The organism is Rathayibacter sp. VKM Ac-2926, assembly GCF_022815565.1.
In the GTDB taxonomy this organism is placed as follows: domain Bacteria; phylum Actinomycetota; class Actinomycetes; order Actinomycetales; family Microbacteriaceae; genus Rathayibacter; species Rathayibacter festucae.
In genome coordinates, this window is the sequence record NZ_JALGRS010000001.1 from 1 (window position 1) to 55141 (window position 55141).

Sequence of the window (55141 nt, forward strand, 5' to 3'; positions counted from 1 at the left end):
CTCCTCAAACGAGCTCTCTGCCGCGAACTCTTCCCCCTCCTCTGCCGACCTTGACAAATAGAAGCTTCGAGATCCACACACGTCAGGAGGGCGAGCCTGCAGACCCACCCTGCTGATGACGGTGGGTCTCGATACGCCCCTGCGGGGCTACTCGACCAGCATGCACTTCCCCGCGGGCTACTCGACCAGCATGCACTTCCCCGCGGGCTACTCGGCCGGCATGCACATCCCTGCAGGCTGGTCAGCCGGCATGCGCATCCCTGCGGCCTACTCGATCGGCATGCACATCCCTGCAGGCTGGTCAGCCGGCATGCGCATCCCTGCGAGCTACTCGGCCGGCGTGCACATCCCTGCGGGCTGCTCAACCGGCATGACGGCGGGATCGCGTGCTCGTCCTCGTCACCTGCCGGCGGAAGGCGTCGCCGCTCGATCGCGGTGGCGGAGGGCTAGGGATTCGAACCCTAGAGACATCTCTGCCCACCAGTTTTCAAGACTGGCTCCATCGGCCGCTCGGACAGCCCTCCCTGCCGCTCCCCGCGGGGAGAGACAGTCGATGGTAACCGACGGCCCGCGCGGCGCGGGAGCGGCGGGCGCCGCGTCGGGTCAGCGCAGGTCGGCGAGGGCGACGGCGACGCCGTCCTCGTGCACACCGGGGAGGATCGCGGAGGCGACCGCGAGGACCTCGGCGGGCGCCTGCCCCATCGCCAGGCCGGCGCCGTGCTCGGCGGCCCAGGTGAGCATCTCGATGTCGTTGCGGCCGTCGCCGAGCGCGACCACGTCGCTCCGCTCGATGCCGAGGCGGTTCCGGACCAGCTCGAGCGCGGTCGACTTGTTGACGCCGTGCGGGGCGATGTCGAGCCAGGCGGTCCAGCCGATGGCGTAGCTGACCTGGTGCAGGCCCATCCGCTCGACGAGCTCGGTGAACTCCTCGATGCCGGTGCCGGGCGAGATGACGACCACGCGGGTGGACTGCACGCCCAGCAGCTCCTCGAACGGGACGTGCACCGTCTCGGCGCCCATCACCGCTCCGCCGGGGAAGGCCTCGGTGTAGGAGAAGGCGCCGTCGGCGTCCTCGACGGCGTAGTGCGCGTCGGGCAGGTGCCGGCGGATGGTCTCGAGGACCTCGGTGGGGTCGAAGGTCTCGACGACGTCGGGGCGGTAGCCGCCCTCCGCCTCGGGGTCGCGGCGCAGGGTGACGGCGCCGTTGCAGCAGATGACGAACTCCGGAGCGATGCCCAGGCGCGCGACCACGGGCAGCGTGGTCGACGGCGAGCGGCCGGTCGCGAGCATGACCTCGTCGCCCTGGGCGACCACCCGCGTGATCGCGTCGACGACCGCGTCGGTGATGGTGCCGTCCTCGTGCATGACGGTGCCGTCGATGTCGAGGGCGATGAGGCGGCGGCCGGCGCTCATGCGGTGCGGACCGGCTCGAGGACCTCGAGGCCGCCCAGGTGCGGGCGCAGCGCCTCGGGGACGAGCACCGAGCCGTCGGCCTGCTGGTGCGTCTCGAGCAGGGCGACGATCCAGCGGGTGGTCGCCAGCGTGCCGTTCAGGGTGGCGACGGGCGCCGTCTTGCCCGACTCGGTGCGGTACCGGGTGTCGAGGCGGCGGGCCTGGAAGGTGGTGCAGTTCGAGGTCGACGTCAGCTCGCGGTAGGCGTCCTGGGTGGGCACCCAGGCCTCGACGTCGAACTTGCGCGCGGCGCTCTGGCCGAGGTCGCCCGCGGCGACGTCGATGACGCGGTAGTGCAGGCCGAGGCTCTGCAGCACGCCCTCCTGGTGGGCGAGCAGGCGCGCGTGCTCCGCCTCCGCGTCCTCGGGCAGCGTGTAGACGAACATCTCGAGCTTGTTGAACTGGTGCACCCGGATGATGCCGCGGGTGTCGCGCCCGCCCGAGCCGGCCTCGCGGCGGTAGCAGGTGCTCCAGCCGGCGTAGCGCTTCGCGCCGCCCGCGAGATCCAGGATCTCGTCGGCGTGGTAGCCGGCGAGCGCCACCTCGCTGGTGCCGGTGAGGTAGAGGTCGTCGTCGCGGAGGCGGTACACCTCGTCGTCGTGCTCACCGAGGAAGCCGGTGCCGTCCATGATCTCGGGGCGCACCAGCGTCGGCGTGATCAGCGGGGTGAAGCCGGCCTCGAGGGCGCGCTCCAGGCCGAGGTTCATCAGCGCGATCTCGAGACGGGCGACGAGGCCCTTGAGGAAGTAGAAGCGCGCGCCGCTGACCTTCGCGCCGCGCTGCATGTCGATGCCGTCGAGCAGCTCGCCGATCTCGAGGTGGTCGCGGGGCGCGAAGTCGAAGACCGGGCGCTCACCCACGGTGCGCACGAGCTCGAACTTGTCCTCGCCACCGGCGGGAACGCCGTCGATGATCGGGTTGGCCAGCCGCTTCACGAGCGAGCCGAAGCGCTCGTCGGCCTCGGCGGCCTCCTGCTGCGCCTGCTTGGCGGCGGCGGCGAGGCGCTGCGCCTCGGCGACCAGGGCCGCCTTCTCGTCCTTCGGCGCCTTCGCGACGGTCTTGCCGAAGGCGTTCTGCTCGGCGCGGAGGCGCTCGGCCTCGGTGATCGCGGCCCGGCGTGCGCGGTCGGCCTCGAGGGCGTCGTCGACGAGCTCGACGGAGTCGCCGCGCGCCTCCTGCGAGCGCTTGAGGACGTCCGGGTTCTCGCGGAGAAGTACGGGATCAATCACCCCAGCAGTTTAGAGGGGCCGGGAGGCGCGCCTGAGGATCGGCCGGGCGGACCGAACCGGCGGGGCCGGGGCTGCGAACCACTTCTGCGCCACCTCCCCCGACGGACGGCGCCGGCCCCCTCCGTTCCCCCGCGAGAGGGTCGCAGCTCTCCACCGCAGCTCCCGACCTCACCCCGAGAGGCCCCGCCATGACTCCCCGACCCCCGACCGTGCGCGTCGAGCGCTCCGGCCCCGTCGCCCGCCTGATCCTCGACCGGCCCGACGATCTCAACGCGCTCGACCTCGACACGGCTCTGCAGCTGGTGCGCGCCCTGATCACGCTGAACGCCGACGCGGGCTGCACCGTCCTCGTCGTCGAGTCCGCGGGTCGCGCGTTCTGCACCGGCGGCGACGTCTCGGCGATCCTGGGCGCCGACCGGCCCGACCAGTACCTCCGCGACCTCGCAACGACCGCGGGCGAGGCCTTCCGCCTCCTCGGCGAGAGCAGCGCCGTCGTCGTCTGCGCGATCGACGGCATCACCGCGGGAGCCGGGATCGCCTTCGCGCTCGCCGCCGACATCGTCGTCGCGACGCCCGCCGCCACCTTCGTCAGCGCCTACGGCGACGTCGGGCTGGTGCCGGACTGCGGCGTCACGGCGACCCTGCCCGCGACGATCGGCCGCCGCCGCGCCCTGGACTTCGTGCTCTCCGGCCGCTCGGTCCGCGCCGCCGAGGCGCTCGAGTGGCAGCTGGTCACCGAGGTCGTCCCCCGCGCCGAGCTCGCGGCCCGCGTCGACGAGCGCGTCCGAGCGCTCGCGGCCCGCCCGCCGCTGGTGGCCGCCGCCGCCAAGCGACTGCTGACCACCGAGCCGCTCGACCTGCGCGAGCGGATCGAGGAGGAGACCGACACCCTCGTCGAGCTGCTCTCCACCGAGCGCACCCGCGCGCTGCTCGAGGCCGAGCACGAGCGGCAGCAGCGCCGCCGGGCCCGCAGCAGCATCGCGGCCTGACCGGTGACCCCCGTCAGGACCGGGCGACGAGCCCGCCGAGATCGCGGATCGACGCCGCCCCCGACTGCTGCAGCATGACCCGGAACTCGCGGTCGAGGAGTCCGAGCAGCCCGGCGACCTCGTCGGCGCCGCCCACGGCGAGCGCCCACATCAGCGGCCGCCCGACGAAGACCGCGCGGGCCCCGAGCGCGAGCGCCGCGAGCACGTGCCGACCCGTGCGCACCCCGCTGTCGATGTAGACCTCGGCGTCGGCGCCGACCGCGTCGACCACCTCGGCGAGCGCCCCAACCGCGGTGATCGAGCCGTCCATCCGCCGGCCGCCGTGCGTCGAGACGACGACCCCGGAGGCGCCCGCGTCGACCGCGCGACGGGCGTCCTCGCCGCGCAGCACGCCCTTCACCAGGACCGGCAGACCGCTGACCGAGCGGAGCCGGCCGATGTCGTCGAGTCCCGGGTTCGGCACGGGACGGCCGAGGACCAGGGCGCGCTCCTGCTCGGTCAGATTGCCGAGCCTCGCCTTGCCGGGGATCTCCGGCCAGGTCAGCGGCTCGATGCCGGGGCGCTCGCCGCGCAGCACCGGCATCTCGACCGTGAGCATCAGAGCGCGGGCGCCGTGCTCAGCGGCCCGCTCGACGAGCGCGTGCGTCACGTCGCGGTCCGCGAGCAGGTAGACCTGGAACCACCACGGCGCGCCCGCCGCGGCGATCCGCTCGAAGGGCAGCGCCGTGTTCGTCGAGACGCCGAGGAGGGTGCCGGCGCGCGCCGCCGCCTCCGCCATCGCGATCTCGCCGCGCGGATCCGCCGCGTTCTGCTGCGCCATCGGCGCGATCAGCACGGGGCCCCGCACCTCGGTGCCGAGGACCGAGGTCGTGGTGCCGCCGTCGAGCTCGCCTCGCAGCGCCGCCGGCCGGAAGCGGATCGCGTCCCAGGCCGCGAGGTCGGCGTCGCGCTCCGAGCGGCCGCCCGCGACGGCGCCGTAGTAGTCGGCGACGAACCAGGGCAGCACCTCGCGGGCGCGCTCCTCCAGCTCGGCGACGAGTCGGCGGGTCGGTGCGCTGTCGGCTGTCATGGGCGGCCTCCCCTTCGAGGGCGCCGGTGCGGCGCGGGGGCGGGGCCGGGAGGCTCCGCCGCGGCTCGACTGTACCCGCGAGCGCCGCCCTGCGATCGGAGAGGCGCCGCGCTGCCTTCTCGGCTACGGTGGTCCCTGCGAAGGGGAGTAGTTCCCACCGTCCGCCGAGCGGACGACGAGGCGCGTCGACATGCTGGTCCGGAGAGTCCCGGACCCGGCACGCCACCCGGATCCTCGCGGAACCGGGCGAACGAGACCTTCGGCCAGTCGACACGTGTCCTGGCCGGTCCTCTCGCGCGGGTCGGCCGGGGTGCCGAAGCCCAGGAGATCCCATGGCGACCACCGCCCGAGACACCCCTTCCTCCCCCACTCCCGTGCAGATCCGCCGCTGGCGGCGCTACCTCGCCGACGAGCTGGCCGAGGCCGCGAGCTATCGCGATCTCGCCGAACGCCGCTCCGGCGAGGAGCGCGAGATCCTGCTCGCCCTGGCCGCCGCTGAGGGCCGGCACGAGGAGCACTGGCGCGAGCTGCTCGGGCCGGCCGCCGAGCCGCAGCCCCGGCCGGACCTGCGCACGCGGCTGCTCGGCTTCCTGACCCGGCAGTTCGGCTCGGTCTTCGTCCTCGCGCTGATCCAGCGCGCCGAGGCCCGCTCGCCGTATGCCGACGACGACGATGCGACGGAGGCGATGGCCGCCGACGAGCGGATCCACGGCGAGGTCGTCCGCGGGCTCGCCGAGCGCGGCCGCAATCGGCTCTCGGGCACCTTCCGCGCGGCGGTGTTCGGCGCCAACGACGGTCTGGTCTCGAACCTGGCGCTCGTCCTCGGCGTCGGCGCGAGCGGAGTCGGCACCGGGGTCGTCCTGTTCACCGGCATCGCCGGGCTGCTCGCGGGCGCGCTCTCGATGGGCGCCGGCGAGTTCGTCTCGGTGCGCTCGCAGCGCGAGCTGCTCTCCGCCTCCTCCCCCGACCTCGACACCAACCACGTCGTCCCCGACCTCGACGTCGACGCCAACGAGCTCTCGCTCGTCTACCGCGCCCGCGGGCTCTCGCAGGAGGACGCGGACGCCCGCGCGGCCCGGGTCTTCGCGGGACTGCGCGGCGGCGCGGCGCCGACCTCGCCGATCACCATCGGCGGAGTGAAGGCCGACCCGTCGGTCGACGAGTACGAGTCGATCGGCACCGGCATGGGCGCGGCGCTGTCGAGCTTCTGCTTCTTCGCCTCGGGAGCGATCATCCCGGTCCTGCCGTACCTGCTCGGGATGTCCGGGCTGGCCGCGGTGGTCCTCGCATCGGTCCTCGTCGGCCTGGCGCTGCTCGCGACCGGCGCGATCGTCGGCCTGCTCTCCGGCGCGCCGCCCCTGGCGCGCGCCCTGCGCCAGCTCGGCATCGGCTACGGTGCGGCGCTCGTCACCTACCTGCTCGGGCTGCTGTTCGGCGCGTCGGGGGTGTAGAGAGGTTCGCACGGGAAGTGCCGGCGACGATGGGTCTCGATACGCCCCTGCGGGGCTACTCGACCAGCATGGCTGCGGCCGTCTCTTCCAAGGAGATCCCCTCTCCGCCGGAGGTGCGGGCGTCAGACGGTCGTCGCCTCGGACTCGGTCTCGACGTCGTCGGAGGGCGCCTGCTTCGCGGGCCTGGACCGCCAGCGCAGTGCTGCGACGCCCATCGCCAGCAGCAGCGCGAACGGCAGGCTGCCCAGCAGCGGGATCGAGGCGTAGTAGGTGATCTGGCGCTGGATCCACTCCGGTGACGGGGTGTCGGAGTCGCCGTAGTACGACGCGGGCGGCGAGGAGTAGCCGCTGTAGAGCAGCGCGACGCCGAGCACGCTGCCGGCCAGCCCCGCGAGCAGCAGGGCGAGCAGCCAGGGGTTCCGCCAGAGCGGCGCTGACGGCTCCACGGCGACCTCGACGCGGCGGACGGACGTCTCCTCGGGCGCGGGATCGGCGAACGGCTCCCGGTCCAGTGCCGCGTCCGAGGGCAGCCGGGCGGGTGCGCTGATCGGAGTGCCGCTCTCGGCCGCCCGCCGCGAGCGCCGGCTGTCGGCCGTGGTCGCGATGTCGGCGAGCGCGGGCGGCCGCCGACGCGCGATCCCCTCCGGTGCCGTCACCGGCCGGGCGAACGCGCGCTCGTCGCCGCGCACCCGGTCCACTCCCCCGGCGAAACCCCGCTGAAAGGCGGCGTCGTACCGCGGATCGACGCGCTCGCGCTCGGCTCCGCCTCGTTCAGTCATCGTCGACCTCCGGTTCGCTGCCGAGGATCCCGCGCAGCCAGTCGCGGGCCTCGATGAACACCTCGTCGTCGTAGCGTCGCACGTACGAGACCGGACGGCGATCCGCACGGGGATACGAGCCGAGGAAGATCACCCGCGGACTGAAGCGGCGGAGCCCCAGAAGGGCGTCGGCGACCCGCTCGTCGTGCACGTGGCCGTCGAGGTCGATGACGAAGCGGTAGCGGCCGAGGGCGTCGCCGATGGGCCGCGACTGGATCATGCTCAGGTTCACTCCGCGGGTCGCGAACTGCTCCAGCATGTCGAGCAGCGCTCCCGGGGCGTCGGAGGGCAGCTCGACGATCAGGCTGGTCTTGTCGGCGCCGGTGGCCTCGGGCAGCTCCCGCGAGCGGGAGACGTGGACGAAGCGGGTGACCGCGTTCGGGTTGTCGCCGATCCGCTCCGCGAGAACCTCGACGTCGTGGTGGGCGACGATGCCCGGCGGCGCGATCGCGGCCTGCGCGGGCGAGCCCGCGAGCAGGTCGATCGTGGCCTGCACGTTGCTCGACGCCGGCAGGTGCTCGTGGCTCGGGATCGTCCGGTCGAGCCACCCGCGGCACTGGCCGTAGGCGACCGGGTGCGCGGCGACGATCCGCACGTCCTCGAGCCGCGCGCCCGGGCGGCCGACCAGGATGAACGACACCGGCACGAGGTACTCGCCGACGATCCGCACGCCCGGGATCCGCGCCAGCGCGTCCTGCGCGGCCGTCACCCCGCCCTCGACCGAGTTCTCGATCGCGATCACCGCGCCGTCGCTGCGCCCAGAGACCAGGTCGTCGAGCGCCTCGCCGACGTTCCCGACGCTCCGCCAGACGTGCCCGCGCGCCTCGGGCACCTGCGCGAGCGCCGCCTCCGTGAACGTGCCGGAGGGCCCGAGATAGCTGTAGGTGCGGGGGGCGGGGGCGGTGTCGGGGACACCGTCGGAGGCGCGGTCGGGCATGGCGGACAGCCTAGCCAGCGCCTGTCCAGCCGGTATCGCGGCCCCGGCGCGACTGCCACTATGGACCCCATGACCGATCGCGCAGGGAAGCCGGCAGAGGCCTCCGATCTCATCGACGTCGAGGCCCTCGTGAGGGCGTACTACGAGAAGAAGCCGGACGTGTCCGACCCCTTGCAGAAGGTGGTCTTCGGCACCTCCGGGCATCGCGGCTCGTCGTTCGACACCGCCTTCAACGAGGACCACATCGCGGCGGTGACCCAGGCCATCGTCGAGTACCGGACGAACGAGGGCATCACCGGGCCGCTCTTCATCGGCGCCGACACCCACGGCCTCTCGCGCCCCGCGCTGACGACGGCGCTCGAGGTGCTGGTCGCCAACGAGGTGCGCGTGCTCGTCGACGAGTTCGACGACTACGTGCCGACCCCGGCGCTCAGCCACGCGATCCTCCGCTACAACAACGACCCGTCGCACACCGACCGGGCCGACGGCATCGTGGTCACCCCCTCGCACAACCCGCCCCGCGACGGCGGCTTCAAGTACAACCCGCCGCACGGCGGCCCCGCCGACTCCGACGCCACCGCCTGGATCGCGAACCGCGCCAACGAGCTGATCGCCGACGGCAACCGCGACGTGAAGTCGGCCGAGCCGAGCGCCGTCGAGACCTACGACTACCGCACCCACTACGTCGCTGACCTGAAGAACATCATCGACATCGACGCGATCAAGAAGGCCGGGGTGAAGATCGGAGCCGACCCGCTGGGCGGCGCCTCGGTGCACTACTGGCAGCTGATCGCCGAGATGTACGAGCTCGACCTGACGGTCGTCAACGGCGAGGTCGACCCGGCCTGGGGCTTCATGACCCTCGACTGGGACGAGAAGATCCGGATGGACCCGTCCTCCCCCAGCGCGATGGCCTCGGTCGTCGCCCGGGCCGGCGACTACGACATCCTCACCGGCAACGACGCCGACGCCGACCGCCACGGCATCGTCACGCCCGATGGCGGCCTGATGAACCCCAACCACTACCTGGCGGTCGCGATCGACTACCTGTACCGCCACCGCTCCGGTTGGCGCGAGGACGCGGCGATCGGCAAGACGCTGGTGTCGTCCTCGATCATCGACCGGGTCGCGGAGTCGCTCGGCCGCCGCCTCTGGGAGGTGCCGGTCGGCTTCAAGTGGTTCGTGCCCGGGCTGGTCGACGGCTCGGTCGGCTTCGGCGGCGAGGAGTCGGCGGGTGCGTCGTTCCTCCGCTTCGACGGGACCGTCTGGACCACCGACAAGGACGGCATCCTGCTGGCGCTGCTCGCCTCGGAGATCGTCGCCGTCACGGGCAAGAGCCCCTCGGCGCTGTACCGCGAGCTGACCGAGCGCTTCGGCGACCCGGTCTACGAGCGCGTCGACGCGGTGGCCACGAAGGCTCAGAAGGCGGCGCTGGGCAAGCTCGACGGCGACGCTATCTCGGCGACCACCCTGGCCGGCGAGGAGATCGTCGCCAAGCTCTCGAAGGCCCCCGGCAACGACGCGGCGGTCGGCGGCGTCAAGGTCGTCACCGAGAACGCGTGGTTCGCCGCGCGCCCCTCCGGCACCGAGGACGTCTACAAGATCTACGCCGAGTCCTTCCGCGGCCTCGACCACCTGCACGAGGTGCAGGCCGAGGCCCGCACCATCGTCGACGCCGCCCTGGGCTCCTAGCCCGCGCGCCGCCCGCGGCTCGCTACCGCTGAGTCGCCCGAGAAGGCTCGTTCCCCACCCCGGGAACGAGCCTTCTCGGGCGAGTCAGTGCTGCAGCGCCGCGCGCACCTGGGCGACGACGGAGGCGAGGTCGGCGAGGTCGTCGCCGGTGAGCTCGATCACGGTCCAGCCGGCCGCGCGGAGGCGGCGGGCGCGGGCGACGTCCCTGCGCCACTGGCCGGGCTCCGAGCGGTGGTAGTCGCCGTGGTACTCGATGATCAGGCGGGCCGTGGCGATGCACAGGTCGACCCGACCGAGGAAGGCGCCCGATTCGTCACGGATCTCGACGTTCGCCTCGAGACCCTGGATGCCTGCGAGCACGAGCGCGACGCGGACCTGCGACTCGGGCCGCGACTCCGCGCGGCCGTCGAGCAGCCCGAGGGCTCGACGCAGGCGCGCGATCCCGCGTCGACCCGGGTGCCGGGCGAGCGCGGCACGCAGGGACTCCTCGCCGACGAGACGCCGGTGGAGGAGATCGTCGCCGACAGCGACGAGGTCCGCCAGCTCGAGGACGGCACCGAGGTCGCACCAGGTGCGGGCCGGAGTGGTCAGCGCGCCTCGCTTGCCGAGGACGATGTCGACGTCGCGATCGACCGTGAGGCTGCGGCCCGCCAGCCCTCGCGCGTGCGGCGCCCTGGCCGGTGCGACGACGGCGACGTCCAGGACGGCGCGCTGCTCCCAGCACCGGTCGAGCGGAGCGCCCCACAGCAGCGCCGCGGTCGGCCCGCAGACGAAGACGTGGTCGCCGAGCCGGTGCTGCACCGCCGCACAGCGATCCGCGAGCGTGACGGCCGGAGCCGACGATCTGACTCCGTAGGCCGGCGACGAGAACTCCGCCGACCGCATCCGCGCCCGCGACAGCCCCGCGGCGCTCCCCTCCGCCACCCTGAAGAGGCCCTCCGGCCCGTCGCCACTCACCGCGCCATGCTGGCGCCCCTGAGCGACCCGTGCGTCGAGTTGTCCACAGGCACCACTGACTCGCCCGAGAAGGCTCGTTCTCGGGGTGGAGAACGAGCCTTCTCGGGCGACTCAGCGGGTGACGGCTACCAGCGGGGGTGGACCGTAGGGCGGAAGTGGGTGTCGTAGAGGGCGTTGACGGCCTCCATGAAGGCGGGGCCGAGGGGGGCGGCGTCCGCGGCGGTGGCGTTCGCCTTCGCCTGCTCGACGGAGCGGGCGCCGGGGATGACGGCGGTGACGCCGTCCTGCTGGATGATCCAGGCCAGCGCGGCGGCGGCGGGGGCGAGGCCGTGGTCGGCGGCCAGGAGGGAGAACTCCTGAGCGGCCTCGACGCCGGTCGCGAAGTCGACGCCGGAGAAGGTCTCGCCGACGTCGAAGGCGGAGCCGTCGCGGTTGTAGGTGCGGTGGTCGTCGGGTGCGAAGGTCGTCTCCGTCGTGTAGCGGCCGCTGAGGAGGCCGGACGCGAGCGGGACGCGCGCCAGGATCCCGACGCCGGCCTCGCGGGCCGCCGGCAGCACCGCGTCGAGCGGCTTGAGGCGGAACGCGTTCAGGATGATCTGGACGCTCGCCACGTTCGGCCGCGCGATGGCGGTGAGCGCCTCCTCCGTGCGCTCGACCGAGACGCCGTAGTGCGCGATGGCGCCCTCGTCGACCAGGGTGTCCAGTGCGTCGAAGACGGCGTCGTCGGAGTAGACGGAGGTCGGCGGGCAGTGCAGCTGCACGAGATCGAGCGTGTCGACGCCGAGGTTCGAGCGCGAGCGGTCGGTCCAGGCGCGGAAGTTGTCCAGCACGTAGTTCGCGGGGACCTGCTCGACGCGGCGGCCCATCTTCGTCGCGACGAAGACGCCCGCGTCGGGGTGCGCGGCGCGCCAGGCGCCGATGGTCCGCTCGCTGCGGCCGTCGCCGTAGACGTCGGCGGTGTCGAAGAGGGTGACGCCGGACTCCGCCGCGGCGTCGAGGATCGCGAGGGCGTCGCTCTCCGCGACGTCACCCCAGTCGGCACCGAGCTGCCAGGTTCCGAGGCCGACGACGGAGACGGGCGCACCAGTGCGGCCGAAGATTCGAGTTTCCATTCCTCCACCGTAGGTGCGGCCGGAGGATGCGAGCAGCCCCTTGCGCGTGCCCTACCGTCGGAGCATGAGCCTCGTCGTCCTCGGAAGCGCCAATCTCGATCACGTCCACCGGGTCGCCCGCATCCCCGCGCCCGGCGAGACCGTCCTCGCCCTCGACTCCCGCACCTTCCCCGGCGGCAAGGGGCTCAACCAGGCGGTCGCCGCCGCCCGCACGGTCGCGGGCAGCAGCTTCGTCACGAGCCTCGGCCGCGACGCCGCGGGCGACGAGCTCGCGGGGCTGCTGGCGGAGGAGCCGCTCGAGCTGCACGCGCGCCGCGGCGGCGAGCGCACCGGCACGGCGCAGATCACGGTGGACGACGCGGGCGAGAACGCGATCGTCGTCGACTCCGGGGCCAATGCCGCCTTCACCGACCTGACCGCGCAGGAGGAGGCGCTGATCGCCAGCGCCTCGGCGCTCCTGCTGCAGCTCGAGATCCCGGTCCCGACCGTGCTGGCGGCGGCGCGGGCCGGCCACGCGGCGGGGACCACCACGATCCTCAACGCGGCGCCGATCGGCCCGCTGCCCGAGGAGCTGCTCGCCGAGCTGGACGTGCTGATCGTCAACGAGCACGAGGCGCGCGAGCTCGGCGCGGAGCGCGGCATCGCGGCGGCGGACGACACGGCCCTCGCCGTCGCCCTCACGGCGCTCGTCCCGGTGGTGCTGGTCACCCTCGGTGCGGACGGCGTCGTGGTCGCCGTCCGCGACCAGGAGCCGGTGCGCGCACCGGCCTTCCGCGTCTCCGTCGTCGACACGACCGGCGCGGGCGACACCTTCTGCGGCGTCTTCGCGGCACGGCTCGCGAGCGGCGGCGAGAGGCTCGACGACCCGGCCGCACTGGTCGAGCTCGTCCGCTGGGCGACCGCCGCCGCGGCGATCTCGGTCACCCGGGCGGGAGCGGCGGTCTCGACGCCGACGGCCGCCGAGACGGAGGCCTTCCTCGCCGAGCACGGCGCCTAGCGGCGGCACCCTCAGCGACGACGCGCTTCAGCGTCAGTCGACGGAGGCGATCCTGACCGCGATGCGCGCGCGGCGCCCGGGGTGCTCGCGCCGGCACCACTCGCGCACCGCGGAGCCGACCGCGCGGGCGATGTCGGGCGCCGACGACTCCGCGGCGACGCAGACCTCCGCGGACACCGACACCTCGTCGCCGAGGACGCGCACGAGCACCGGCTCGGCGAAGGTGCCGCCGGAGACCGCACCGAGCGGGCCGTCGGCCGGATCGACGGTGGCGGGCGTCAGCGCGCCGGCCGCGTGCGCGAGGACGTCGCGCACCTGGCCGCGCGCCGGGACGAGCATCGCCACTCCCACGAGGGCGCGGATCTCGGCGGTGAGCACGGCGGCCGCGCTCGGCGCGGATCCGCCGAGGGCGACCGCGGGGACCAGCAGGGCCGGAGGGACGGGGATCGGCTCGGACCCGCTCACGACTCCTCCCCTCCCGGCACGTAGACGTCCTCGACGCGCACGTCGATCGTCGAGACGCGCAGCTCGGTCTGGGTGAGCAGCCGCGAGTGGATGCGCTCGCGCACCTGCTGGGCCGCGTCGGCGATCGGCACGCCCCAGAACACCGAGATCGTCACCTCGACCGCGATGTCGGCACCCGGATCGGCGACGTCGCCCTGCAGCCGGCAGCGGCCGACGAGGACTCCGGAGACGCTGTCGCCCGCCTCGCGGACGATGCCGCGGACGGCGCCCTCGGTGATCGTCAGCTCGACGTCGGGGTCGGTGCTCGCGAGCGGGATGTCGCGTCCGGCCCGCGCCTCGCGCCGCACCTGGGTGAGGATCGAGCCGAACCAGCTCTCGGTGGGCGCGGGCAGGTGCGCCGCGTCGTCGTCGATCAGCGCACCGGAGAGCGCGCGGACGCGCTCGAGGGCGCGCAGCGTGCGCCGGTGCTCCGGCGACTCCTCGATGGCGGGGTCGTAGGGCAGGCGGCCCCGGTCCAGGTAGTCGCCGAGCTCGTCGATGCCGATCGCGTCGGCGGAGCCGTCGTCCGGCTCGGCGTCGGCGTCGTCCGCGACCAGCGGCACGGGCAGCGGCAGCACGGCGTCCTCGCCGGTGCCGGGCAGGCCGGGCGTCCCGCCGGGCGTCTCGTCCGGGGTCATCGCGCCGACTCCTTCATCGCGCCGACTCCTTCTCCGCGGGCCCTCATCGCCAGTCCTCCATCGCCACGACCAGCGACTCCCGTGCTCGGGCGAGCTTGCCGCGGACGGCGGTGGCGGTGATGCCGAGGTGCTCGGCGATCTCACTGTACGACTCGCCGCCGACCTCGCGGAGCAGCCAGCACTGCCGCTGGGTCTCGGGCAGCTCGGCCAGCGCCTGGGCGAGAGCGCGCATCGCGTCGCTCTGCTCGACCGACTCGAACGGCCCGGGCTCGCGCGCCGGCGGGTGCTCGACGGCGTCGACGTCGTCGACCGGCTTGCGCTGGCGGAGCAGGTCGACGCTGGAGCGGCTGACGATCCGCATCATCCAGCTCCGCACGCTCGCCGGCTCCTGGAGCTGCGGGAGCTGGGCCCAGACGGTGATCAGCGCGTTCTGCACCGCGTCGGAGGCGTCCGCCTGCGAGCCGGTCAGCCGCCAGGCGTAGGCGCGGAGGATCGACTGGTGCCGCTTGACCAGCACCTCGAACGCGCGGACGTCGCCCTCGGCGGAGCGCTCGGCGAGGAGCGCGTCGCTCGCCGTCTCCAGACCGGGCATGGGACTCCTCCAGCGGGCACCGGCTCGAGCCGGCATCGACCATCAGGTGACTATCAGGAAAAACTCCGGATCGCACCGTGACGAATCCCCGTCGGGCTCCGTCTCACTCATGAAAGCACAGCCCGACGGGAAATCCGCCGGACTCCCCGACCCCGGCCGCGCACCACCAGCGGCCGACGACACGCACAGGAGTCACCATGAGCGACAGCACGCGCACCCCCGCCACCCCCGTTACCCCCACCGCCCCCCGCGTCGACAAGGCGTCGGTCGACACCGTCACCAGCCTCGGCAACAGCGCCGCCTCGGGCACGGCCCAGGGCCGCACCGTCATCGACGACGCCGTGATCGCCAAGGTCGCCGGCATCGCCGCGCGCCAGGTGCCCGGCGTCTTCGCCCTCGGCAACAACGCCGCCCGTGCCTTCGGCGCGATCCGCTCGGCCGTCGGCGGCAACGACCACGCCCAGGGCGTCAGCGTCGAGGTCGGCGAGACCCAGGTCGCCGCCGACGTCACCCTCGTCGTCGAGTACCCGGTGCCGATGCAGTCGGTCGCCGACCAGGTCCGCGCCGCGGTCTCCGAGGCCATCACCGAGCTCGTCGGCATGTCCGTCGCCGAGATCAACGTCGCCATCGTCGACGTGCACATCCCCGGTGAGGACAAGGGCGACACCGAGACCGAGAGCCGCGTCCGATGAGCGAACCCCGCACCCCCGCCCCCGCCCCGGCCGGCCGCAGCACCACGCTCGGCCTCGTCGTCGGCGCGATCCTCGCCTTCGCCTCCCTGCTCTTCGGCTTCTGGGGCTTCGTCCTCACCGCCGTGTTCATGGCGCTCGGCGTCCTGATCGCGCGGATGCTGGACGGCTCGCTCGACGTGCGCAGCCTCGTGGACGTGTTCCGCGGCCGCACCACCTCCCGCTAGGAGTCGCCGTGACCGCACTCGACCAGCGTCCCGGCGAGCGGACCGCTCCGTCGGAGCCGGGGACCGTCACCATCTCCGTCCGCTCCCTCGAGCGGATGGCCGTGGCGGTCGTCCACGAGGAGCTGGGCGTCGAGGTCTCCGCGATCCGCGTCCGGCTGTCGGACGACAGCGGCGGCCTCGCGCTCGCCGTCTCCGCCCCGGTCCTGACCGAGGGCGCTTCCACCGCCGAGGGGAGCCTGCTCGATCGCCTCCACCGCGACCGGGCGGCCATCGCCTCCCGGATGGGCGCGCTCACCGGCCGCACCGTCAGCCGCGTGGACATCCGCGTGACCGGCACCCGCACCCCGACCCGAGCCACGAGGAGAGTCGCATGAGCCCCGCAGCCACACCGCGCGACGCGGCACCGGACGCGCGCTACCGCCGCTACCTGCGCCGCGAGACCCACAGCTCGCGCTCGGCCGCCCAGATCGTCGTGCTCGTGCTGATCATCCTGATCGCCGCGTACGTCGGAACGGAGGCGGTGCTCGCGATCTTCGGTGCCGCTCCGCTGCTGCTCGCTCCGTCCGCGCTCCTCGGCGCGATCGTCGGCGTGACCGATCTCGCCTCCGGCGCGATCATCGGCATCGCCGTCGGCACTGCGGTGCTGGCGCTGATCCTGCTGGTGCTCGCCCTCGCCCCGGGGGCCCGCGCCCGCCACACCGTGGCGGACGACCGGCTCGCCGTCGTGATCGACGACGGCGTGATCGCCTCCTCCCTCGCCCGCTCGGCCCGCTCGGCCGCCCGGTCGCGTCGCGAGGACACCCGCGCCTCGATCGGCCGCCGCACCGCCGTGATCGAGGTGACCCCCTCCTCGGGGATCACCGTCGACCGCGACTCCGTGCAGTCCGCGGTCGACGACGAGCTGAGCCGCATCGCGGCGACGCCCGCCACCCGCGCCACCGTCCGCATCTCCGAGTCCGGGAGGATCTGATGACCACGAGCAACCGGTTCGTGAACCGCCTGATCCTCTTCCTGGTCGGCCTGGTCCTCGCCGCCGTCACCGCAGGCCTGGTCCTGATCGCCGTCTCGCAGCCGGTCCGCGACGCGGTCGCGGACTTCGCGGACGGCCAGGGCGCGGCCCTCGTCTCCCGCATCTCGCCGGAGGACGGCACCGCCTGGAGCGACGCGGCCGTGCTGTGGCCGCTCTACGCGATCCTCGGCATCTGCCTGCTGGGCATCGTGCTCGCGATCGTCCTGATCTCCGCGCACGGCCACGGCCGCACGAGCACCGTCCTCACCGACGCGGGCTCGTCCAGCGGGGTCGCCGGAGAGGTCGAGATCGCCACCGGCTTCGCCGAGGACGTGCTCGAGAACGCGCTGGCCGGCCGCACCGACCTGATCGACGTCACGGTCTCGGCGTACCGCCACGGCTCGTCGACGGCGCTCAAGGTCCGGGTCCTGCCCCGCGGCGGGGTCTCACCCCGCACGGTCGTGGACGCCGTGCACCAGGAGGTCCTGGAGCTCGATCGCCTGCTCGGCGCGCGACTGCCCGTCGTGCTCGAGGTCGCCTCGAGCGCCCGGGCCGGGTTCTCCAAGGAGGACCGGGTCGCCTGACCCGCGAGCGCCCGCGCTCGCCCACCACTTCCTCCGGCGGCCGTCGCCGGAGGACGAACCGAATCGAACGGAAGGAGCCCCTCATGGGTGCTGACGACAAGATCCGCAACGCGGCCGAGAACCTGCTCGGCAAGGCCAAGGAAGCGGCCGGCAAGCTGACCGACAACGAGAAGCTCGAGGCCGAGGGCAAGGCCGACCAGACCAAGGCGCACACCAAGAAGGTCGGCGAGGACGTCAAGGACGTCTTCAAGAACTGACGCCCTCGTCGAACGACGAAGAGGCCGCCTGTCGCTGATGCGACGGCGGCCTCTTCCGCTGTGTCCGGGCTCCCTGCGGAGTCCTGGGCTCGCGGCCCCGGGGTTCCGGCTCAGACGCTCCAGAACATGATGCGTCCGGCCGAGGCCGAGTCGATGCTCTGGTCGAGGTTGTCGGCGGTGTGCGAGGAGTAGAGGATCGTGCTCCCCTTCACGCTCGTGACGACGCCGGTGTGGTCCCAGTCGCCCGAGCCGTCCCAGTCGAACTGCACGACGTCGCCGGGCTTGACCTCCGAGCGCTGCGCGTTCGTGAGGGGCGTCGCCCGCTCCGGGTGCGCGGCCAGGTAGGAGTTGAAGGCGGTCGAGGAGGCCCAGGCCGAGCTGTAGCCGCCGGTGCGCGAGTAGCTCCACTCGCCGTCCATCTCCCAGCCGCGGGCGATCAGCGACTGCGAGGTGAAGTTGACGCAGTCGTTGCCGCCGATGACGCCGTACTGCGCGGAGTTGTAGTCGGACCAGTAGGTCTGCAGGTAGTCGAGCTGCGACGCGAGGCGGCTGGCCTCGAGCGCGGCGGCGGCCTTCGCGGCCTCGATCGCCGGGTCGGGCGTGTAGGCGAAGGTGATCGCGGAGGCGACGACCTTGGTGGTCGCGAGGACGCCGGTGGCGGTCGGGCTGGGCGAGGCCGTCGCGGTGGGGGCGACGAGCTCGGCGGGCTGCGCCTCGGTGGCGGCGGTGGCCGGCGTCGCGGTCGGAGCGGCGGTCGCGTCGGCGGCCGTCGGAGTGGCCGCCGGAGTGGCCGTGGTCGCGGTCAGCGGCTCCTCGGTCGGAGTCGTGGTGTCCACGGCGGGCTGCACCGTCTCGACCGGCGTGCCGTCCACGGTCGCGGCGGCGACGGAGTCCGTGACGGCGTCGAAGGTGATCGGCGCTCCCCCGGCGTCGAAGAAGGCGACGGGGACGACACCCTCGGTCTCGCCGTCCGCGGGCGGAGCGGTGACGGTGATCTGGTCGGGGTTGTCGACGGTGACGCTGCCCTCGGCGTCGCCGAAGCGGACCGTGGCGACGGAGTCGAGGTTCGAGCCGGCGATGGTGACGCTCGTGCCGCCGGCGACGGTGCCGGTGGTGGTCGAGACGCTGCTGAGCACCACGCGGGCGTCGGCCGTGGTGGCCGGCAGCACGGTGACGGGAGCGGCCGTCACGGTCGAAGCGGCGGTGGAGGCGGTCGCCGACTCGGCGTCGGCGGAGGCGCCGACGGTGAGGCTCACGCCGGAGGCGGCGGCCACGAGGACGAGCCCGCCCGACATCGCCAGCACGAGGTGCCGGCGCGAGGGGCGGAAGAAGGAGGAGCCGCGACGAGCGGGCTCGACGCGCTGGCGGTGCCCCTCGGCGGCGCGACGGTCGCGGCGGGAGGGGAAGACGTCGCCGCTGGCGGGGTGCAGCGGCGCTCCGGCGGAGGGGCGGATGCCCTCGGCGGCCGGCGCGAGCGCGGCGGGAGCGAGGACGGCCGGGTCCGGGGCCTCGACGGCGGGGGCGGCGGCAGCGGCAGGAGCGGCGACCGGAGTCGCGCGGACGCGGCCCTCGCGCTCGCGCGCCTCACGGCGGGTCAGCGGCGGTGCGAGCTGAGCGTCGGCGGGGGCGACCTCGGCGGCAGCGGGCACGGTGGAACGGGTGGAACTGTGGGGCACAGGGGAACTCACGGGTCGGTGCGCACGGGGGCGGGGGCGTGCGGGATTTCAGGGGGAAGCGGCCATGTCACCACGCGGGAGTCGGAGTCCCCTAAGGGCGACCTCCGAAAGCACTCCGAGTAACGGTACGGTAACAACGCCCGTCTGTCACGTCCGGTTCTGATCACGGCCGCCTCCGCAAGCCCTTGCGGACCGATTTCCGGACACATCCGGATGTCCGAACGGACACGCCTTCAGCCCTCGCGCCGCTCGATCCTGCGAACGGCCGCACGCCGCCGGTTGTGCAGCCACCCCCAGCTGGAGAAGTTCCGGGCGTAGAAGATCCAGATCCCCGGGATGGTCGGCAGACCCTCCTCCGCCAGGCGCGCGTTGATCCGTTGCCCGTCCTTCCCAGTGCCGTCGCTCTCGGCGAAGACCGATTGGAGGCGAACGAGCACGTCGGAGGAGAACGGATGTCCGGCGATCGCGGCGTCGATCACCTCCAGGTCGCGCTGCAGCTTCTCCCGCGTCGGTCTCCGGAGCACCGCGCTTCCCTTCCGCCTCTCGGCCACGCGGGCGGGAACCCCTCCCGCCCGCGTCTCAACAGGCTTGTCACCCTCCAGCGGATGCGCCGACAGCTCCCAGTCCGTTCGAGCGCAGGGCAGGCTCGCCGACGGACGACGGGCGGGTTCAACCCCGATGCCGCTCGATCTTCCGCACGGCCGCGCGCCGCCGGTTGTGCAGCCACCACCAGCTGAGCGAGTACCGCAGCGTGGAAGCTCCGATCGTCTGAAGTTCCGGCAGGCCCTGCTCACGGAGTCGCGCGCTGATCAGCTCCTTGTCCCCGTCGCCGTCCTCGATGACGGCGAAGGCGCGCGTGATCGGCTCGGACCTGAAGGGATGCGCTGCAATGGCGTCATCGATCGAGCGGAGCTCACGCAATAAGCACTCAGGTGAACGTCGGCGGAACACGCTCCGGCCCTACTTTCCCCTGAGGCAGACCATGATCGCGGACGAGCGCTTCGAGGAGGCGTGCAGCGGGAACGTCATGAGATCTCCTTCGATCGAAAGCGAGCCTGCCTCGCTTTGAAGGAGAGGTTAGGGACGTGCTCGTTCGAACGGAAGGCGTGGCGCGGGATGCCCGACAGGGCGCGCCGGGATGCGCGAGGAGGTGATCTCGAGCCCGCCGATCAGCCGACCGGGGGCGCGCTAGGAGACCGTGCCCGGCGCGTAGTCGGGGGCGTCCGGCAGACCGAACAGGCGCTCGAGGGTCGGGATGCCGGCGTCGTGCAGGTGCTGCGCGAGCTCCACGCCGATGTAGCGGAGGTGGTACGGCTCGGACTCGTAGCCGGTGATCGGCGTGGTGTCGGGCTTGTAGCGGACGAGGAAGCCGAAGCGGTGCGCGTTCGCGCCGACCCACTGGCCCTCGGGGGTATCGCCCCAGCAGATCTCGAGCGCGCAGGTCCCCGAGGAGCCGACGACGTCGACGGCCCAGCCGGTCTGGTGCTCGCTGTGCCCCGGGCGCGCGCTGGTCGCGTCCGCTCCGGCCTGGCCGCGCGAGGACACCCAGCCGGCGTAGACGCTGACCTGGGTGTCGTAGGAGCGGTAGGCGCTCTGCACCGCGAGCGTCAGGCCGGCCTCGCTCGAGGCCGCCGCGAACATCGGCACCAGCGCGTCCGCGGTCGCCTGGCGCATCGGCTGGCGGTTGACGTAGCGGACGTCCGGGGAGACGAGGTCGGCCGGCACGTAGTCGACCGGGTTCAGGGTGCGGAGCTTGTTGACGACCACCCAGATGCTGGCCGGGTCGTCGTTCGAGTGGGCGGAGAGGTCGATCCCCGGCGTCGCGGTCGGCGTCGGCGTGGGCGTCTCGGTCGGGGTCTCGACCGGAGCGGCGCTCGCCGTGGCGGAGGCGCCGGCCGACGCGCCCGGGGTGGCACTCGGAGTCGCGGACGCGGTCGGAGCGCTCGCGCGCCCCGCACCGAGGGCCGCGTTCACGCCCACGGCGGCGATCCCGGCGGCCACGGCGACTCCCCCGATCACCAGGGCTCGGCGCCGTACGGGGCGCCCGTCGGGGGCCGGGTTCTCGTCCGAGGTCATGCTCCGAGCCTACGCGGGGCCCCGTTCGCGCCCGCGGAGAGCCCTGTCAAGCACTGAGGGGTGTATCCGTTCAGCACTGCTCCTCCATGGGGGTGTCGAATATCCTCAAAGGATTCACATAAGCAGACCCCCTAGCTTGAGTGACAGCCTCGGCGACCGCGCGCATCCGCCCCCTCGGATGAGCCGCCCACCGGTCCCGATGACGAGAGGACCCCATGCTGCGCCCCCTGCACGTCCGAGCAGTCCCCCTCCCCGCCCTCGCCCGCGCGATCGAGCTGCCCGACGGCGACGTCCCGCCCGTCGAGGTGACCGGGATCACGCTCACCGCCTCGGACGTCGAGCCGGGCGACCTCTTCGTCGCCCTCGCCGGCGTCCACCGCCACGGCTCCGACTTCGTCGCCGAGGCCGCCGAGCGCGGCGCCGTCGGCGTCCTCACCGATCCGGCCGGCGAGTCCGCCTCGCGCGCCACCGGTCTGCCCGTGCTGGTCGTCGACGACCCGCGGGCCCGCCTCGGCGCCGTCGCCGCCGTCGTCTACGCGACCACCGAGCGCGCCCCCCTGCTCCTCGGCGTCACCGGCACCAACGGCAAGACCTCGACGGTGCACATGCTCGAGGGGATGCTCCGCCAGCTCGGCGTCGTGCCGGGCCTGAGTTCCACGGCCGAGCGCCACATCGGCGACACCTCGGTGACGAGCGGGCTGACCACTCCCGAGGCCACCGAGCTGCACGCTCTCATCGCCCGGATGCAGGAGGAGGGCGTCGGCGCCGCGGCGATCGAGGTCAGCGCGCAGGCCCTCACCCGGCACCGCGTCGACGGCGTCGTCTTCGACGTCGCGGCGTTCACGAACCTGAGCCACGACCACCTCGACGACTACGGCGACATGGACACCTACTTCGCCCAGAAGGTGCAGCTGTTCCAGCCCGACCGCTCCCGCCGCGCGGTCGTCTCGCTCGACTCGCCCGCCGGGCAGCGGGTCGTGGCGGAGGCGGGCGTGCCCGTCACCACGATCACCTCGCTCCCCGACGTCGACGCCGACTGGCGGGTGAGCATCCTCGAGCAGGAGTTCGGCCGCACCCACTTCCGCGTCGAGAACCGGGAGAACCGGGCGATCACCACCTCCGTCCCGATCATCGGCTCGCACATGGCGGCCAACGCCGCCCTGGCGATCGTGATGCTGATCGAGGCGGGCCGGCCGATCGGCGAGATCCGCGCCGCCCTGCACCGCGACGGCGGCCTCGACGTCTCGCTCCCCGGCCGCACCGAGCGCGTCTCGGGCGAGCGCGGCCCCACCGTCTACGTCGACTTCGGTCACAGCGCCGACGCCTTCGCTCGCACGCTCGAGGCGGTCCGCGAGGTCACCCCCGGCCGCGTGATCATGGTCTTCGGCGCCGACGGCGACCGCGACGCGCTGAAGCGGCCCGCGATGGCCGAGGCGGCGGTCTCGGGCAGCGACGTGCTGGTGATCACCGACCACCACCCGCGCTTCGAGGATCCGGCGTCGATCCGAGCCACGCTGCTGGCGGCGGCTCGGGCGGCGCGTCCCGACGGCGAGATCCACGAGGTCGACGACCCCAAGCGGGCGATCCGCGTCGCGGTGTCGCTGGCGCACGAGGGCGACTCGATCCTCTGGGCGGGACCCGGGCACCAGAACTACCGCGATATCGAGGGCGTGCGGACGCCGTACTCGGCGCGAGCGGAGGCGCGGGCGGCGCTCCGCGAGGCCGGCTGGGCCGAGGCGGGGGTGCCGGCGCACAGCTGATCGCCGGCGCTCCGGGCCCTCGATCGCCGGCGCTCCGGGCCCTCGATCGCCGGCGCTCCGGGCCCTCGACCGCCGGCGCTTCGGACCCTTGATCGGCGGCACTCCCGGACCCTGATCGACGGCCTCGGACCGCGGATCGGGCGGTCCCCTCTGAGATCCTCCACAGGCTCGCCGGAAGCAGTGCCGGTGAGCTCGCACGCGGTGTAACTTTGCGCAGCACGCAACGTTTGCGGCGGTCCGCCGTGCCCTGGCGGCGTCCGCCAGACAAGGGGACCCCCGTGACCGATTCCGCCCGCCCGCCCGCGACCGCCGCCTCCCCGTCGGGCGCGATCATGACGCACCGCCAGATCCTCTTCGTGATCTTCGGCCTGATGGCGGGGATGTTCCTGTCCTCGCTCGACCAGACCATCGTCGGCACGTCGATGCGCACCATCGCCGACGACCTCGACGGCCTCTCGCAGCAGGCCTGGGTCACCACCGCGTACCTGATCGTCTCGACGATCGCGACGCCGATCTACGGCAAGCTCTCCGACATCTTCGGCCGCCGCCCGCTCTACCTGATCGCGATCGTCCTGTTCCTGATCGGCTCCCTCCTGGCCGGCTTCGCGACCTCGATGCTCGGCCTCGCCGGCTTCCGCGCGGTGCAGGGCCTCGGCGCCGGCGGACTGATGTCGCTCGCCCTCACCGTGATGGGCGACATCCTCCCGCCGCGCGAGCGCGCCAAGTACCAGGGCTACTTCCTCGCCGTCTTCGGCATCTCGAGCGTCGTCGGTCCGCTGATCGGCGGGCTCCTCGCCGGCACCCCCGAGATCCTCTTCATCACCGGCTGGCGCTGGGTCTTCCTGATCAACCTGCCGATCGGCGCCGTCGCGCTCTTCATCGTGGTGCGCTTCCTGCACCTGCCCAAGCCCGCCGCCCGCCGCTCCGTGCGGATCGACTGGTGGGGCGCCGCGCTCGTCATCGTCGCCGCCGTCCCGCTCCTCCTGGTCGCCGAGCAGGGCCGCGAGTGGGGCTGGGGCTCGCCGATCGCCTGGGTCTGCTACGTCGTCGGCGTGCTCGGCATCGTCGGCTTCATCGCCGCGGAGCGGATGATGGGCGACGACGCGCTGATCCCGCTCAAGCTCTTCCGCTCGCCGACCTTCTCGATGGCGACCGTCCTGGGCGTGCTCGTCGGCTTCGGCATGTTCGGCGGCATGATGGCGCTCCCGCTCTACCTGCAGCTCGTCAACGGCGCGACGCCGACCGAGTCCGGCTTCCTGATGCTGCCGATGATCCTCGGCCTGATGATCGCCTCGATCGTCTCGGGCCAGATCATCTCGCGCACCGGCCGCTACCGCGCCTTCCCCATCCTCGGCACCTTCCTGATGTCGGCGGCGTTCTTCTACCTGTCCTTCGTCTCGATCGACAAGCCGGTGATCTTCGTGATGGGCGGCATGCTGCTGCTCGGCCTCGGCCTCGGCCAGATGATGCAGACGCTGACCCTCGCCTCGCAGAACTCGGTCGACACGGCGAACATGGGCGTCGCGACCAGCGCCTCGACGTTCTTCCGCCAGATCGGCGGCACGCTGGGCACCGCGGTCATCTTCTCGGTGCTGTTCAGCCGCATCCCGGAGACGATCGCCGCGGCGTTCAAGAACCCGACGATCGCTGCGAACCTGCAGGCCGCCGCCTCGGACCCGACCATCGCGGCCGACCCGGCCAACGCCGGCATCCTGAAGCTGCTGCAGTCGCAGGACTCGTCGGCGATCGGCTCCGCACTCGACGGCGACACCTCGTTCCTGAACACGGCGAACGACGCGCTCTCGGCGCCGTTCCTCACCGGCTTCAACGACGCGACGGTGACCGTGTTCCAGGTCGCGCTCGGCGTGGTCCTGCTCGCCTTCGTGCTCTCCTGGTTCCTGAAGACCCCGCCGCTGCGGGCGAAGTCGGCCATGCAGGAGGCTCACGACCTCGCGAACGAGGACGCCGCGGCCGAGCTGCGCCGCACCGACCCGCAGATGGCCGCCCGCGCCGGTGCCGATCTCGCCGCCGGGAGCATCGAGCCCGACGTGCGGACCGACTCCGTCGCCACGGCGCCCCGGCGCACGGAGGACGGCGACCGGCGGGCCTGAACCCTCCGACTGCCTCGGCAGCCACCCCTGACGGCCCGGACGCCTCGGCGTGCCGGGCCGTCGGCGTTCCCGGAGCCACGCCACCGCCCGCTGTGCGGCCCGGCCCACCGCCCACCCCGCCAGCGCGGTGAGAGAGCGCTCCACCGGGATGGTCGTAGGATGACGGGACAGCCGCCGAAGGAGTCCGCAGTGACCGTTCCCCCCTCCCCCGCCTCGCCGACCCTGCCGGAGCAGATCGCCCTGGCCGAGCGCCTCGCCGCGCGCGACTGGCCCGCCGGCTTCCTCTGGGGCTCCGCCACCGCCGCCGCGCAGATCGAGGGCGCCGGCCACGAGGGCGGCAAGGAGGACAGCATCTGGGACGCCTTCTCCCGCGTCCCCGGTGCCGTCGCGAACGGCGACACCCCCGAGGTCGCCGTGGACCACTACCACCGCATGCCCGCCGACGTGCAGCTGATGAAGCGCCTCGGCCTCGACTCCTACCGCTTCTCGGTCAGCTGGTCGCGGGTGAAGCCCGGCGACCGCGCCGTCAACACCGAGGGACTCGACTTCTACTCCCGCCTCGTCGACGAGCTGCTCGGCGCCGGCGTCCTGCCCTGGCTGACCCTCTACCACTGGGACCTCCCGCAGGCCCTCGAGGAGACGGGCGGCTGGACGAACCGCGACACCGCCCAGCGCTTCCGGGACTACGCGGAGGCCGTGCACGCGCGCCTCGGCGACCGCGTGGCGCACTGGACCACCTTCAACGAGCCGTTCTGCTCGACCCTGCTCTCCTACGGCGCCGGGATCCACGCGCCCGGCGTGATCTCGCAGCAGGCCGCTCTCGCCGCCGTGCACCACACCCACCTCGCGCACGGGCTCGCCGTCTCGGCCCTGCGCGAGCTCGGCGCACAGAACCTCGGCATCACGCTCAACCTCTCCAACGCCGTCCCCGACGACCCGGAGGACGAGGTCGACCTCGACGCCGCCCGCCGCTTCGACGCGCTGCAGAACCGCATCTTCCTCGACCCGCTGCTGCTCGGCGAGTACCCCGAGGACCTGCTCGAGGACGTCGCGGGCCTGGGCCTGGACGAGCTGATCCAGGACGGCGACCTGGCGACGATCGCACAGCCGCTCGACTTCCTCGGCGTGAACCACTACCACGACGACAACGTCTCCGGGCACCCGCTGCCGGCCGGCGCGGAGGACTTCGCCCAGGCCACCGAGCGCGAGGTCGGCTCGCCGTGGGTCGGCTCGGAGTCGATCACCTTCCCCTCGCGCGGCCTCCCCCGGACCGCGATGGACTGGGAGGTGCACCCCGACGGGCTGCGCTACCTGCTCACCCGGCTGGGCCTGGAGTACGAGAACCTGCCGCCGCTCTACGTCACCGAGAACGGCGCCGCGTACGACGACGTCGTCGAGGACGGCCGCGTGCACGACGTCGACCGCACGCAGTACGTGCTCGACCACGTCGAGAAGGTCGCCGACGCGATCGACCAGGGCGCCGACGTCCGCGGCTACTTCGTCTGGTCGCTGCTCGACAACTACGAGTGGGCCTGGGGCTACGAGAAGCGCTTCGGCATCGTCCGCGTCGACTACTCCAGCCAGGAGCGGCTGATCAAGGACTCGGGACTCGTCTACTCGCGCCTCATCGGCGGCGCCGCGGCCGAGGCGCTGGACTAGACCGTGTCCGAGGGGATCAGGGGAGGCGGGCGCTCGCCGACGCTCGAGGCCGTCGCCGCGCGGGCAGGCGTCTCCCGCGCCACGGTCTCGCGGGTCGTCAACAACGCGCCGCAGGTCGCCGCCGAGATCGTCGCCGCCGTGCAGAAGGCCATCGCCGAGCTCGACTACGTGCCCAACCGGGCCGCGCGGATGCTCGCCTCCCGCCGCACGCAGTCCATCGCGCTGATCGTGCCGGAGTCGACCGCGCGCGTCTTCGCCGACCCGTTCTTCGCCGCGATCGTGCAGGGCGCCGCGATGCGCCTCGCCGACACCGACTACACGCTCTCGATGCTGATCGCCTCGGAGACCAGCGGCGAGAAGACCCGGCGCTATCTCCTCGGCGGCAACGTCGACGGCGCCCTGGTCGTCTCGCACCACTCCGGCGACCACTCCTACGCCGCGCTGTCGAACTCGCTGCCGATCGTCTTCGGCGGCCGGCCGCTCTCGCCGGACGAGCGCGACTCCTACTTCGTCGACGTCGACAACGCCGACGGGGCCGCCGTCGCGACCGCGCACCTGATCGCGGGCGGCTGCCGCCGCATCGCGACCATCGCCGGCCCTGCCGACATGCCGCCGGGCGTCGACCGGCTGATCGGCTGGCGCAGCGCCCTCACCGACGCGGGGCTCGACGACTCGCTCGTCGAGTGGGGCGACTTCTCGCCCGAGAGCGGCACGGAGGCGATGCGCCGCCTCCTCGAGCGCGACCCCGCCATCGACGGGCTCTTCGCCGCCAACGACCAGATGGCCGTCGGCGCCTACGCCGCGCTGCGCGAGGCCGGCCGCCGCGTCCCCGAGGACGTCGCCGTCGTGGGCTTCGACGACGACATCTTCGCCCGCTCCGCGGTGCCCGCCCTCAGCACCGTCCGCCAGGTCCCCGTCGAGCTCGGCGCCCGCATGGCCGAGCTGCTGACCGCCCGCATCGAAGGCGCCGACGTCGAGCACCGCACCCTGATGCCCACCGAGCTGATCGTCCGCGCGAGCTCCTGACCGCGCCCGCTCTCCTCCCCTCCTCCTCGCCACTCTCCAGAAGTTGTCGTATTCGATGGCCGAGTACGACAACTTTCGAGGACCCGGCGGAGTGAGTGAGCTCTCGGTGAAGGCAGGGCGGGTCATGGCCGCCAGCCGTGCGCCATCAGGGCGGCCCGGATCTCGGCGACGGTGCGCGCGCGGTCCCGCTCGAGGCCGTCGGCGCGGACCACGACCTGGATCCAACCCGCCAGCTGGAGCGCCAGGGAGCGCTCGCGATCGCGCGCATACTGCGCATCGTTCGTCTGGTGCTGACGGCCGTCGTACTCCGCGAGCACCTTCCACCGGCGGAAGACGAGGTCGCCGATCGCGATGAGCCGGCCGCCGACCGTGATCTCGACGTTGACCTCCGGGGCGGGGAGTCCTGCCTCGCGAACCAGCGATCGCAGGGCCGTCTCCCTGCAGGAGGCGGCCGCGGTCGAGACGAGCCGCAGCACGCTCTCGAGCCGTCTTCGTCCGGGCCCGTGGTACCCGTTCACTCGGTCCTGCAGGTCGGAGAGTCCCGCGTACGGACGCGGATCGACCTCGTCCGGGTAGCGAGGCACGAGGAGGAGGTGATCGGCGGCGGCCAGGAGGTCGCGGTCGGGAAGGAGCATCCCGAGCGAGACCCATGTCGACGCCGCATCGGCCACCGGCAGTCCGAACCTCGTGGACACGGCGACGTTCTGCGGCAGAAGGACGTGCCCGACGACGCCCCGAGTCCGCGGCGGTCGCCGCGGGGAGAACGTAGCGACGTGGATCGGATCGTCCTCCGGCCGTCGGAAGGGAAGCGGCACCGACCAGAGCTCGGCCGCCGTCAGATGCGAGAAGAACTGCCCCGGACGCAGTCTTGGCCGGTAGGCCAGAGCACGCTCGACGTGCGTCACCGGCATGACGCGTGTCCTCACTCCGTGGAACGGGCTCGCCAGTCGCGGCGACCGCAGTTCGCCGTCCGTCGCGCCTTCGCGCAGGGCCGCACGGCGGGTGAACGCTCCGAGATCGATGTCCGTCATGCGCCGATCGTGCTGCACCCGAGCCGACGCCATGGCTCCGTTCCCTCCGACCGACGGACAACTCCCTCCGGCCGCCCCTGTGGAGGACTACCGCCCCGACCTCTCCTCAAAAGTTGTCGTACTGGGCGCTCCTCTACGACAACTTCTGGAGAGCGGATCCGCACGCCGACGAGGTGGCCATCAGGTCCGCAGAAGTTGTCGTAGGGGGTACGCGAGTACGACAACTTTTGGAGAGGGGGCGGCGGGCGTCAGAGGTACAGCGGCTCCGGGTCGTGGGCGGCGAAGCGGCGGCGCATGACGGCGATGGCGTCGGCGTGCTCGTCGACGAGGACGAAGCGGCGGCCGAGGGCGTGGGCGACGGCGCCGGTGGTGCCGGAGCCGGCGAAGAAGTCGAGGACGGCGTCGCCCTCGCGGCTGGAGGCCTGGACGATGCGACGGAGCACGCCCTCGGGCTTCTGGGTGGGGTAGCCGGTCTTCTCGCGGCCGGTGGGCGAGACGATGGTGTGCCACCAGACGTCGGTGGGGCGCTTGCCGCGCTCGGCCTTCTCGGGGGTGACGAGGCCGGGCGCCATGTACGGCTCGCGGTCCACGGCGGCGGAGTCGAAGTGGTAGCCGCGCGGGTCCTTGACGTACACGAGGATCGTGTCGTGCTTGGTCGGCCAGCGCTTGGTGGCCTTGGCGCCGTAGTCGTAGGCCCAGATGATCTCGTTGAGGAAGCACTCGCGGCCGAACAGAGCGTCCAGCAGCACCTTGGCGTAGTGCGCCTCGCGGTAGTCGAGGTGCAGGTAGAGGGTGCCGTCGTCGGCGAGCAGGCGCCAGGCCTCGGCGAGGCGCGGCTCGAGGAAGGACCAGTAGTCGTCGAAGCGGTCGTCGTAGCGGAGGAGGTCGCCGCGGATCCGCTCGTAGCTGCGGCCCTTGAAGCCCGAGATGGTCCCGGTCGCCGAGCGGACGGAGGTGGTCGACGTCCGCACCTGCGCGCGCCCGGTATTGAACGGCGGATCGAGGTACACCACGGTGAAGGACCCGTCCGCGAGCAGCGGCAGGACCTCGAGGTTCTCGGCGTGGATCACCGCGCTCCGGGTCGCCGGGACGCCGTCCGCGATCTGGATCGTCCTGGGCACTCCGCAATGGTGTCACGGGGGCGGCGGCCCCTCCGACACGGCGCCGACCCCTCCGACACGCCCCGGCGGGCGGGTGCCCGGGCCGCCGCGGGCCCCGGCGTAGAGTGACGCGATGATCTCCGAGGTGCGCCACGACGAGGACCGGTCCCAGTACACGCTGTGGGTCGACGGCGAGAACGTCGGCCTCGCCGACTACGCGGTCCGCGGCGCGGACGTGGTCTTCCTGCACACCGAGATCGCCCCCGAGCACCGGCACGAGGGCCTCGGCGACCGCCTGGTCGAGGCGGCCCTGGACGACGCCCACGAGCGGGGAGCGCACGTCGTCCCGCTCTGCCCGTTCGTCGCCGACTTCATCGCCGAGCACCCGGACTACCAGGAGCTCCTCGCGAGCTGAGCGGAGCGGAGCCCGCGCCCCGGAGGGCGCCCCGCCTCACGGCACCCGGCGCAGCCACTCCGGCGTCGAGTACTTCGACGTCACGAGCTCCTCGGCCTCCGCGTACTCCTCGGCCGTCAGGTCGCCCGCGGTCCCGCCGTGCAGCTGGACGAACGTCGCCTTCATCCGCTCGATGATCTCGGCGCGGCTGAGCCCGGTCTGGCTGCGCAGCGGATCGACGCGCTTGACCGCGGAGGCGATGCCCTTGTCGGAGAGCTTCTCGCGCCCGATCCGCAGCACCTGCACCATCTTCTCGGCGTCGATGTCGTAGCTCATCGTCACGTGGTGCAGGACGGCGCCGGAGCCGAGCCGCTTCTGCGCCGCTCCGCCGATCTTGCCGGAGGGCGAGGTGATGTCGTTGAGCGGCTGGTAGACCGCGTCGATGCCGAGCGACTGCAGCGCGCTGACGGCCCACTCGTCGAGGAAGGCGTAGGAGTCGGCGAAGGTGAGGCCCTGCACCAGGTCGCCGGGCACGTAGAGCGAGTAGGTGACGACGCTGCCCGCCTCCATGAACATCGCGCCGCCGCCGGAGATGCGGCGGACGACCTCGACGCCGTACTTCTCCGCGTTCTCGAGGTCGACCTCGTTGCGCAGCGACTGGAAGCTGCCGATCACCACGGCGGGCTGGTCCCACTCCCAGATCCGCAGCGTCGGCTCGCGGCGCCCCTCGCCGACGGCGGCGGTGAGCACCTCGTCGAGCGCGAGGTGCATCGACGGCGAGACCGCCTTCGCGTGCACGATCCGCCAGTCGTAGTCGCGCCAGCTGGTCGCCTTCTGCAGCGAGCGACGGATCGCCACCGCGACGGCCTCGGGCGTGAAGCCGAGCAGCACGGCGTCGGCCGGCAGCGCCTGCCGGATGGCCGCGGCGATCGTCTTCGCGTCGCTCTCGGCGGGGAGCCCCACGACCGCGCGGTCGATGTCGTCGAGCGCCGTATCGGGCTCGAGGAAGAAGTCGCCCGCGAGCCGGAAGCCGGCGAACCTCCCGTCGACGACGTCGAGGTCGACGACCACGAGCTTTCCACCGGGGACCTTGTACTCGCCATGCATGACGTCAGCCTAGGCCGGAGGAGCGACGTCCTCCCCTGCCGCCGGGAAACGGTCGTCGAGCCAGCCGACCAGGTCCGCCGTGACCTCGACGCGGTTGAGCTCCTGGAACAGCTCGTGCCGCGCCTCCGGGTAGACCCGCACGCTGACGTCGGTGTAGCCGGCCCGGCGGCGGTAGGCCTGGGCGAGCGCGCGCACCGAGCGCTCGCCGCCGAGGGTGTCGTCCGCGCCGACCACGAGCAGCAGCGGCAGCGGGTGCTCGGGCCGCCGGGCGGGCCGGCCGATCAGCCGGAGCGTCTCGCGCAGCCCGATCCGCTTCGCGAGCGGAGTGGTGAAGGTCAGCGGGTCGTCGTGGAAGAGCTGCCAGACCGCCGGGTCGCGCGAGAGCCACTCGAGCCCGAGCCCGCCGGGCACCCGGTGCCGGCGCGCCAGATCGCCGGCGTTCATGAAGCCGGGGAGGCGGTAGGCCGTCCCGCTGAGGATCAGGGCCGCGTAGTCGGCGGAGCGGTGGTCGACGATCCGCTGCGCCATCAGCGAGCCCCAGGAGTGGCCGAGGAGGACGATCGGGACGCCGCAGTTCTCGCCGGCGAGTTCGCGGGTGAGCCGATTGATCGCCTCCTCCGCCGCGCGCAGACCGCCCGGGCCGAGCCGGCCGAGCTCGGCGACGTCGCCGCCGTGCTGCTCGAGGCCGGTGCGCCCGTGTCCGCGGTGGTCGTCGGCGGCGACGGCGTAGCCGGCGTCGACGAGCGCCTCGGCGAGCTCGACGTAGCGGCCGGAGTGCTCGCCCACGCCGTGCGCGATCTGCACGATCGCCCTCGGGCGCGGGTGCGACCACCAGCGCCAGTGGATGGTCACGCCGTAGGCGTCCTGGAAGGTCCTGTCGACCGCGGTGCCGGGCATGGGACCAGTGTGGCCCCCCGGCCGCTGAGCGCGAAGACGAGCGGAAGAACTGAGAAGATACTCACGATCCGTCGGACAACGGTCCCGCCCGCCCGCCGGATCGCTAGCGTTCTACCGCCGTGCGGAGCCCCCACGACCGTCCCCATCCCCCTTCTCGAGCGAGGCCAGCCCCCACATGACCGTGTCGCCCCTGATCTGGACCCTGACGATCGTCTTCATCGTCCTGCTCCTGCTCTTCGACTTCTTCTTCCACGTGCGCAAGGCGCACGAGCCGACCCTCAAGGAGTCGGCGCTGTGGTCGGCCCTCTACGTCGGCATCGCCGTGCTCTTCGGGGTCGGCGTCCTCGTCTTCGGCGGACCGACCCCGGGCTCCGAGTACTTCGCCGGCTACATCACGGAGAAGGCGCTGTCGGTGGACAACCTCTTCGTCTTCCTCATCATCATGGCGAGCTTCAAGGTGCCGCGCGCCGACCAGCAGAAGGTGCTGCTCTTCGGCATCGTCTTCGCGCTGATCGCCCGCACCGGGTTCATCTTCCTCGGCGCCGCGCTGATCAACTCCTTCGCCTGGATCTTCTACCTCTTCGGCCTGATCCTGCTGCTGACCGCCTTCAACCTGGTGAAGCCCGGCGACGAGCACGCCGGCGACAACGTGATGGTCCGCCTCGCCAAGCGCGTCTTCAAGACGAGCGACCAGTACGACGGCGACAAGTTCTACACGCACATCGACGGCAAGAAGGTCCTCACGCCGATGATCCTGGTGATGGCGGCGATCGGCGGCACGGACATCCTGTTCGCGCTCGACAGCGTCCCCGCGATCTTCGGCCTCACCAGCGACGTCTTCCTGGTCTTCACCGCCACGGCGTTCTCGCTGCTGGGCCTGCGCCAGCTCTACTTCCTGATCGACGGCCTGCTCGACCGCCTCGTCTACCTCAGCTACGGCCTCGCCGCGATCCTCGCCTTCATCGGCGTGAAGCTGATCCTGCACGCGCTGCACGAGAACAACCTGCCGTTCATCAACGGCGGCGAGCACGTCGAGGTCTTCGAGATCGGCACCGGCCTCTCGCTCACCGTGATCATCGGAGTCCTGGCCGTCACGGTCGTCGCCTCGCTGGTCAGCCCGAAGGGCCGCCGCATGGCCGCCGAGGCCGCGGAGCGCAAGCGCCTCGCCGCCGAGACCGGAGCGGACGTCGAAACGGGGCACTGAGTTCGTCGGTGCGCCGCACGGCGGCGCACCGCGGTCGGCTCGCGACGGCGGTCGCGTCCCGCAGAGCGTGGTACCGCCGGCTAGCACGATTCGCTGACACGCGAATCGCACGTTCGCCTCGTGGGCATCGCCGATTCTGAAGGCCCCTGGATCCGATCCGGGGGCCTTCTTCGTGCCGCTACTTCGCTCGGTACCTGTGCTCAGGGCGGCCGGTGGTGCCGTAGCTGAGGGTCATCTCCACCAGGCCGCGGCCGGCGAGGCCCGAGAGGTAGCGCTGGGCGGTCGCGCGGGAGATGCCGGCGCGCTCCGCGACCTCGAGGGCCGACAGCTCCGCGCCGGACTCGGCCAGCCGCGCCAGCACCAGCTGCTCCGTCGCCGAGCGGGAGGGCTGCGCCGCCGCCGCGTCGCCCGAGTGCAGGATGCGCAGCGCCCGCTCCACCGCCTCCTGATCGGCGACCCGGTCCTCGCGCAGCACGTTGCGGAAGCGCACGTAGGCGTCGAGGCGCTCGCCGAGCAGCCGCGCGTCGAACGGCTTGATCAGGTAGCCCAGCGCCCCGGCGTGCAGGGCCTTCCGCACCGTCGCCCCGTCGGAGGCGGCGCTCACCACGAAGGCGTCCGTCTCCAGCTCGCGCAGCAGCGCGATCCCGCTCAGGTCCGGCAGGTGCACGTCGAGGAGCAGCAGGTCCGGCGCGTGCTCGAGCACCGCGGCCCGCGCGGCCCGGGCGGTGTGCACCGGCGGGAGCGCCCGCAGGCCCTGCCGGGTGTCGACCAGATCGGCGTGCAGCTGCGCCACCCGGAAGTCGTCGTCCACGACGAGCACGGTCCGCTCCTGCTGATCCGGGGTCATCGGTCCTCCTCCTCGCGCTCGAGCCGTTCGTCCTCGTCGGGCGGCCGCACCGCGCCGGGCAGTCGCGCGCAGAGCACCGCTCCCGCCGAGGCGCCGCCCGCGTCCGCCAGCCAGACCTCGCCGCCGCGCCGCGCCGCGACCTCGCGGCAGAGCGGCAGCCCGAAGCCGCGGCCGTGCACGCGGTCGTCGTCCTCGTCCACCGCGCCCGGCCCGCGCGCGAAGAGCGACTCCGGATCGGCGACGCCGTCCCCCGAGTCGGCGACCGTCACGAAGAGCGCGTCCCCGTCGTCCAGCAGCTCGACCTCGACGAACCGGACGTCCCGGCTCCCCTCGACCGCCGCGCGCACCGCGTTGTCGACCAGATTGCCGACCACGGTCGCGACGTCCTCCGGCTCGATCACCGTCCCGCGCACCAGCGTCTCCTCCCCCAGGGTCAGCAGCACGCCGCGCTCGGCGGCCTCGATCCCCTTCGCCCCGACCAGCGCCTGGAGGTAGGGCTCCTGCAGCCGGTCGGCGTGCTGCACCGGATACTTCAGCGGCCCGCGGGTCAGCACCTCGTCGAGGTACTCTCGCGCGGACCCGGTGCGGCCCGCATCGAGCAGCCCGGCCACCACGTGCAGCCGGTTGGCGAACTCGTGCCGCTGCACCCGCAGCGCGTTGGTCATCGCGCCGACCGCGTCGAGCCGCCGGCTGAGCGCGGCGAGCGCCGTGCGGTCACGGAGCACCACCACGACTCCGAGATCGCGGTCGCCCCGGGTCACCCTCCGGATGTCGACGTAGACGATGCGCGAGCGCACGACGAAGCCCTCCTCGCCGGTCCGGCGGGAGGGCTCGCTCGAGGCGAGGGCCGCGGCGATCGCGTCGGCGAGCGGCTGCGGCAGCCCGAGATCGCCCAGCGCCCGCCCGTGCAGCGCGCGCCCGGTGGGATCCTCCGAGCCGAGGATCGCCGCGGCACGGGCGTTGCAGACGCCGACCCTCCCGTCGCGGTCCAGGGCGAGCACCCCCTCGTCGACCCCGTCGAGCACGGCGGCCTGGTCCTGCACCAGCGCAGTGAGCTCCTCCGGGGCCAGCCCGAGGGTGAGCCGCAGCAGCCGGCGCCGGATGAAGACGGAGGCGACGGCCGCGAGCACCAGCCCGGCGAGCGCCGCCGCGAGCACGCCCAGCAGCGCGGTCGGCAGATCGTCGAAGACGCTGGAGCGGGCGAAGCCGATGCTCACCTCGCCCACCACGCGGGAGTCGTCCGGCCCGTACACCGGCACCTTGGCCCGCGCGGACTCGCCGAGCGTCCCGGTGCCCCACGAAACCGACTCCCGCCCCGCGAGCGCCTCCTCCGCACTCGTCGAGACGACCTCGCCGAGCCGCTCGGGGTCGGGGTGCGCGAGCCGGATGCCGCGGTCGTCGGTGATCACCACGAAGAGTGCGCCCGTGCGCTCCTCGATCGCCTCGGCGGCGGTCTCGAGTGTCCCGCCCTCCAGCTCGGCGCGCGACGGCACGGCCGGGTCGGCGGAAGAGGCGGCGACCGCGTCGCGCACGTCGGCGTCCTCGGCGACGGTGCGGGCGATGGCGAGCGCCGTCTCCTCCGCCTCGCCCTGGAGCTGCTGCACGCTCAGCGCGGTGACGAGGCCCGCGCAGACCAGGACGGCCGCCGTGACCGTCGCGAGCTGCAGCACGAGCACGTGGGTCGCGAAGCGCATCGAACTCCTCGTCGTCGAGACGGTCGGGCCGGCGGGGCTGGTCGGGCTGGTCGGGCTGCGCAGAATGCGCAGAACCCACACTATGCGCAGATCGCGCGCTAATGAGCGATACCCGGGCCGGGCGGCCGCGGCTGCCTAGTGTGTCCACGACCTGGAGAGCCCGCCGCGGGATCCCGGACGCACGACGACGAAGGAGTCAGCAGTGTTGGTAGTACTCGGATTCACGATGATCCTGGCCTTCATGGCCCTGATCATGACCAAGCGGCTCACGCCCATGGTCGCCCTGATCGTCGTCCCGACGATCTTCGGGCTCTTCGCCGGCGCCGGTCTCGGCATCGGCATCGGCGACATGGTGCTCGAGGCGATCGGCAGCCTCGCCCCCACGGCCGCGCTGCTGATGTTCGCGATCATGTACTTCGGCATCATGATCGACGTCGGCCTGTTCGACCCGCTGATCCGCTTCATCGTCCGCGCGCTCGGCGACGACCCGGCGAAGGTCGTGCTCGGCACGGCCCTGCTCGCCGGCGCGGTCTCGCTCGACGGCGACGGCTCGACCACCTTCATCGTGACCACCGCCGCGATGCTGCCGATCTACCTCCGGCTCGGGATGAACCCCGTCGTCCTCACCTGCGTCGCCGGCCTCGCCAACGGCACGCTCAACATCGTCCCCTGGGGCGGCCCCACGGTGCGCGCCGCCGCGGCGCTGCAGGTCTCGCCGAGCGAGATCTTCGTGCCGATGCTGCCCTCGCTCGCGGTCGGCCTCGCCGTCACGCTGGTCTTCGCCTGGTTCCTCGGACTCGGCGAGCGCCGCCGCCTCGGCTCGCTCGCCCTCGCCGAGCCGATGCTCGAGCAGGAGCTCGTCGGCGCCGGCTCGTCCCGCGGCGGCGCGGCCCGCTCCGGCGCCCGCGCCGGCGGCCTCGCCGCCCTCACCGGCGGCATCCGCACCGTCGCCCGCGAGCGCTTCTCCTTCCTCCGCGGCCCCGAGTCGCTGCGCGGCGCCCAGGTCGCCGTCGCCGCTCGCGTCCAGGCCGACGACGCCGACACCGCCATGGCCGACACGATGCTCGACCCCGAGCGCGAGACGCTCCGCCCGAAGCTGATCTGGGTCAACCTCGTGCTGACCCTCGCCGTGATGACCCTGCTGGTCGCCGACGTCCTCCCGCTCCCCTACGTCTTCATGGTCGGCTCCGCGGTCGCGCTGCTGATCAACTTCCCGAAGATGAAGGACCAGGCGTCCGAGATCGTCAAGCACGCGCCGAGCATCGTCGGCGTCGTCTCGATGGTCCTCGCGGCCGGCGTGCTGATCGGCGTCCTCAACGGCACCGGCATGGTCGACGCGATGGCCGAGTGGGTCGTCGACGTCATCCCGCCCGCGCTCGGCCCGTTCCTCGCCGTGATCACGGGCGTGCTGAGCATCCCGATGACGTTCTTCATGTCGAATGACGCCTTCTACTACGGAATCCTCCCGGTGCTCTCCGAGAGCGCCGCGCAGTACGGCATCGACCCGGTCGAGATGGCCCGCGCCTCGATCACCGGCCAGCCCGTCCACCTGCAGAGCCCGCTCGTGCCGGCGATCCTGCTGCTGGTCTCGCTCGCCGCGGTCAACCTCGGCGACCACCACCGCAAGGTCCTCTGGCGCGCGGTGATCGTGTCGCTGGTGATGCTCGCGGTCGGCGTGCTGGTCGGCGCGATCCCGTTCGGCTGATCCGGGGACCTGGCGTCAGCCCAGCAGCGGCGCCAGGTTCTCCGTCCAGACGTCGAAGCCGAGCTTCACGATCAGCGCGCCGACGACCACGAGGAACGCGATCCGGATGAACCGGCTGCCCTTCGCGACCGCCATCCGCGAGCCGAGGTAGGCGCCCGCCACGTTCGCGAGGCCCATGAACAGCCCGAGCACCCAGATCACGTGGCCGCCCGGCACGAAGTACAGCAGCGCACCGAGGTTCGTCGCGACGTTGACGATCTTCGCCTTCGCGCTCGCGAGCAGGAAGTCGTAGCCCAGCGCCGTGATCAGCGCGATGATCAGGAACGTCCCCGTGCCGGGTCCGATCAGCCCGTCGTAGAACCCGATGACGAGCCCGAGCACCCCCGCCGTCACCAGGTGCCGGCGCCCTGCGTGCTTGAGCGCGGTGACAGCGCCCATCGCCGGCCGCGCGATCGTCACCACGGCCACGACGATCAGGGCCACGACGATGATCGGCTTGAAGACGGAGGCGGGCAGCAGCCCCGCGAGATTCGCTCCCCCGTAGCTGCCGGCCAGAGCGACCGCGGCCATCGGCAGTGCCGTCCGCAGGTCCGGCCTCGCCCGCCGGTAGAAGGTGATCGCGCTCGTCGTGGTCCCGAAGATCGAGGCGAGCTTGTTGGTCGCGAGCGCCTGCACAGGCGAGATGCCCGGCACGAGCAGCAGGGCGGGGAGTTGGAGCAGGCCGCCGCCGCCCACCACCGCGTCGATCCAGCCGGCGGCGAACGCGGCCAGGATCATCAGCAGGATGACGGGGAGGGCGAGGTCCTCGGTGAACGTCAGCATCGGTCGGAAGCGTATCCGGCCGCCGCCACCCCCTCGACCCGGGCGTCGCGCCACCCTAGGGTCGGCGGCATGCGATTCGGACTCTTCATCCCCCAGGGCTGGCGCCACGACCTCGTCGGCATCGATCCCGCCGACCAGTGGCGCACCATGCGCGACCTCGCCCAGCACGCCGACGCCGGCCCGTGGGAGTCGGTGTGGGTCTACGACCACTTCCACACCGTCCCGGTGGTGACGGAGGAGGCGACCCACGAGGCCTGGACGCTGATGGCCGCGTTCGCCGCCGCCACCTCGCGGGTGCGGCTCGGCCAGATGTGCACCTGCATGAGCTACCGCAACCCCGCGCACCTCGCGAAGATCGCGACCACCGTCGACATCGTCTCCGGCGGCCGCGTCGAGATGGGCATCGGCGGCGGCTGGTACGAGCACGAGTGGCGCGCCTACGGCTACGGCTTCCCGCCGATCGCCGAGCGCCTCGGCCGCCTCGACGAGGGCGTGCAGATCATGCGGCAAGCCTGGACCGAGGGCGTCTCGACGCTCGACGGCCGCTACTACCAGGTGGACGGCGCGGTGAACCGCCCGCTCCCCCTGCAGGAGGGCGGGATCCCGCTGTGGGTCGCCGGCGGCGGCGAGAAGGTGACGCTGCGCATCGCGGCTCAGTACGCGCAGTACACGAACTTCGCGGGCGCCCCGGAGGCGTTCGACCACAAGAGCGCCGTCCTCCGCGGCCACTGCGAGCGACTCCGCACCGACTACTCCGCGATCACCCGCAGCTCCAACTACAACGTGATGATCGCCGAGTCGGAGGCGGAGGTCGAGAAGGGCCTGCAGCGCCTGGAGGAGCGCGTCACCCCCGCCCTCGGCGCCGAGGCGGCCGCGGCGTTCGTGGCGGAGTACCGCAGCCCCGACGCCCTCGCGGTCGGCACCCCCGCGCAGATCGTCGACCGCCTCGGCGACATGCGCGACCGCGGCATGGACTACGCGATCACGTACTTCCCGGACGCCGCCTACGACCGCTCCGGCCTCGAGCTCTTCGAGCGCGACGTCGTCCCGCACCTGGCCTGACCCGCGCCGTCGATCCGTCGCGAACGGCTCACGCCACACGGGCGAGACGACCTTTCCCGACGGATCGGCACCGCGCCTACGCCTCGCTCGCGCGGTCCGCAAGTCCCTGCGTCGGGGCGGGCCGCCCGCCTACGGTCGAGGCATGGACGCACAGGACATCCGCTGGAACGACGAAGCCCGCGACAAGATCCTCGAGGACTCGGACAGGGTCCTCCGCGAGGCGGTGCTCGACCTCGCGAAGACCAAGAAGGGCGAGCCCTGGGAGGACGTCTTCGCCGAGCTCAACGCACGACTGAAAGATCAGTTCATCGACTTCGAGCCCGGCCCGGACCTCCGCAAGTACGCCGAGGCCGTCTCCGCGGGAGAGATCGAGTCGTGAGTGCCGACGACGGCGACACCGGCCGAGCCGTGGACCCGGCGCTCGCCGACAAGCTGGCCTCGATCCGCGCCGTCGGCGAGGGCCGCCGCGGCGACGCCGCCGACGAGTCGGACGTCGAGCACGGCGACCCGCAGACCGTCGAGCAGGTCGAGCAGGAGCTCAAGGGCGGCCTCGACCTCGACTGACCGTCAGTGACATGCGGAAGGCCCGCTCCCCCGTTGAGGGAGCGGGCCTTCTTGCGTGCTCGGGTGACTACGCCGAGAGGCGCTCGTAGTCGGTGTAGCCCTCGGCGCCACCGCCGTAGACGGTCTCCTGGACGAGCTCGTTCTCGGGGTGGCCGCCCTGCCAGCGCTCGACGAGGTCGGGGTTGGCCATGACCGGGCGGCCCACCGCGACGGCGTCGGCGTGGCCCTCGGTGATCAGCGACGTCGCCTCCTCGCGGGAGGTCGGGCTGCCGAAGCCGCTGTTCGCGACGAAGACGCCGCCGAAGCGGGTGCGCAGGTCCTGGACCAGCTCGCCGGCGGGCTCGGCGTGCAGGACGCTGAGGTAGGCGAGGCCCAGCGGCGCGAGGCCGTCGACGACCGCCTCGTAGGTGGCGCGCACGTCGGCCTCGTCGGTCTCGACGACGTCCTGGATGTTGTGCGCGGGCGAGAGGCGGATGCCGACGCGGCCGGCACCGATCTCCTCGGCGACCGCGCGGGTGACCTCGACCACGAACGCGGCGCGGGCGGCGGGGCTTCCGCCGTAGGCGTCGGTGCGGACGTTGGACACCGGCGAGAGGAACTCGTGCAGCAGGTAGCCGTTGGCTCCGTGCACCTCGACACCGTCGAAGCCGGCATCGACGGCGCGGCGGGCACCGGCGACGAACTCGTCGCGGACGGTGGCGAGCTCCTCGGTGGTCAGCGCGTGCGGCACCGGGAACGGCTTCTTCTCGCCGCTCGGGACGCGGACCTCGCCGTCGATGGCGACGGCGCTCGGCGCGACGATGCGGTCGGTGCCGGTGACGTCGGTGTGCGTGACGCGCCCGCCGTTCATGACCTGCATCACGATGCGGCCGCCGGCGGCGTGCACGGCGTCGGCGACGCCCTTCCAGCCCTCGGCCTGCTCGGCGGTGACGATGCCGGGCTGGCCCGGGTACGCCTTCGACTCGGCGCTCGGGAAGACGCCCTCGCTGATGATCAGGCCGAGGGAGGCGCGCTGGGCGTAGTGCTCGGCGATGAGGGCGCCGGGGACGCCCTGCTCGTCGGCGCGCAGGCGCGTCATCGGCGCCATCACGAGACGGTTCGGCAGCTCGAGGTCGCCGGCGGTGAGGGGGGAGAAGGGATCCACGGATCGCCTTTCGATCGGAGAGCGGGGGGAGGGCACGTCACCGTTCCCGGGACGCACCCCGGAGGCAACGGCGCCCAGCGCTCGCGCATTCCGCCTCCCGGCGTTCTCCCACCCGCGGTGCGCGGGCCGGCCGGGCGTCGCGCGACAGCACTCCACGCCAGACGGCTCCTCGGCGAGCCGGTCGACCTACGGTTGCGCCGTTCTCTGCACCAGATCAACGAGGAGTCGTGCAATGAAACGATCGACCGCTCTCTGTCTCGCCGCGGCGCTGGTCGTCGTGGGTGGAGCAGCCGTTCCCACTGTGATGAACGCTCTCGAGCGCTCCGAGTTCCAGACTTCGGTGGAAGCTCACATCTACACGGCGAATGCGAAGTGCCAGCTCGTCCGCATCATGCCCAACGAGACGATCGGCTACATCGAGGGCTACGGCGAGGGGAACACCGAGGCGTCCGCGAGGTCGAGCGCTTCAAAGGATGTGGACAGTCTCGTGCCTGAAGGACACTACAAACGGCACTGCTCGTACTCAGGAATCGGCCGCCGTGGTGGCGGAGGTCGATTCTGATCGCCGTTGCAGACACTGAGAACGACGACTCCCGCGACTGACCACTCGATCACGCATCGTCGACCGGCCTGGCTCTGAAGACTCCGGACCCCGGTGCGCACTGCCCACCTCTCCGCTCTCCCCTCTCGGACAGCCCTCGCTCGGGTGACACCCGGGCTGTCTACACTCGGGAGGCGAACGACGAGGGAGTGCGCGATGCCGAACGATTCATCCCCGACGAGGGCCGCGGCCCGCCAGGGCGCCCGCCGATCGCCGATCGCAGCGCTCCTCGCCCTGCTCGCCGCCGCCGCACTCGCGCTCGTCCCTGCCGCCGGCGCCGCGGCCGAGCCGCCCGCGACGCTCGGCTCCTCCGTCGTCCTCGACTCGGCCGGGGTCCTCGACTCCGCGGAGATCGGCGACATCGAGGCCGCCTCCGCCCAGCTCTACCAGGAGCACAGCGTCCAGCTCTTCGTCGCCTACGTCGACACCTTCACCGGGACCACCGGCAACGAGCGCTGGTCGGACGCGACCGCCGAGCTCAACGGACTCGGCACGAACGACGTCCTCCTCGCCGTCGCGGTCGAGTCCCGGCAGTACCAGGTGTCCGTCGACAACGGCTTCGCCCTCGACGCCGGCCAGGTGTCCGCGCTGGAGACCGACGACATCGAGCCCCAGCTCGTCGACGGCGACTGGGCGGGCGCCGCGGTCGCCGCCGCCCAGGGCATCGGCACCCGCCTCGACGCCCCGAGCGCGGGCGAGTCGCTCGGCTCCGGCCTGCTGGTGGTCCTCGCCGTGCTGGCGGCGCTGGTCGTCGTCGGCGTGATCGTCTGGCTCCTCGTCCGCCGCGCGCGCCGCCGGAAGGCCGCCGAGGCCGTGGAGGCGTCGATCGACGAGCTCGCCACCCGCGCCGGCTCCGCCCTCGTGCACGCCGACGACGCCGTGCGCACCAGCGAGCAGGAGGTCGGCTTCGCGGAGGCGCAGTTCGGCTCGGACGCGACCGGCCCCTTCCGCGAGGCGCTCACGACCGCGAAGCGGCTCCTCGGCGAGGCCTTCGCCCTCCAGCAGCGGCTCGACGACGCGGAGCCGGAGACCGACCAGGAGCGCCGCGACGGCTACGGCCGGATCCTGCAGCTCTGCGCCGACGCCGAGCAGGTGCTGGACGAGAAGGCGGAGGCCTTCGAGGAGCTCCGCGCCCTCGAGAAGAACGCCCCGGAGGTGGCCGCCCGCCTCACCGCGCGCACCGCGGAGGTCCGGGCCCGCCTCTCCCCCACCCGCGCCCTGCTCGCCGACCTCTCCACCCGCTACGCCCCGACGGCGATCGACGACGTGGAGGACGACGCCGACCAGGCCGAGGACCGCCTCCGCTTCGCCGACGACCAAATGACCGAGGCGCGGACGGCCCTCACCGCCGGCGACTCGGGCCGCGCCGCCGTGCTCCTGCGCGCCGGCCAGCAGGCGGCGGAGCAGGCCTCGGGCCTCCTCGACGCCGTCGCCACCCGCTCCACCGATCTGCAGGAGGCGGAGCGCACCCTCGCCGGGCGGGTCGCCGAGATCCGCGCCGACGTCGCCCAGGGCCGCACGATCGTGGCGGCGGGCGACTCCGCCGACGCCGCGAGCGCGCCCCTCGTCGCGAACGTGCAGTCCGCGGTCGCCACGACGGAGGCCGCCCTCGACGCCGTGGAGCGCGACGCCGCCGCGAGCCCGCGCGACCCGCTCGCGCTCCTGGAGCGCCTCACCGCAGCCGACGCCACCATCGACGCCGCGGTCGGCGGCTACCGCGACGCCCAGGCGCAGCGCGAGCGCCAGCGGGCCGCCCTCGCCGCCGAGATCGGCGCCGCCCGCAGCCGCGTCTCCGCCGCGGAGGACTTCATCGCCGCCCGGCGCGGAGCCGTCGGCTCGCAGGCGCGCACCCGCGTCGCCGAGGCCGCGCGCTCGGCGGAGTACGCCGCGCAGATCGCGGCCACCGACCCGGCCGAGGCGCTCGCCTCCGCCCAGCGCGCCTCCGCCCTCGCGCAGCAGGCGCTCCAGGCCGCCCGCTCCGACGCGAGCGCCTACTCCGCCCCCGGCCTCGGCGGCGGCTACGGCGGCAACACCACCGGCGCCTTCCTCGGCGGCATCCTCGTCGAGTCGCTCTTCGGCGGCGGCGGCCGGCGCTCCGGCTACCGCTCCGGCGGCTTCGGCGGCGGCGGCTTCGGGGGCGGTGGCGGCTTCGGCGGCGGCGGCTCCCGTCGCTCCTCCGGCGGCGGCTTCGGCGGCGGTGGCGGCGGAGGCCGTCGCGGCGGCGGCGGACGCTTCTGACCCGCTCCGGACCACCCGCTCGATCCGACGACCCCGCTCACAGACCCCGGGCCCGCATCCGCTCGGCCCCCGCCCGCAAGCACCTCACCCAAGGAGAGACAGCATGGCCCAGAAACAGTCGATCTTCGGCCGCATCGCGCAGCTCGCGAAGGCCAACATCAACGCGCTCCTCGATCAGGCCGAGGACCCGCAGAAGATGCTCGATCAGATGGTCCGCGACTACACCGACAGCATCCGCGACGCCGAGGCCGCCATCGCGCAGACCATCGGCAACCTGCGCCTGCTCGAGGACGACTACCGCGAGGACGTCCAGAACGCCGACGAGTGGGGCGGCAAGGCCCTCGCCGCGAGCCGCAAGGCCGACGAGCTCCGCACCTCCGGCAACGCCGGCGACGCCGACAAGTTCGACGCGCTCGCCAAGGTCGCCCTGACCCGCCAGATCCAGTCCGAGAAGGAGGCGAAGGACGCCGAGCCGACCATCGCCTCGCAGACCGAGGTCGTCGACAAGCTCAAGTCGGGTCTCAACCAGATGCGCGAGAAGCTCCACCAGCTCTCTTCCAAGCGCGACGAGCTGATCGCGCGCTCGAAGACCGTCGAGGCCCAGTCGCAGGTCCAGGACGCGATCAAGAGCATCGACATCATGGACCCGACCAGCGAGGTCAGCCGGTTCGAGCAGAAGATCCGCCGCGAGGAGGCCCGCGTCCGCGGCGCCGAGGAGCTCGCCTCCTCGAGCCTGGACGCGCAGTTCGAATCGCTCGAGGACCTCGGCGAGATGACCGAGGTCGAGGCGCGCCTGGCCGCCCTCAAGTCGGGCCGTCCGCAGGACTCGATCGGCTCCTGACCGCGCGGGGAGCTCCGGGCCGACGATCGCCTGGTCGGCCCGGAGTTCTCCTCATCGCATACCCCCTCCGGCATGCCTCTCGAAGACTGGCAATCGCCCTGATGCGGGGCCGCGCGGCACCCCATAGTGTTGACCTCGGTCGCCCCGGAACCCGGTTGGCCGCAGCCTCGTCCGGCCCCTACCGACGCGGTGAACACCATGAGCGGACCCGGACCTCCCGGGGATCGCTCACCGAGCGGCCGTCGACGAGGACGGCCACCCCGAACGAGCGAGGCGCCGATGAGCACCCCCACCGCACTGTCCGACGGAAACACCCCCTCCGCCCCCCGGGTCGAGACCTCCCCCCGGGTCCAGGCCTCCCCCCGCGTGATCCGCACCCGCCCGCGCGGCGAGGGCAACACGAATCCGACGACCGAGTACTCCGGTCTGCTGAGCACCGTCCGCGACGCCGGGCTCCTCCGCCGCCGCCGCGGCTTCTACTACATCCTCTTCTCCGTGCTGACTCTCGCCCTCGGCGGCATCGTCACCGGCTTCGTCCTGCTCGGCGACTCCTGGTTCCAGCTGCTGCTCGCCGCCGCACTGGGCATCGTCCTCACCCAGTTCGCCTTCCTCGCGCACGAGGCCTCGCACCGCCAGGTGTTCGAGTCCGGCAAGGCCAACGACGTCGCCGGCCGCACGCTCGCGAACCTCGTCGTCGGCATCAGCTACTCCTGGTGGATGAACAAGCACAGCCGCCACCACGCCAACCCGAACGTGCTCGGCAAGGACCCGGACATCGTCCGCGACGTCGTGTCGTTCACTCCGGAGGACGCGGCCCGCTCGCGCGGCGCCTACGCCTGGCTCACCCGCCGTCAGGGCTACGCCTTCTTCCCGCTGCTGCTGCTCGAGGGCATCAACCTGCACCTGCACGGCTTCCGCACCGTGTTCGGCAAGGGCAAGGTCGACAAGCGCTGGGTCGAGATCTCGATGCTGGTCGCCCGCGTCGGCCTGTACCTCGCCGTCGTCTTCTGGGCGCTGCCGCTCGGCATGGCCTTCGCCTTCGTCGGCGTGCAGATGGCCGTCTTCGGCCTCTACATGGGCGCCTCGTTCGCCCCGAACCACAAGGGCATGCCGATCCTGCCCAAGGAGGCGCGCGTCGACTTCCTGCGCCGCCAGGTCCTCACCTCGCGCAGCATCCGCGGCAACTGGTTCAACGACTACTTCATGGGCGGCCTGAACTACCAGGTCGAGCACCACCTCTTCCCGAACATGCCCCGCCCCGCCCTGCGCGAGGCCCAGGTCATCGCCAAGGAGTACTGCGCGACGCACCAGATCCCCTACACCGAGACCTCGCTGCTCGAGTCGTACGGCATCGTCGTCCGCTACCTCAACCGCGTGGGCCTCTCGGCCGGCGGCGATCCGTTCGACTGCCCCGCCGCGGGCGCCTACGGGCGCTGACCCGCCGCTCCGCACCGCAGCAACGGCGAAGGCCCTCCCCTCCGAGAAGGAGGAGGAGGGCCTTCGCCGTTCCGCTCGTCAGTTCGCGGAGCAGAGGATGAGCGTGCTCGACACGTTTGCCGCGGTCTTCGAGCCGGTCCCGCTGTAGCCGGAGGGCAGCGTCGAGACGGCGTTCAGCTGGAAGGCGACGCTGATCGAGAGCGTCGTGCGGAGGGCGATGGTCGCTCCCGCTGCCAGCGGGGCGGTCAGCGTGATCTGACGGGACGTGTTGCTCAGCACGTTCACGGTGGCCGTGCCTCCCGAGACCGAGAAGACGCCGATGTTGGCGACCCCGGAGCCGGTGATGAGGACGGTCGTGCCGGTCGGCAGCGGCTCCGTGGGGCCCGCCTGCAGCAGGAAGCCGGGACCGATCAGGCCGAGGGTGCCGCAGGTGCCGCGGAGCGCGTAGGCGCCGAGATCGACGATCGACGCCGCAGCGGACGGGGTGGCGACGGCGACGGCGACGACCGGCACGGTCCACGCGGCGGCCGCGGTGACGGAGCGGCGGGTGACCAGGCGGTCGGAATCGGGGCGGGGCGAGGAGTCGTGGGTCACGGTGTGGCCTTCCGGTCGAGGTGCGCGGGCTTCGGCGCCACACCGGCGACGGTGACGGGTGGTCCGGCTCGATGCTCGCGAGAGGCGCAGGCCGGCGCCAGCGCCCGGAGCCTGTCCCCCGTCAGTGGGACGGCGTTCGATGGCAGCCGCTTCCGGGCGAGACGCAAGGGGCTTCCGGGCGCGGAGGAGGCGTCCTAGCGTTGCCCCATGAGCAGCTCCGAGAACGACATCGAGACCACCCCCGTCGACCCCGAGGAGACCACCGGCAGCGCCGGCACCGGGAACCCCGCCGGACTCGACGAGGTGGGCAGCCCGTCCCCCGATGGACCCGACGGCGTCGGCGCCGCGGGCGAGGAGCAGAACCCGCCCCTGCCCGACTGGGGACCCACCGACGGCGTCCACGGCACCGACGCGGAGACCGCCGACGGCACCGACGCGTCGGGCACCGCCGGGCACTGACCGCCCCTCCGCAGGGCCCTCGCACCTCCCCTCCGGCACCGCGCCGGCCGGGAAGCGCGGGGGCCCTGCGCCGTCCCTCCGTGTTCGCCGGAACGTCGCCGGAGGCCCCCGCCGGCGGCCCTACACTGGCGCAATGCAGCCGAACGAACGCGCTCTCCGCGTGATCTCCTACAACCTCCGGGAGCACCGGGCGCACGGCGAGATCGCCCCTCTCGCCGCCCGGCACGACGTCGACGTCCTCTGCCTCCAGGAGTGCGACACCACGAAGCTCCCCCAGGAGCTCGGCGATCTGCGGCTCGCCTCGGTGACCGCGCGCAACCGCCTCGGGCTCGCCGTCTACTACTCTCACGCCCGCTTCGAGCTCCTCGGCAGTGCCGCGTTCGAGCTCAGCAAGTCGATGCACGACCGGGTGATGTCCCCCGCTCACGAGCGCCTGCTCGCCGTCCGGCTCGAGGACCGGGAGGGCGGATCGATCGCCGTCTCGTCCTTCCACGCGGCCCCGCTCTCGGCCGGCAACGCGCTGCGCCGGAAGCAGATCGGCGAGGCGCTCGACCGCCTCCGCGACTACGCCCCGGACACCCCGTCGCTGATGGTCGGCGACTACAACTACCCCTGGTTCTTCCGCGGACTCGACCGCAAGATGACGCGGAACGGCTACCTCGTGTCGCGCAGTGATTCCCCGACCTACGCGCGGTACCGCTACTTCAGCGGGCACTTCGACTTCGCGATCAGCGACTCGGTGCGGATCGAGCGGGTCTCGACCCTGCCGCAGGGCGTCTCCGACCACCTCCCGGTGCTGGTCGACGCGCACTACGACGTGCGCGCCGCATGACCGGTCGGGCTCCCAGGGGCAGCCTCGGTAGGCTCGTCGAGTGACGACCCTGATCCTCGCCCGGCACGGAGAGACCGTCTGGCACGCCGAGAACCGCTACGCGGGCTCCTCCGACATCGCGCTGACCCCGCTCGGCCAGGATCAGGCGGCGACGCTCGCCTCCTGGGCCGTCGACGCCGAGCTCGACGCGGTGTACTCCTCCACCCTCGTCCGCGCCGTGCGCACCGCTGTGCCCGCCGCCCGGGCCGCCCACCTCGAGGTGAAGCTCGACCCGGCCCTCGTCGAGGTCGACTTCGGCCAGGGCGAGGGGCTGACGAACGCCGAGATGGAGAAGCGCTTCCCCGACGAGTACCGCGCCTGGGTCGCCGCGCCCGCGATCCAGCCGATGCCCGGCGGCGAGTCCGGCCTCGACGCCGTCGCCCGCGCCAACACGGCGCTCGCCCGCATCCACCGCGACCACCCGGACGGCCGCGTGCTCGTCGTCGCGCACGGCACCCTCATCCGGCTCCTGCTCTGCGCCTACCTCGGCATCAATCCCGAGACCTACCGGCACACCTTCCCCTCGGTCGACAACGTGTCGCTGACGACCCTGCTCTGGGACGAGACCGGTGTCGGACTGCTCGGCTACAACGTCCCTCCCGTGCAGAAGCAGCGGCGCTCGAGCTGAACGCCGTCCCGCCCGCCCGGGCGAGCGCGGGGTCGATCGGCCTCGTGCTCGGCTCGATCGCGAGCGTGCAGCTCGGCGCGTCCTTCGCCGTCCTGCTCTTCCCCGCCGCCGGGCCGATCGGCACGGTGACCCTGCGACTGGTCTTCTCCGCGCTGGTGCTGCTCGTCGTCTGCCGGCCGCGGATCCGCGGCTACTCGCGCTCGGACTGGGCCACCGTCGGCGCCTACGGCCTCGCCCTCGGCGGGATGAACGCCTGCTACTACGAGGCGATCGCCCGGATCCCGCAGGGCGCGGCGGTGACGCTCGAGGTGCTCGGTCCGCTGGTGCTCTCCGTGATCGCCGGGCGGAGCCTCGTCAGCCTGCTCTGGGCGGCCCTCGCCCTCGGCGGCGTGGTCGTGCTCTCGCAGGGCGGCTTCTCCTCGCTCGATCCCGTCGGCGTCGCCTTCGCGCTCGGCGCGGCGGCGCTCTGGGCCACCTACATCGTCTTCGCCGGGCGCACCGGCGGGCGCTTCCCGCGGCTCGACGGCCTCGCGCTCGCGCTGACCGCCGGCGCGATCGTGTCGCTGCCGTTCGGCATCGCCACGGCCGGGCCCGCGCTCGTGCTGCCGCCGGTGCTGCTGCTCGGACTCGCGGTCGCCGTGCTGTCGTCGGCACTGCCCTACGCACTGGAGCTGCTGGCGCTGCGGCGCCTGCGCTCGTCGACCTTCTCGATCCTGATGGCGCTGGCGCCCGGCGCTGCGGCGCTCTCGGGGTTCCTGGTGCTGGGCCAGCGGCTGACCGCGATCGAGGCGGTCGGCATCGCCCTCGTCGTGGCGGCGAGCGTCGGCGCGGTGCGCACCGCCCGTCGGACCTGACCCGCACGTCCCGCTGCCGTCGCGGAACGACGGGAGGCGGAGGCCAGGCCGGGGCGCGGGAGCCGCCCTTTCGGGTCGGGCGGCCGATCGGACCAGGTCACCGTACGCGATGTGTCCCGGCCTGGTCTGCCTCCGACGGTACTGAGCGCCTCCCGTCCCGCCAAGCTGTCGCGAACGGTGTGGCCACAACGGGGGGGATCGGCGAACCCGGGGTCTCGATACGCCGCTGCGCGGTCCACTCGATCAGCATGGGGGCGCCCGCTGCGCGGTCCACTCGATCAGCATGCAGCGGGCCAACTCTTTTGTTAGGCTAACTATGTGACTCCTGCCGACACCGATCTCCCCGCCCTCGCCGGCGAGACGCGCATCGCCGTGGGCCGGCTCGGCCGCCGCCTGCGCCAGGAGAAGGCGGAGCACGAGCTGAGCGACGCGCAGTTCGGCGTCCTCGCCCTCCTGCACCGGGAGGGACCGCGGACCCTCGGCGAGCTCGCCGAGGCGGAGCGCGTCCGTCCACCCTCGATGACCCGCACCGTCGGCTGCCTCGCCGACGACGGACTCGTCGAGCGCCTCGCCGATCCGGCCGACGGCCGCGTCACCCGCATCCGCGCGACCGCGCGCGGCTCCGAGCTGGTCCTCGACGTCCGGCGCAGCCGCGACGCCTGGCTCATCGCCCGCCTCCGCGAGCTCGACCCCGACCAGCGCCGGCTGCTGCACGACGCCGCCGCGCTCCTGCGCGAGGTGGCGGACCGATGAGCGCGATGTTCCGCTCGCTCGCGGTGCCGAACTACCGCATCTGGTTCGCCGGTGCGATGGTCTCCAACATCGGCACCTGGATGCAGCGCACGGCCCAGGACTGGATCGTCATCAACGATCTGACCGACCACGACGCGACCGCGCTCGGCGTGACGATGGCGCTGCAGTTCGGCCCGCAGCTGCTGATGGTCCCCTTCTCCGGCTTCATCGCCGACCGCTTCGACCGCCGGAAGCTCCTGATGGCGACGCAGGCCGCGATGGCCGTCCTCGGCCTCGCGCTCGGCCTGATCGTCGTGACCGGGATCGTCCAGCTCTGGATGGTCTACGTCTTCGCGCTGCTCCTGGGCTTCGCCGCCGCGATCGACGCTCCGGTGCGCCAGACCTTCGTCTCCGCGCTGGTCGAGGAGCGCGACCTCTCCAACGCGGTGTCGCTGAACTCGGCCTCCTTCAACTCCGCGCGGATGATCGGCCCGGCCCTCGCGGGCGTGCTGATCGCGGCCGTCGGCTCCGGCTGGGTCTTCCTCCTCAATGCGGCGAGCTTCCTCGCGGTGCTGGTCTCGCTGCGCTTCCTGCACCGGGAGCAGCTGCGCTCCGCCCCGCGCGCGACCCGCGGCCCCGGTGCGCTGCTCGAGGGCTTCCGCTACGTCTCCCGGCGGCCGGACATCCTGGTCGTGCTCTCAATCGTCTTCCTGATCGGCACCTTCGGCCTGAACTTCCCGATCTTCGCGTCGACGATGGCGACGGTCGAGTTCGACATGGGAGCGAGCGAGTTCGGCCTGCTCTCCTCCGCCATCGCCGTCGGCTCGGTGGTCGGCGCCCTGCTCTCGGCCCGTCGCGACCGCCCGCGACTGCGCCTGATCGTCGGCGCCGCCGCGGCCTTCGGCGTCGCGCTCGCCCTCGCCGGCCTGATGCCGACCGTCTGGGCCTTCGCGATCCTGCTGCCCTTCGTCGGCATCGCCGCGCAGACCCTGATGACCTCGGCCAACGGCTACGTCCAGCTCTCGACCACGCCGGAGATGCGCGGCCGGGTGATGGCGCTCTACATGGCGATCTTCATGGGCGGTACCCCGATCGGCGCCCCGCTGATCGGCTGGGTCGCGAACGCCTACGGCCCGCGCTGGGCGATGCTCGTCGGCGCCGCCTCCGGAGCGCTCGCCGCCGGCGTCGGCCTCGGCTGGTACCTGCGCACCCGCCGCCGCGCCCGCGCCGGCGAGCCCGCCGCCCAGGAGGAGGTCGCCCTCGTGACGACCCCCGCCCTCACGCCTCGCGCGTGATCTCCACGCGGACGAACAGCTTCGAGGAGTGCGGACCGGCGTAGACGCCGCGCAGCGGGGCGATGTCGTTGTAGTCGCGGCCGCGGCCGACGATCACGTGGCGGTCGCCGATGTCGATCAGGTTGGTGGGGTCGTAGCCGCGCCAGGCACCGCCGCAGAACCACTCGACCCAGGCGTGCGACTCGCCGACGACGGTCTCGCCGATCGCCGCGTTCGGCTTGGGGTGCAAATAGCCGGAGACGTAGCGCGCGGGAATGCCCGTCGAGCGCAGCGCGCCCAGGACGATGTGGGTGATGTCCTGGCAGACGCCCTCGCGGGCGGTCCACGACTCGGTCGCCGTCGAGTGCACGCCGGTGACGCCCTGGCGGTAGGTCATCTCGCGGCCGATCGTCTCGGCGATCGACAGGGCCGCGTCGCACGGGCCCTCCGCGGCGTCGGCCAGCCGGCGGGCCAGCTCGACGAGGTCCTCCGGCGGGGCGGTGCGGTTGGTCTGCTTGAGCTGCTCCACGTACTCGGTGAGCGTCTCGACCTGGTCCGCGAGCTGCTCCCAGCCGACCGGGTGGTCGGGGTGCGCCTTCGGCCGGATCTCGACGAGCGAGGTCGCCGTCAATGAGAGCTCCTGGTGCGGGTCGAGCACGTCGAACGACGAGACCCGGGTGCCCCAGTAGTCGGTGTAGGTGTGGGCGGAGGTGACCGGGCGGATGACGAGGTTCGACGAGAGCACGAGCTGCCCGTCCGAGGAGGCGGGGAGCATCCTCGCCTCGTTGTAGGACGCGACGACGTCGCCCCGGTAGGTGAACCCCGTCGTGTGCGTGATGCGCAGCCTGCTCACAGCGCCTCCCCGATCCAGCTCGGCATGACATTGGTGGGGAAGTAGCGCTGGCGGATCGCCTCGGAGGCCGACGAGGTCGCCTCCTGCACGCTGTCCATGTGCCGGGGCAGGTCCTCGAGGATCTCGGCGATCGGCCGGTACTCCAGCTCGCTGCGGATCTGGCCGAGCACCCGCTGGGCGTCGCCGGTGTGCCCGACGCGACCGGTGCGCGGCTCGATGTCGCGCATGCACATCTCGGCACGCGAGACCGAGAAGAGGATCGAGCGCGGGAAGAGGCGGTCGAGCAGCAGGAACTCCGCCGCGTTGCGAGCACTGGGCACGCCGCGGTAGGTGCGGAGGTACGCCTCGTACGCCCCGCAGGAGCGCAGGATCGTCGTCCAGGACGGGCCGCTCGCCTCGGTCAGCGACCGGGTGGCCAGGAGTCGCGCCGTCATGTCGGCGCGCTCGATCGAGCGGCCGAGCGTGAAGAACTGCCAGGCCTCGTCGCGCGAGGTGGCCGACTCGATGATGCCGACGGCGAGCGCCGAGCGCTCGCGCACCCAGCCGAAGAACTCCGACACCCGCTCCCCCGTGACCCGGCGGGGCATCCGGGTGCGCGTGGTGTTGAGGCACTCCCACAGCTCGGTCGAGACGATCTCCCGCGCGCGCCGGGCGTTCTCGCGGGCGGCGCCGAGCGAGTACGCGATCGAGGCGGGGTTCGTGCGGTCGATCGCGAGGATGGTCAGCACGTCGGCGCGGGTGACCTCCTTCATGTCGTCCGGCGCGGTGGACCCCATCACCGACAGCAGCGAGCGGCAGGCGGTGTCCTCGTCGATCCACGGGTCCTCGAGCAGGAGCTGCAGGTGGACGTCGAGGATGCGGGCGGTGCCGTCCGACCGCTCGATGTAGCGGCCGATCCAGAACAGCGACTCGGCGATCCGGGAGAGCATCAGGCGTCCTCCCCCGCGGCGAGCGTCTGCTGCTGCTGCTGGTCCTGGTCGTGGTTGGCCGCGTCCTGCGGCGACTGGTCGGGCGTGTGGTTCAGCGGGTAGACGATCGGAATCGAGCTGGTCACGGCCGCCTGGTCCTCGACGAGCCCGGAGATGTCGTGGGCGTCCGGCTCGGTGAGCGGCGCGCCCTCGAGGCCGACGACCCAGGTGTCCTTCGAGCCGCCGCCCTGCGACGAGTTGACGACGAGCTGGCCCTCGGGCAGCGCGACCCGGGTCAGACCGCCGGGCAGCACCCAGATGTCCTTGCCGTCATTGACCGCGAAGGGACGGAGGTCCGCGTGCCGCGGCCGCATCCCGTCGTCGACCAGGGTCGGGATGGTCGAGAGCTGCACCACCGGCTGAGCGATCCAGCCGCGCGGGTCGGCCTGCAGCCGCGAGCGCAGCTCGGCCAGCTCTTTCGCGGAGGCCGCCGGCCCGACCACGAGGCCCTTGCCGCCGGAGCCGTCGACCGGCTTCACGACGAGCTCGTCGAGGCGGTCGAGCACCTCCTCGAGCGCGCCCGGATCCTCCAGGCGCCAGGTGTCGACGTTCTTGATCACCGGCTCCTCCGAGAGGTAGTAGCGGATCAGGTCGGGCAGGTAGGTGTAGACGAGCTTGTCGTCGGCGACGCCGTTGCCGACCGCGTTCGCGATCGTGACGTTGCCCAGGCGCGCGGCGAGCATCAGTCCGGGCGAGCCGAGCATCGAGTCGGCGCGGAACTGCAGCGGGTCGAGGAACTCGTCGTCGACGCGGCGGTAGATCACGTCGACGCGGGTGGGCCCGGAGGTGGTGCGCATGAACACCTTGCCGCCGGTGCAGAAGAGGTCGCGCCCCTCGACCAGCTCGACGCCCATCAGCCGGGCGAGCAGGGTGTGCTCGAAGTAGGCCGAGTTGTAGACGCCCGGCGTGAGCACGACGACGGTGGGGTCGTCGACGCCCTCCGGCGCGGAGGCGCGCAGGGCCTGGAGCAAGCGGTTGGGGTAGTCGCCGACCGGGCGCACCCGCATCGACACGAACAGCTCGGGCAGCGTCTGCGCCATCACCCGGCGGTTCGAGATGACGTAGGAGACGCCGGAGGGCACGCGGACGTTGTCCTCGAGCACCCGCCAGTCGCCGACCTCGTCGCGGATGAGGTCGATGCCGGAGACCTGGATCCGCACGCCGTTGGCCGGCTCGATCCCGGCGGCCTGGCGGTGGAAGTGGCTGGAGCTGGAGAGCAGGGCGGCGGGGATCACGCCGTCCTTCACCGCGTTCTGCGGGCCGTAGACGTCGGCGAGGAAGGCCTCGAGCGCGCGGACGCGCTGCTTGATGCCGCTCTGCACCTCGTTCCACTCGGCGCTCTCGATCACGCGCGGGACGGCGTCGAGCGGGAAGGGCCGCTCCTCGCCCGCGAAGTCGAAGGTCACGCCCTGCGCGAGGTAGGAGGAGGCGAGCGCATCGGTGCGACCGCGCAGCTCCTCCTGCGTCATCCGCGCGAGCGAGGAGTAGATGTCGCGGTACGAGTCACGGACGCCGGCGGGGCCGCTCGTCGCCGCGACATCGGCGAACATCTCGTCCCAGGGTGAGGCGCCCGTGCGGGGCCGCTCGACCTTCTGGGACCCGTATCCGTCGAAGAGGTCACCCATGGCACGACTCTAGTGCGGGGCAGATTGCGGGGATGTTTCGGGCGGCCGGAGGGCGAGGAGGCCGCCCGTCACTCGAGAGTGAGC

At 72.7% G+C, this 55141-nt stretch carries 56 protein-coding genes and 1 tRNA gene; 30 read left to right on the top strand and 27 right to left on the bottom strand.

From position 1 onward, the window contains the following. Window positions 1-436 precede the first annotated feature (436 nt). The 3 genes from MT351_RS00005 to serS form a co-directional block, all read right to left on the bottom strand. Window positions 437-524, bottom strand: a tRNA-Ser gene (locus tag MT351_RS00005). 79 nt (window positions 525-603) lie between these two features. After that, a complete protein-coding gene (locus MT351_RS00010; RefSeq protein WP_123734998.1) occupies window positions 604-1413 on the bottom strand; it encodes an HAD family hydrolase in 810 nt (269 codons plus the stop codon). After that, the gene (serS, locus tag MT351_RS00015) at window positions 1410-2681 is read right to left on the bottom strand and encodes a serine--tRNA ligase (RefSeq protein ID WP_132434677.1); all 1272 of its coding nucleotides are present in this window, start codon (window positions 2679-2681) and stop codon (window positions 1410-1412) included. Before serS ends, MT351_RS00010 begins: the two co-directional genes overlap by 4 nt. A gap of 188 nt (window positions 2682-2869) precedes the next feature. On the opposite strand from serS, the gene MT351_RS00020 reads away from it, so the two are divergent. Next, on the top strand, window positions 2870-3670 hold the full coding sequence (locus tag MT351_RS00020; RefSeq protein WP_132434679.1) for an enoyl-CoA hydratase/isomerase family protein: 801 nt from the start codon (window positions 2870-2872) through the stop codon (window positions 3668-3670). A gap of 13 nt (window positions 3671-3683) precedes the next feature. Here MT351_RS00020 and MT351_RS00025 read toward each other — a convergent pair whose 3' ends face one another. Beyond that, window positions 3684-4739, bottom strand: a complete 1056-nt coding sequence (locus tag MT351_RS00025; RefSeq protein WP_243580967.1) for an alpha-hydroxy-acid oxidizing protein — start codon at window positions 4737-4739, stop codon at window positions 3684-3686. 332 nt (window positions 4740-5071) lie between these two features. Here MT351_RS00025 and MT351_RS00030 point away from each other — a divergent pair, with 332 nt between their 5' ends. Further along, complete coding sequence (locus tag MT351_RS00030) at window positions 5072-6190, top strand: VIT1/CCC1 transporter family protein (RefSeq protein ID WP_123445000.1); 1119 nt, start codon at window positions 5072-5074, stop codon at window positions 6188-6190. Window positions 6191-6312: 122 nt separating this feature from the next. Here MT351_RS00030 and MT351_RS00035 read toward each other — a convergent pair whose 3' ends face one another. Next, window positions 6313-6969 (bottom strand): hypothetical protein, encoded by a 657-nt coding sequence (locus MT351_RS00035; protein ID WP_132434683.1) that lies wholly within the window; start codon window positions 6967-6969, stop codon window positions 6313-6315. Beyond that, window positions 6962-7945, bottom strand: a complete 984-nt coding sequence (gene pheA / locus MT351_RS00040; RefSeq protein ID WP_132434685.1) for a prephenate dehydratase — start codon at window positions 7943-7945, stop codon at window positions 6962-6964. The genes MT351_RS00035 and pheA overlap by 8 nt, the downstream gene beginning before the upstream one ends. A 69-nt stretch (window positions 7946-8014) precedes the next feature. On the opposite strand from pheA, the gene pgm reads away from it, so the two are divergent. Then, entirely contained in the window at window positions 8015-9637 is a 1623-nt protein-coding gene (gene pgm / locus MT351_RS00045; RefSeq protein WP_132434687.1) for a phosphoglucomutase (alpha-D-glucose-1,6-bisphosphate-dependent), read from the top strand. 84 nt (window positions 9638-9721) lie between these two features. On the opposite strand, the gene MT351_RS00050 is transcribed toward pgm, so the two are convergent. After that, window positions 9722-10594, bottom strand: coding sequence for a DUF559 domain-containing protein (locus MT351_RS00050; protein WP_132434689.1), 873 nt, complete (start codon window positions 10592-10594; stop codon window positions 9722-9724). Window positions 10595-10719: 125 nt separating this feature from the next. Next, window positions 10720-11706 (bottom strand): aldo/keto reductase, encoded by a 987-nt coding sequence (locus tag MT351_RS00055; protein WP_123734990.1) that lies wholly within the window; start codon window positions 11704-11706, stop codon window positions 10720-10722. 64 nt (window positions 11707-11770) lie between these two features. On the opposite strand from MT351_RS00055, the gene MT351_RS00060 reads away from it, so the two are divergent. Beyond that, complete coding sequence (locus MT351_RS00060; RefSeq protein ID WP_123734989.1) at window positions 11771-12703, top strand: ribokinase; 933 nt, start codon at window positions 11771-11773, stop codon at window positions 12701-12703. Between the two features lie 33 nt (window positions 12704-12736). Here the strand turns inward: MT351_RS00060 and MT351_RS00065 are convergent, their stop codons facing one another. Genes MT351_RS00065 through MT351_RS00075 form a run of 3 tightly spaced genes read right to left on the bottom strand, consistent with a single transcriptional unit; the run spans window position 12737 to window position 14437 of the window. Next, entirely contained in the window at window positions 12737-13168 is a 432-nt protein-coding gene (locus MT351_RS00065; RefSeq protein ID WP_123734988.1) for a hypothetical protein, read from the bottom strand. Next, window positions 13165-13845: an Asp23/Gls24 family envelope stress response protein gene (locus MT351_RS00070; protein ID WP_123734987.1), complete on the bottom strand. Its 681-nt coding sequence runs from the start codon at window positions 13843-13845 to the stop codon at window positions 13165-13167. The genes MT351_RS00065 and MT351_RS00070 overlap by 4 nt, the downstream gene beginning before the upstream one ends. Before the next feature lie 43 nt (window positions 13846-13888). Then, window positions 13889-14437: an RNA polymerase sigma factor gene (locus MT351_RS00075; protein WP_123444992.1), complete on the bottom strand. Its 549-nt coding sequence runs from the start codon at window positions 14435-14437 to the stop codon at window positions 13889-13891. A gap of 197 nt (window positions 14438-14634) precedes the next feature. Here MT351_RS00075 and MT351_RS00080 point away from each other — a divergent pair, with 197 nt between their 5' ends. From MT351_RS00080 to MT351_RS00105, 6 genes are all read left to right on the top strand, one after another. Then, the gene (locus MT351_RS00080) at window positions 14635-15129 is read left to right on the top strand and encodes an Asp23/Gls24 family envelope stress response protein (protein WP_123734986.1); all 495 of its coding nucleotides are present in this window, start codon (window positions 14635-14637) and stop codon (window positions 15127-15129) included. Beyond that, on the top strand, window positions 15126-15353 hold the full coding sequence (locus MT351_RS00085) for a DUF2273 domain-containing protein (protein ID WP_123734985.1): 228 nt from the start codon (window positions 15126-15128) through the stop codon (window positions 15351-15353). The genes MT351_RS00080 and MT351_RS00085 overlap by 4 nt, the downstream gene beginning before the upstream one ends. Before the next feature lie 8 nt (window positions 15354-15361). Next, window positions 15362-15727 (top strand): hypothetical protein, encoded by a 366-nt coding sequence (locus MT351_RS00090; protein ID WP_123734984.1) that lies wholly within the window; start codon window positions 15362-15364, stop codon window positions 15725-15727. Continuing rightward, window positions 15724-16323 carry a hypothetical protein gene (locus tag MT351_RS00095; protein WP_123734983.1) on the top strand — a complete coding sequence of 200 codons (600 nt, stop codon included), beginning with the start codon at window positions 15724-15726 and terminating at the stop codon, window positions 16321-16323. Before MT351_RS00090 ends, MT351_RS00095 begins: the two co-directional genes overlap by 4 nt. Then, window positions 16323-16946 carry a hypothetical protein gene (locus MT351_RS00100; protein WP_123734982.1) on the top strand — a complete coding sequence of 208 codons (624 nt, stop codon included), beginning with the start codon at window positions 16323-16325 and terminating at the stop codon, window positions 16944-16946. Before MT351_RS00095 ends, MT351_RS00100 begins: the two co-directional genes overlap by 1 nt. 83 nt (window positions 16947-17029) lie before the next feature. Then, entirely contained in the window at window positions 17030-17203 is a 174-nt protein-coding gene (locus MT351_RS00105) for a CsbD family protein (protein ID WP_123702005.1), read from the top strand. 110 nt (window positions 17204-17313) lie between these two features. On the opposite strand, the gene MT351_RS00110 is transcribed toward MT351_RS00105, so the two are convergent. The 4 genes from MT351_RS00110 to MT351_RS00125 form a co-directional block, all read right to left on the bottom strand. Beyond that, window positions 17314-18879 (bottom strand): amidase domain-containing protein, encoded by a 1566-nt coding sequence (locus MT351_RS00110; protein ID WP_243580968.1) that lies wholly within the window; start codon window positions 18877-18879, stop codon window positions 17314-17316. 233 nt (window positions 18880-19112) lie between these two features. Then, complete coding sequence (locus MT351_RS00115; protein ID WP_123734980.1) at window positions 19113-19403, bottom strand: hypothetical protein; 291 nt, start codon at window positions 19401-19403, stop codon at window positions 19113-19115. A 145-nt stretch (window positions 19404-19548) separates the two neighbouring features. Beyond that, entirely contained in the window at window positions 19549-19830 is a 282-nt protein-coding gene (locus MT351_RS00120; protein ID WP_243580969.1) for a hypothetical protein, read from the bottom strand. 237 nt (window positions 19831-20067) lie between these two features. Continuing rightward, window positions 20068-20955: a M15 family metallopeptidase gene (locus tag MT351_RS00125; RefSeq protein ID WP_165908962.1), complete on the bottom strand. Its 888-nt coding sequence runs from the start codon at window positions 20953-20955 to the stop codon at window positions 20068-20070. A gap of 215 nt (window positions 20956-21170) precedes the next feature. On the opposite strand from MT351_RS00125, the gene MT351_RS00130 reads away from it, so the two are divergent. From MT351_RS00130 to MT351_RS00145, 4 genes are all read left to right on the top strand, one after another. After that, the gene (locus MT351_RS00130) at window positions 21171-22715 is read left to right on the top strand and encodes a Mur ligase family protein (RefSeq protein ID WP_123734977.1); all 1545 of its coding nucleotides are present in this window, start codon (window positions 21171-21173) and stop codon (window positions 22713-22715) included. A gap of 332 nt (window positions 22716-23047) precedes the next feature. Further along, window positions 23048-24826 (top strand): MDR family MFS transporter, encoded by a 1779-nt coding sequence (locus tag MT351_RS00135; RefSeq protein ID WP_123735569.1) that lies wholly within the window; start codon window positions 23048-23050, stop codon window positions 24824-24826. Window positions 24827-24985: 159 nt separating this feature from the next. After that, window positions 24986-26485: a GH1 family beta-glucosidase gene (locus tag MT351_RS00140; protein ID WP_123734976.1), complete on the top strand. Its 1500-nt coding sequence runs from the start codon at window positions 24986-24988 to the stop codon at window positions 26483-26485. Window positions 26486-26488: 3 nt separating this feature from the next. Next, entirely contained in the window at window positions 26489-27511 is a 1023-nt protein-coding gene (locus tag MT351_RS00145; RefSeq protein ID WP_123734975.1) for a LacI family DNA-binding transcriptional regulator, read from the top strand. 122 nt (window positions 27512-27633) lie between these two features. On the opposite strand, the gene MT351_RS00150 is transcribed toward MT351_RS00145, so the two are convergent. Both MT351_RS00150 and MT351_RS00155 read right to left on the bottom strand, forming a co-directional pair. Beyond that, window positions 27634-28206, bottom strand: a complete 573-nt coding sequence (locus tag MT351_RS00150) for a DUF559 domain-containing protein (RefSeq protein ID WP_243580970.1) — start codon at window positions 28204-28206, stop codon at window positions 27634-27636. A 584-nt stretch (window positions 28207-28790) separates the two neighbouring features. Continuing rightward, window positions 28791-29663 carry a site-specific DNA-methyltransferase gene (locus MT351_RS00155; protein ID WP_123701986.1) on the bottom strand — a complete coding sequence of 291 codons (873 nt, stop codon included), beginning with the start codon at window positions 29661-29663 and terminating at the stop codon, window positions 28791-28793. A 112-nt stretch (window positions 29664-29775) separates the two neighbouring features. Between MT351_RS00155 and MT351_RS00160 the strand changes: the two genes are divergently transcribed. Further along, window positions 29776-30057: a GNAT family N-acetyltransferase gene (locus tag MT351_RS00160; protein ID WP_123701984.1), complete on the top strand. Its 282-nt coding sequence runs from the start codon at window positions 29776-29778 to the stop codon at window positions 30055-30057. A gap of 36 nt (window positions 30058-30093) precedes the next feature. On the opposite strand, the gene MT351_RS00165 is transcribed toward MT351_RS00160, so the two are convergent. Then, window positions 30094-31143 carry a biotin/lipoate A/B protein ligase family protein gene (locus MT351_RS00165; RefSeq protein ID WP_123734972.1) on the bottom strand — a complete coding sequence of 350 codons (1050 nt, stop codon included), beginning with the start codon at window positions 31141-31143 and terminating at the stop codon, window positions 30094-30096. Window positions 31144-31152: 9 nt separating this feature from the next. Beyond that, window positions 31153-32040 (bottom strand): alpha/beta fold hydrolase, encoded by an 888-nt coding sequence (locus MT351_RS00170; RefSeq protein ID WP_132434696.1) that lies wholly within the window; start codon window positions 32038-32040, stop codon window positions 31153-31155. A 175-nt stretch (window positions 32041-32215) separates the two neighbouring features. Between MT351_RS00170 and MT351_RS00175 the strand changes: the two genes are divergently transcribed. Next, a complete protein-coding gene (locus tag MT351_RS00175; protein ID WP_132434699.1) occupies window positions 32216-33244 on the top strand; it encodes a TerC family protein in 1029 nt (342 codons plus the stop codon). A 178-nt stretch (window positions 33245-33422) separates the two neighbouring features. Here the strand turns inward: MT351_RS00175 and MT351_RS00180 are convergent, their stop codons facing one another. Then, on the bottom strand, window positions 33423-34091 hold the full coding sequence (locus tag MT351_RS00180; protein WP_132434701.1) for a response regulator: 669 nt from the start codon (window positions 34089-34091) through the stop codon (window positions 33423-33425). Then, window positions 34088-35785 (bottom strand): ATP-binding protein, encoded by a 1698-nt coding sequence (locus tag MT351_RS00185; RefSeq protein WP_132434703.1) that lies wholly within the window; start codon window positions 35783-35785, stop codon window positions 34088-34090. Before MT351_RS00185 ends, MT351_RS00180 begins: the two co-directional genes overlap by 4 nt. Before the next feature lie 226 nt (window positions 35786-36011). Between MT351_RS00185 and MT351_RS00190 the strand changes: the two genes are divergently transcribed. Then, window positions 36012-37490, top strand: coding sequence for a CitMHS family transporter (locus MT351_RS00190; RefSeq protein ID WP_243581132.1), 1479 nt, complete (start codon window positions 36012-36014; stop codon window positions 37488-37490). Between the two features lie 15 nt (window positions 37491-37505). Here MT351_RS00190 and MT351_RS00195 read toward each other — a convergent pair whose 3' ends face one another. Further along, the gene (locus tag MT351_RS00195) at window positions 37506-38312 is read right to left on the bottom strand and encodes a TSUP family transporter (RefSeq protein WP_123444970.1); all 807 of its coding nucleotides are present in this window, start codon (window positions 38310-38312) and stop codon (window positions 37506-37508) included. A 69-nt stretch (window positions 38313-38381) separates the two neighbouring features. On the opposite strand from MT351_RS00195, the gene MT351_RS00200 reads away from it, so the two are divergent. From MT351_RS00200 to MT351_RS00210, 3 genes are all read left to right on the top strand, one after another. Next, window positions 38382-39374: an LLM class F420-dependent oxidoreductase gene (locus MT351_RS00200; RefSeq protein ID WP_132434705.1), complete on the top strand. Its 993-nt coding sequence runs from the start codon at window positions 38382-38384 to the stop codon at window positions 39372-39374. Between the two features lie 142 nt (window positions 39375-39516). Continuing rightward, window positions 39517-39753, top strand: coding sequence for a hypothetical protein (locus MT351_RS00205; protein WP_123444967.1), 237 nt, complete (start codon window positions 39517-39519; stop codon window positions 39751-39753). Further along, window positions 39750-39938 carry a hypothetical protein gene (locus MT351_RS00210; protein ID WP_243580971.1) on the top strand — a complete coding sequence of 63 codons (189 nt, stop codon included), beginning with the start codon at window positions 39750-39752 and terminating at the stop codon, window positions 39936-39938. The genes MT351_RS00205 and MT351_RS00210 overlap by 4 nt, the downstream gene beginning before the upstream one ends. A 67-nt stretch (window positions 39939-40005) precedes the next feature. Here MT351_RS00210 and MT351_RS00215 read toward each other — a convergent pair whose 3' ends face one another. Then, on the bottom strand, window positions 40006-41082 hold the full coding sequence (locus tag MT351_RS00215; RefSeq protein WP_132434707.1) for an alkene reductase: 1077 nt from the start codon (window positions 41080-41082) through the stop codon (window positions 40006-40008). Between the two features lie 232 nt (window positions 41083-41314). Between MT351_RS00215 and MT351_RS00220 the strand changes: the two genes are divergently transcribed. The 4 genes from MT351_RS00220 to MT351_RS00235 all read left to right on the top strand — a co-directional run bounded on the left by MT351_RS00220 (window position 41315) and on the right by MT351_RS00235 (window position 46199). Next, entirely contained in the window at window positions 41315-41644 is a 330-nt protein-coding gene (locus tag MT351_RS00220) for a hypothetical protein (RefSeq protein ID WP_132434709.1), read from the top strand. A gap of 195 nt (window positions 41645-41839) precedes the next feature. Continuing rightward, on the top strand, window positions 41840-43921 hold the full coding sequence (locus tag MT351_RS00225; RefSeq protein WP_132434711.1) for a TPM domain-containing protein: 2082 nt from the start codon (window positions 41840-41842) through the stop codon (window positions 43919-43921). A 103-nt stretch (window positions 43922-44024) separates the two neighbouring features. Beyond that, a complete protein-coding gene (locus MT351_RS00230; RefSeq protein WP_132434713.1) occupies window positions 44025-44762 on the top strand; it encodes a PspA/IM30 family protein in 738 nt (245 codons plus the stop codon). A 279-nt stretch (window positions 44763-45041) separates the two neighbouring features. Beyond that, a complete protein-coding gene (locus tag MT351_RS00235; RefSeq protein WP_132434714.1) occupies window positions 45042-46199 on the top strand; it encodes an acyl-CoA desaturase in 1158 nt (385 codons plus the stop codon). A 78-nt stretch (window positions 46200-46277) separates the two neighbouring features. On the opposite strand, the gene MT351_RS00240 is transcribed toward MT351_RS00235, so the two are convergent. After that, the gene (locus tag MT351_RS00240; RefSeq protein WP_148060208.1) at window positions 46278-46793 is read right to left on the bottom strand and encodes a hypothetical protein; all 516 of its coding nucleotides are present in this window, start codon (window positions 46791-46793) and stop codon (window positions 46278-46280) included. A 207-nt stretch (window positions 46794-47000) separates the two neighbouring features. Between MT351_RS00240 and MT351_RS00245 the strand changes: the two genes are divergently transcribed. The 6 genes from MT351_RS00245 to MT351_RS00270 all read left to right on the top strand — a co-directional run bounded on the left by MT351_RS00245 (window position 47001) and on the right by MT351_RS00270 (window position 51632). Further along, a complete protein-coding gene (locus tag MT351_RS00245; protein WP_123733456.1) occupies window positions 47001-47252 on the top strand; it encodes a hypothetical protein in 252 nt (83 codons plus the stop codon). 133 nt (window positions 47253-47385) lie between these two features. After that, window positions 47386-48084 (top strand): endonuclease/exonuclease/phosphatase family protein, encoded by a 699-nt coding sequence (locus tag MT351_RS00250; RefSeq protein ID WP_123444958.1) that lies wholly within the window; start codon window positions 47386-47388, stop codon window positions 48082-48084. Between the two features lie 40 nt (window positions 48085-48124). After that, window positions 48125-48751 (top strand): histidine phosphatase family protein, encoded by a 627-nt coding sequence (locus MT351_RS00255; RefSeq protein WP_132434716.1) that lies wholly within the window; start codon window positions 48125-48127, stop codon window positions 48749-48751. 44 nt (window positions 48752-48795) lie between these two features. After that, window positions 48796-49605 (top strand): DMT family transporter, encoded by an 810-nt coding sequence (locus tag MT351_RS00260; protein ID WP_243580972.1) that lies wholly within the window; start codon window positions 48796-48798, stop codon window positions 49603-49605. A gap of 318 nt (window positions 49606-49923) precedes the next feature. After that, window positions 49924-50358 carry a MarR family winged helix-turn-helix transcriptional regulator gene (locus tag MT351_RS00265; RefSeq protein ID WP_123734961.1) on the top strand — a complete coding sequence of 145 codons (435 nt, stop codon included), beginning with the start codon at window positions 49924-49926 and terminating at the stop codon, window positions 50356-50358. Beyond that, window positions 50355-51632, top strand: a complete 1278-nt coding sequence (locus MT351_RS00270) for an MFS transporter (RefSeq protein WP_123734960.1) — start codon at window positions 50355-50357, stop codon at window positions 51630-51632. Before MT351_RS00265 ends, MT351_RS00270 begins: the two co-directional genes overlap by 4 nt. Here MT351_RS00270 and MT351_RS00275 read toward each other — a convergent pair. The 3 genes from MT351_RS00275 to MT351_RS00285 are packed head-to-tail and all read right to left on the bottom strand — an operon-like array spanning window position 51616 to window position 55057. Then, complete coding sequence (locus MT351_RS00275; protein WP_123734958.1) at window positions 51616-52464, bottom strand: transglutaminase family protein; 849 nt, start codon at window positions 52462-52464, stop codon at window positions 51616-51618. The two genes, MT351_RS00270 and MT351_RS00275, sit on opposite strands and share 17 nt — an antisense overlap. After that, the gene (locus MT351_RS00280; protein ID WP_123444951.1) at window positions 52461-53393 is read right to left on the bottom strand and encodes an alpha-E domain-containing protein; all 933 of its coding nucleotides are present in this window, start codon (window positions 53391-53393) and stop codon (window positions 52461-52463) included. The genes MT351_RS00275 and MT351_RS00280 overlap by 4 nt, the downstream gene beginning before the upstream one ends. Then, window positions 53393-55057 (bottom strand): circularly permuted type 2 ATP-grasp protein, encoded by a 1665-nt coding sequence (locus MT351_RS00285; protein ID WP_123734957.1) that lies wholly within the window; start codon window positions 55055-55057, stop codon window positions 53393-53395. The genes MT351_RS00280 and MT351_RS00285 overlap by 1 nt, the downstream gene beginning before the upstream one ends. Between the last annotated feature and the right edge of the window lie 84 nt (window positions 55058-55141).

Excerpts from the sequence above, each read along its gene's own strand:
- MT351_RS00010 (WP_123734998.1), bottom strand. The coding sequence starts at position 1,413 with ATGAGCGCCGGCCGCCGCCTCATCGCCCTCGACATCGACGGCACCGTC.
- MT351_RS00020 (WP_132434679.1), top strand. The coding sequence starts at position 2,870 with ATGACTCCCCGACCCCCGACCGTGCGCGTCGAGCGCTCCGGCCCCGTC.
- MT351_RS00025 (WP_243580967.1), bottom strand. The coding sequence starts at position 4,739 with ATGACAGCCGACAGCGCACCGACCCGCCGACTCGTCGCCGAGCTGGAG.
- MT351_RS00030 (WP_123445000.1), top strand. The coding sequence starts at position 5,072 with ATGGCGACCACCGCCCGAGACACCCCTTCCTCCCCCACTCCCGTGCAG.
- MT351_RS00035 (WP_132434683.1), bottom strand. The coding sequence starts at position 6,969 with ATGACTGAACGAGGCGGAGCCGAGCGCGAGCGCGTCGATCCGCGGTAC.
- pheA (WP_132434685.1), bottom strand. The coding sequence starts at position 7,945 with ATGCCCGACCGCGCCTCCGACGGTGTCCCCGACACCGCCCCCGCCCCC.
- pgm (WP_132434687.1), top strand. The coding sequence starts at position 8,015 with ATGACCGATCGCGCAGGGAAGCCGGCAGAGGCCTCCGATCTCATCGAC.
- MT351_RS00055 (WP_123734990.1), bottom strand. The coding sequence starts at position 11,706 with ATGGAAACTCGAATCTTCGGCCGCACTGGTGCGCCCGTCTCCGTCGTC.
- MT351_RS00060 (WP_123734989.1), top strand. The coding sequence starts at position 11,771 with ATGAGCCTCGTCGTCCTCGGAAGCGCCAATCTCGATCACGTCCACCGG.
- MT351_RS00070 (WP_123734987.1), bottom strand. The coding sequence starts at position 13,845 with ATGACCCCGGACGAGACGCCCGGCGGGACGCCCGGCCTGCCCGGCACC.
- MT351_RS00075 (WP_123444992.1), bottom strand. The coding sequence starts at position 14,437 with ATGCCCGGTCTGGAGACGGCGAGCGACGCGCTCCTCGCCGAGCGCTCC.
- MT351_RS00080 (WP_123734986.1), top strand. The coding sequence starts at position 14,635 with ATGAGCGACAGCACGCGCACCCCCGCCACCCCCGTTACCCCCACCGCC.
- MT351_RS00085 (WP_123734985.1), top strand. The coding sequence starts at position 15,126 with ATGAGCGAACCCCGCACCCCCGCCCCCGCCCCGGCCGGCCGCAGCACC.
- MT351_RS00095 (WP_123734983.1), top strand. The coding sequence starts at position 15,724 with ATGAGCCCCGCAGCCACACCGCGCGACGCGGCACCGGACGCGCGCTAC.
- MT351_RS00100 (WP_123734982.1), top strand. The coding sequence starts at position 16,323 with ATGACCACGAGCAACCGGTTCGTGAACCGCCTGATCCTCTTCCTGGTC.
- MT351_RS00105 (WP_123702005.1), top strand. The coding sequence starts at position 17,030 with ATGGGTGCTGACGACAAGATCCGCAACGCGGCCGAGAACCTGCTCGGC.
- MT351_RS00125 (WP_165908962.1), bottom strand. The coding sequence starts at position 20,955 with ATGACCTCGGACGAGAACCCGGCCCCCGACGGGCGCCCCGTACGGCGC.
- MT351_RS00130 (WP_123734977.1), top strand. The coding sequence starts at position 21,171 with ATGCTGCGCCCCCTGCACGTCCGAGCAGTCCCCCTCCCCGCCCTCGCC.
- MT351_RS00135 (WP_123735569.1), top strand. The coding sequence starts at position 23,048 with ATGACGCACCGCCAGATCCTCTTCGTGATCTTCGGCCTGATGGCGGGG.
- MT351_RS00140 (WP_123734976.1), top strand. The coding sequence starts at position 24,986 with ATGACGGGACAGCCGCCGAAGGAGTCCGCAGTGACCGTTCCCCCCTCC.
- MT351_RS00160 (WP_123701984.1), top strand. The coding sequence starts at position 29,776 with ATGATCTCCGAGGTGCGCCACGACGAGGACCGGTCCCAGTACACGCTG.
- MT351_RS00165 (WP_123734972.1), bottom strand. The coding sequence starts at position 31,143 with ATGCATGGCGAGTACAAGGTCCCCGGTGGAAAGCTCGTGGTCGTCGAC.
- MT351_RS00170 (WP_132434696.1), bottom strand. The coding sequence starts at position 32,040 with ATGCCCGGCACCGCGGTCGACAGGACCTTCCAGGACGCCTACGGCGTG.
- MT351_RS00175 (WP_132434699.1), top strand. The coding sequence starts at position 32,216 with ATGACCGTGTCGCCCCTGATCTGGACCCTGACGATCGTCTTCATCGTC.
- MT351_RS00180 (WP_132434701.1), bottom strand. The coding sequence starts at position 34,091 with ATGACCCCGGATCAGCAGGAGCGGACCGTGCTCGTCGTGGACGACGAC.
- MT351_RS00185 (WP_132434703.1), bottom strand. The coding sequence starts at position 35,785 with ATGCGCTTCGCGACCCACGTGCTCGTGCTGCAGCTCGCGACGGTCACG.
- MT351_RS00190 (WP_243581132.1), top strand. The coding sequence starts at position 36,012 with ATGATCCTGGCCTTCATGGCCCTGATCATGACCAAGCGGCTCACGCCC.
- MT351_RS00195 (WP_123444970.1), bottom strand. The coding sequence starts at position 38,312 with ATGCTGACGTTCACCGAGGACCTCGCCCTCCCCGTCATCCTGCTGATG.
- MT351_RS00200 (WP_132434705.1), top strand. The coding sequence starts at position 38,382 with ATGCGATTCGGACTCTTCATCCCCCAGGGCTGGCGCCACGACCTCGTC.
- MT351_RS00205 (WP_123444967.1), top strand. The coding sequence starts at position 39,517 with ATGGACGCACAGGACATCCGCTGGAACGACGAAGCCCGCGACAAGATC.
- MT351_RS00220 (WP_132434709.1), top strand. The coding sequence starts at position 41,315 with ATGAAACGATCGACCGCTCTCTGTCTCGCCGCGGCGCTGGTCGTCGTG.
- MT351_RS00225 (WP_132434711.1), top strand. The coding sequence starts at position 41,840 with ATGCCGAACGATTCATCCCCGACGAGGGCCGCGGCCCGCCAGGGCGCC.
- MT351_RS00230 (WP_132434713.1), top strand. The coding sequence starts at position 44,025 with ATGGCCCAGAAACAGTCGATCTTCGGCCGCATCGCGCAGCTCGCGAAG.
- MT351_RS00235 (WP_132434714.1), top strand. The coding sequence starts at position 45,042 with ATGAGCACCCCCACCGCACTGTCCGACGGAAACACCCCCTCCGCCCCC.
- MT351_RS00245 (WP_123733456.1), top strand. The coding sequence starts at position 47,001 with ATGAGCAGCTCCGAGAACGACATCGAGACCACCCCCGTCGACCCCGAG.
- MT351_RS00250 (WP_123444958.1), top strand. The coding sequence starts at position 47,386 with ATGCAGCCGAACGAACGCGCTCTCCGCGTGATCTCCTACAACCTCCGG.
- MT351_RS00270 (WP_123734960.1), top strand. The coding sequence starts at position 50,355 with ATGAGCGCGATGTTCCGCTCGCTCGCGGTGCCGAACTACCGCATCTGG.
- MT351_RS00280 (WP_123444951.1), bottom strand. The coding sequence starts at position 53,393 with ATGCTCTCCCGGATCGCCGAGTCGCTGTTCTGGATCGGCCGCTACATC.
- MT351_RS00285 (WP_123734957.1), bottom strand. The coding sequence starts at position 55,057 with ATGGGTGACCTCTTCGACGGATACGGGTCCCAGAAGGTCGAGCGGCCC.